The organism is Synechococcus sp. FACHB-909 (genome assembly GCF_014698945.1).
GTDB lineage: Bacteria > Cyanobacteriota > Cyanobacteriia > PCC-6307 > Cyanobiaceae > Cyanobium.
The window spans coordinates 1-56,221 of record NZ_JACJTY010000011.1; the positions used below are offsets into that span (position 1 = coordinate 1).

53 protein-coding genes and 1 pseudogene (1 of these 54 cut by a window edge) are annotated in these 56,221 nt (G+C 67.8%); 23 read left to right on the forward strand and 31 right to left on the reverse strand.

All coding sequences use genetic code 11. From position 1 onward, the window contains the following. The first annotated feature begins 73 nt into the window (after positions 1 to 73). From H6G99_RS14650 to H6G99_RS14660, 3 genes are read left to right on the forward strand one after another with little or no spacing between them, the layout of a single operon-like run. Complete coding sequence (locus tag H6G99_RS14650) at positions 74 to 979, forward strand: YihY/virulence factor BrkB family protein (RefSeq protein WP_094586543.1); 906 nt, start codon at positions 74 to 76, stop codon at positions 977 to 979. A 49-nt stretch (positions 980 to 1,028) separates the two neighbouring features. Beyond that, positions 1,029 to 1,265, forward strand: a complete 237-nt coding sequence (locus H6G99_RS14655) for a glypican (RefSeq protein WP_094586541.1) — start codon at positions 1,029 to 1,031, stop codon at positions 1,263 to 1,265. After that, positions 1,265 to 1,684: a hypothetical protein gene (locus tag H6G99_RS14660; RefSeq protein ID WP_190612261.1), complete on the forward strand. Its 420-nt coding sequence runs from the start codon at positions 1,265 to 1,267 to the stop codon at positions 1,682 to 1,684. The genes H6G99_RS14655 and H6G99_RS14660 overlap by 1 nt, the downstream gene beginning before the upstream one ends. Positions 1,685 to 1,703: 19 nt before the next feature. On the opposite strand, the gene H6G99_RS14665 is transcribed toward H6G99_RS14660, so the two are convergent. The 5 genes from H6G99_RS14665 to H6G99_RS14685 form a co-directional block, all read right to left on the reverse strand. Then, positions 1,704 to 2,111, reverse strand: a complete 408-nt coding sequence (locus tag H6G99_RS14665) for a DUF2834 domain-containing protein (protein WP_190612262.1) — start codon at positions 2,109 to 2,111, stop codon at positions 1,704 to 1,706. Continuing rightward, on the reverse strand, positions 2,108 to 2,425 hold the full coding sequence (gene xseB / locus H6G99_RS14670; protein ID WP_190612263.1) for an exodeoxyribonuclease VII small subunit: 318 nt from the start codon (positions 2,423 to 2,425) through the stop codon (positions 2,108 to 2,110). Before xseB ends, H6G99_RS14665 begins: the two co-directional genes overlap by 4 nt. Positions 2,426 to 2,506: 81 nt before the next feature. Then, on the reverse strand, positions 2,507 to 3,697 hold the full coding sequence (gene xseA / locus H6G99_RS14675; protein ID WP_094586533.1) for an exodeoxyribonuclease VII large subunit: 1,191 nt from the start codon (positions 3,695 to 3,697) through the stop codon (positions 2,507 to 2,509). Positions 3,698 to 3,701: 4 nt separating this feature from the next. Continuing rightward, positions 3,702 to 3,896, reverse strand: coding sequence for a hypothetical protein (locus H6G99_RS14680; protein ID WP_094586531.1), 195 nt, complete (start codon positions 3,894 to 3,896; stop codon positions 3,702 to 3,704). A gap of 142 nt (positions 3,897 to 4,038) precedes the next feature. Then, on the reverse strand, positions 4,039 to 4,185 hold the full coding sequence (locus H6G99_RS14685; protein WP_015109196.1) for a CAB/ELIP/HLIP family chlorophyll-binding protein: 147 nt from the start codon (positions 4,183 to 4,185) through the stop codon (positions 4,039 to 4,041). Positions 4,186 to 4,386: 201 nt separating this feature from the next. Between H6G99_RS14685 and H6G99_RS14690 the strand changes: the two genes are divergently transcribed. After that, positions 4,387 to 5,202, forward strand: a complete 816-nt coding sequence (locus tag H6G99_RS14690) for an HAD family hydrolase (RefSeq protein WP_190612265.1) — start codon at positions 4,387 to 4,389, stop codon at positions 5,200 to 5,202. A gap of 7 nt (positions 5,203 to 5,209) precedes the next feature. Here H6G99_RS14690 and hrpB read toward each other — a convergent pair whose 3' ends face one another. The 3 genes from hrpB to H6G99_RS14705 all read right to left on the reverse strand — a co-directional run bounded on the left by hrpB (position 5,210) and on the right by H6G99_RS14705 (position 8,509). Further along, complete coding sequence (gene hrpB, locus H6G99_RS14695; protein ID WP_190612344.1) at positions 5,210 to 7,774, reverse strand: ATP-dependent helicase HrpB; 2,565 nt, start codon at positions 7,772 to 7,774, stop codon at positions 5,210 to 5,212. Next, entirely contained in the window at positions 7,771 to 8,154 is a 384-nt protein-coding gene (locus tag H6G99_RS14700) for a DUF8663 family protein (RefSeq protein WP_094586552.1), read from the reverse strand. The genes hrpB and H6G99_RS14700 overlap by 4 nt, the downstream gene beginning before the upstream one ends. Positions 8,155 to 8,218: 64 nt before the next feature. Next, the gene (locus tag H6G99_RS14705) at positions 8,219 to 8,509 is read right to left on the reverse strand and encodes a DUF2973 domain-containing protein (RefSeq protein ID WP_094586525.1); all 291 of its coding nucleotides are present in this window, start codon (positions 8,507 to 8,509) and stop codon (positions 8,219 to 8,221) included. Between the two features lie 252 nt (positions 8,510 to 8,761). Here H6G99_RS14705 and H6G99_RS14710 point away from each other — a divergent pair, with 252 nt between their 5' ends. Continuing rightward, the gene (locus H6G99_RS14710; protein ID WP_190612267.1) at positions 8,762 to 9,919 is read left to right on the forward strand and encodes a trypsin-like peptidase domain-containing protein; all 1,158 of its coding nucleotides are present in this window, start codon (positions 8,762 to 8,764) and stop codon (positions 9,917 to 9,919) included. A 46-nt stretch (positions 9,920 to 9,965) separates the two neighbouring features. On the opposite strand, the gene H6G99_RS14715 is transcribed toward H6G99_RS14710, so the two are convergent. From H6G99_RS14715 to H6G99_RS14735, 5 genes are all read right to left on the reverse strand, one after another. Further along, entirely contained in the window at positions 9,966 to 10,235 is a 270-nt protein-coding gene (locus H6G99_RS14715; protein ID WP_094586521.1) for a hypothetical protein, read from the reverse strand. Positions 10,236 to 10,506: 271 nt separating this feature from the next. Next, positions 10,507 to 10,671, reverse strand: coding sequence for a DUF8642 family protein (locus tag H6G99_RS14720; RefSeq protein WP_190612268.1), 165 nt, complete (start codon positions 10,669 to 10,671; stop codon positions 10,507 to 10,509). Positions 10,672 to 10,796: 125 nt separating this feature from the next. Further along, positions 10,797 to 12,554, reverse strand: a complete 1,758-nt coding sequence (locus H6G99_RS14725) for an ABC-F family ATP-binding cassette domain-containing protein (RefSeq protein ID WP_190612270.1) — start codon at positions 12,552 to 12,554, stop codon at positions 10,797 to 10,799. 240 nt (positions 12,555 to 12,794) lie between these two features. Next, positions 12,795 to 13,040: a DUF8665 family protein gene (locus tag H6G99_RS14730; protein WP_094586517.1), complete on the reverse strand. Its 246-nt coding sequence runs from the start codon at positions 13,038 to 13,040 to the stop codon at positions 12,795 to 12,797. Positions 13,041 to 13,130: 90 nt separating this feature from the next. After that, on the reverse strand, positions 13,131 to 13,439 hold the full coding sequence (locus tag H6G99_RS14735; protein WP_015109185.1) for a DUF8682 family protein: 309 nt from the start codon (positions 13,437 to 13,439) through the stop codon (positions 13,131 to 13,133). Between the two features lie 247 nt (positions 13,440 to 13,686). Here H6G99_RS14735 and H6G99_RS14740 point away from each other — a divergent pair, with 247 nt between their 5' ends. Beyond that, a complete protein-coding gene (locus tag H6G99_RS14740; protein WP_094586515.1) occupies positions 13,687 to 14,019 on the forward strand; it encodes a ribbon-helix-helix domain-containing protein in 333 nt (110 codons plus the stop codon). Here the strand turns inward: H6G99_RS14740 and H6G99_RS14745 are convergent. The 7 genes and pseudogenes from H6G99_RS14745 to H6G99_RS14770 form a co-directional block, all read right to left on the reverse strand. Next, on the reverse strand, positions 14,008 to 15,153 hold the full coding sequence (locus tag H6G99_RS14745) for an anhydro-N-acetylmuramic acid kinase (protein WP_190612345.1): 1,146 nt from the start codon (positions 15,151 to 15,153) through the stop codon (positions 14,008 to 14,010). The genes H6G99_RS14740 and H6G99_RS14745 overlap by 12 nt on opposite strands. 20 nt (positions 15,154 to 15,173) lie before the next feature. After that, positions 15,174 to 15,878, reverse strand: a complete 705-nt coding sequence (locus H6G99_RS14750) for a potassium channel family protein (RefSeq protein WP_094586511.1) — start codon at positions 15,876 to 15,878, stop codon at positions 15,174 to 15,176. Positions 15,879 to 15,927: 49 nt separating this feature from the next. Next, positions 15,928 to 17,307, reverse strand: a complete 1,380-nt coding sequence (locus tag H6G99_RS14755) for a potassium transporter TrkG (RefSeq protein WP_094586509.1) — start codon at positions 17,305 to 17,307, stop codon at positions 15,928 to 15,930. Further along, complete coding sequence (locus H6G99_RS16460) at positions 17,304 to 17,939, reverse strand: peroxiredoxin (protein ID WP_233134021.1); 636 nt, start codon at positions 17,937 to 17,939, stop codon at positions 17,304 to 17,306. The genes H6G99_RS14755 and H6G99_RS16460 overlap by 4 nt, the downstream gene beginning before the upstream one ends. 84 nt (positions 17,940 to 18,023) lie before the next feature. Further along, positions 18,024 to 19,286 (reverse strand): annotated as a pseudogene (hflX, locus tag H6G99_RS16465) (GTPase HflX); the annotation flags it as partial. A 347-nt stretch (positions 19,287 to 19,633) separates the two neighbouring features. Next, positions 19,634 to 20,302 (reverse strand): HAD-IA family hydrolase, encoded by a 669-nt coding sequence (locus H6G99_RS14765; RefSeq protein WP_190612273.1) that lies wholly within the window; start codon positions 20,300 to 20,302, stop codon positions 19,634 to 19,636. Beyond that, positions 20,299 to 21,528, reverse strand: coding sequence for an NAD(P)/FAD-dependent oxidoreductase (locus H6G99_RS14770; protein ID WP_190612275.1), 1,230 nt, complete (start codon positions 21,526 to 21,528; stop codon positions 20,299 to 20,301). Before H6G99_RS14770 ends, H6G99_RS14765 begins: the two co-directional genes overlap by 4 nt. Before the next feature lie 51 nt (positions 21,529 to 21,579). Here H6G99_RS14770 and H6G99_RS14775 point away from each other — a divergent pair, with 51 nt between their 5' ends. Then, complete coding sequence (locus H6G99_RS14775) at positions 21,580 to 22,413, forward strand: phosphoadenylyl-sulfate reductase (RefSeq protein WP_286191189.1); 834 nt, start codon at positions 21,580 to 21,582, stop codon at positions 22,411 to 22,413. Position 22,414: 1 nt separating this feature from the next. Next, positions 22,415 to 23,188 carry a type III pantothenate kinase gene (locus H6G99_RS14780; RefSeq protein ID WP_190612277.1) on the forward strand — a complete coding sequence of 258 codons (774 nt, stop codon included), beginning with the start codon at positions 22,415 to 22,417 and terminating at the stop codon, positions 23,186 to 23,188. Here the strand turns inward: H6G99_RS14780 and bcp are convergent. Then, entirely contained in the window at positions 23,158 to 23,625 is a 468-nt protein-coding gene (gene bcp / locus H6G99_RS14785) for a thioredoxin-dependent thiol peroxidase (RefSeq protein ID WP_190612279.1), read from the reverse strand. The genes H6G99_RS14780 and bcp overlap by 31 nt on opposite strands. A gap of 186 nt (positions 23,626 to 23,811) precedes the next feature. Between bcp and H6G99_RS14790 the strand changes: the two genes are divergently transcribed. Further along, positions 23,812 to 24,525 carry an alpha/beta hydrolase gene (locus tag H6G99_RS14790; protein ID WP_190612281.1) on the forward strand — a complete coding sequence of 238 codons (714 nt, stop codon included), beginning with the start codon at positions 23,812 to 23,814 and terminating at the stop codon, positions 24,523 to 24,525. A gap of 75 nt (positions 24,526 to 24,600) precedes the next feature. On the opposite strand, the gene H6G99_RS14795 is transcribed toward H6G99_RS14790, so the two are convergent. Continuing rightward, positions 24,601 to 26,835 carry an AAA family ATPase gene (locus H6G99_RS14795; RefSeq protein ID WP_190612283.1) on the reverse strand — a complete coding sequence of 745 codons (2,235 nt, stop codon included), beginning with the start codon at positions 26,833 to 26,835 and terminating at the stop codon, positions 24,601 to 24,603. Between the two features lie 54 nt (positions 26,836 to 26,889). On the opposite strand from H6G99_RS14795, the gene H6G99_RS14800 reads away from it, so the two are divergent. The 12 genes from H6G99_RS14800 to gltS all read left to right on the forward strand — a co-directional run bounded on the left by H6G99_RS14800 (position 26,890) and on the right by gltS (position 42,720). Continuing rightward, positions 26,890 to 28,053 carry an efflux RND transporter periplasmic adaptor subunit gene (locus H6G99_RS14800; protein WP_199297235.1) on the forward strand — a complete coding sequence of 388 codons (1,164 nt, stop codon included), beginning with the start codon at positions 26,890 to 26,892 and terminating at the stop codon, positions 28,051 to 28,053. Positions 28,054 to 28,063: 10 nt separating this feature from the next. Further along, entirely contained in the window at positions 28,064 to 31,474 is a 3,411-nt protein-coding gene (locus H6G99_RS14805; RefSeq protein WP_190612284.1) for an efflux RND transporter permease subunit, read from the forward strand. Continuing rightward, a complete protein-coding gene (locus H6G99_RS14810; protein ID WP_190612286.1) occupies positions 31,474 to 31,758 on the forward strand; it encodes a hypothetical protein in 285 nt (94 codons plus the stop codon). The genes H6G99_RS14805 and H6G99_RS14810 overlap by 1 nt, the downstream gene beginning before the upstream one ends. 76 nt (positions 31,759 to 31,834) lie before the next feature. Then, positions 31,835 to 32,992 carry an efflux RND transporter periplasmic adaptor subunit gene (locus tag H6G99_RS14815; RefSeq protein WP_353617258.1) on the forward strand — a complete coding sequence of 386 codons (1,158 nt, stop codon included), beginning with the start codon at positions 31,835 to 31,837 and terminating at the stop codon, positions 32,990 to 32,992. A 6-nt stretch (positions 32,993 to 32,998) separates the two neighbouring features. Continuing rightward, entirely contained in the window at positions 32,999 to 36,298 is a 3,300-nt protein-coding gene (locus tag H6G99_RS14820) for an efflux RND transporter permease subunit (RefSeq protein WP_190612290.1), read from the forward strand. Between the two features lie 90 nt (positions 36,299 to 36,388). Next, positions 36,389 to 36,880, forward strand: coding sequence for a hypothetical protein (locus H6G99_RS14825; RefSeq protein WP_190612291.1), 492 nt, complete (start codon positions 36,389 to 36,391; stop codon positions 36,878 to 36,880). A 181-nt stretch (positions 36,881 to 37,061) separates the two neighbouring features. Further along, a complete protein-coding gene (locus H6G99_RS14830; protein ID WP_190612293.1) occupies positions 37,062 to 37,964 on the forward strand; it encodes a lytic transglycosylase in 903 nt (300 codons plus the stop codon). A 116-nt stretch (positions 37,965 to 38,080) separates the two neighbouring features. Further along, a complete protein-coding gene (locus tag H6G99_RS14835) occupies positions 38,081 to 38,842 on the forward strand; it encodes a proteasome-type protease (protein WP_190612295.1) in 762 nt (253 codons plus the stop codon). Between the two features lie 14 nt (positions 38,843 to 38,856). Beyond that, complete coding sequence (glsA, locus tag H6G99_RS14840; protein WP_190612296.1) at positions 38,857 to 39,843, forward strand: glutaminase A; 987 nt, start codon at positions 38,857 to 38,859, stop codon at positions 39,841 to 39,843. 73 nt (positions 39,844 to 39,916) lie between these two features. After that, positions 39,917 to 40,957, forward strand: coding sequence for an AI-2E family transporter (locus H6G99_RS14845; protein ID WP_199297236.1), 1,041 nt, complete (start codon positions 39,917 to 39,919; stop codon positions 40,955 to 40,957). Between the two features lie 80 nt (positions 40,958 to 41,037). Continuing rightward, a complete protein-coding gene (locus tag H6G99_RS14850) occupies positions 41,038 to 41,499 on the forward strand; it encodes a hypothetical protein (RefSeq protein WP_353617261.1) in 462 nt (153 codons plus the stop codon). Positions 41,500 to 41,505: 6 nt separating this feature from the next. Then, complete coding sequence (gene gltS / locus H6G99_RS14855; RefSeq protein WP_190612302.1) at positions 41,506 to 42,720, forward strand: sodium/glutamate symporter; 1,215 nt, start codon at positions 41,506 to 41,508, stop codon at positions 42,718 to 42,720. A gap of 24 nt (positions 42,721 to 42,744) precedes the next feature. Here gltS and H6G99_RS14860 read toward each other — a convergent pair whose 3' ends face one another. Further along, the gene (locus tag H6G99_RS14860) at positions 42,745 to 44,061 is read right to left on the reverse strand and encodes a carbohydrate porin (RefSeq protein ID WP_190612304.1); all 1,317 of its coding nucleotides are present in this window, start codon (positions 44,059 to 44,061) and stop codon (positions 42,745 to 42,747) included. A gap of 13 nt (positions 44,062 to 44,074) precedes the next feature. Beyond that, positions 44,075 to 45,721, reverse strand: coding sequence for an alpha-D-glucose phosphate-specific phosphoglucomutase (locus tag H6G99_RS14865; protein ID WP_502707693.1), 1,647 nt, complete (start codon positions 45,719 to 45,721; stop codon positions 44,075 to 44,077). A 152-nt stretch (positions 45,722 to 45,873) separates the two neighbouring features. On the opposite strand from H6G99_RS14865, the gene H6G99_RS14870 reads away from it, so the two are divergent. After that, positions 45,874 to 46,326, forward strand: coding sequence for a hypothetical protein (locus H6G99_RS14870; protein WP_190612306.1), 453 nt, complete (start codon positions 45,874 to 45,876; stop codon positions 46,324 to 46,326). A gap of 12 nt (positions 46,327 to 46,338) precedes the next feature. Next, entirely contained in the window at positions 46,339 to 46,581 is a 243-nt protein-coding gene (locus H6G99_RS14875) for a hypothetical protein (RefSeq protein ID WP_094586461.1), read from the forward strand. Here H6G99_RS14875 and H6G99_RS14880 read toward each other — a convergent pair. From H6G99_RS14880 to H6G99_RS14910, 7 genes are all read right to left on the reverse strand, one after another. Beyond that, a complete protein-coding gene (locus H6G99_RS14880) occupies positions 46,562 to 47,026 on the reverse strand; it encodes a hypothetical protein (protein ID WP_190612307.1) in 465 nt (154 codons plus the stop codon). The genes H6G99_RS14875 and H6G99_RS14880 overlap by 20 nt on opposite strands. 14 nt (positions 47,027 to 47,040) lie before the next feature. Further along, complete coding sequence (locus tag H6G99_RS14885) at positions 47,041 to 48,270, reverse strand: FAD-dependent monooxygenase (protein WP_353617259.1); 1,230 nt, start codon at positions 48,268 to 48,270, stop codon at positions 47,041 to 47,043. A 29-nt stretch (positions 48,271 to 48,299) separates the two neighbouring features. Then, a complete protein-coding gene (locus tag H6G99_RS14890) occupies positions 48,300 to 48,578 on the reverse strand; it encodes a hypothetical protein (protein ID WP_190612309.1) in 279 nt (92 codons plus the stop codon). 17 nt (positions 48,579 to 48,595) lie between these two features. Further along, positions 48,596 to 49,348, reverse strand: coding sequence for a phospholipase D-like domain-containing protein (locus H6G99_RS14895; protein ID WP_353617260.1), 753 nt, complete (start codon positions 49,346 to 49,348; stop codon positions 48,596 to 48,598). A 114-nt stretch (positions 49,349 to 49,462) separates the two neighbouring features. Further along, on the reverse strand, positions 49,463 to 50,071 hold the full coding sequence (locus H6G99_RS14900; protein WP_190612311.1) for a hypothetical protein: 609 nt from the start codon (positions 50,069 to 50,071) through the stop codon (positions 49,463 to 49,465). A 1,011-nt stretch (positions 50,072 to 51,082) separates the two neighbouring features. Continuing rightward, positions 51,083 to 53,389 carry an NACHT domain-containing protein gene (locus H6G99_RS14905; RefSeq protein ID WP_190612313.1) on the reverse strand — a complete coding sequence of 769 codons (2,307 nt, stop codon included), beginning with the start codon at positions 53,387 to 53,389 and terminating at the stop codon, positions 51,083 to 51,085. 224 nt (positions 53,390 to 53,613) lie between these two features. Continuing rightward, positions 53,614 to 56,221, reverse strand: partial view of a type I restriction endonuclease subunit R gene (locus H6G99_RS14910; protein WP_190612314.1) — the 3' portion only. Its footprint extends 518 nt past the window's final position; the window shows 2,608 of its 3,126 coding nt (coding positions 519-3,126); the start codon falls outside the window, past its right edge — the gene reads right to left on this strand; it ends in the stop codon at positions 53,614 to 53,616.

A 56,221-nucleotide genomic window follows, 5' to 3' on the forward strand; every position in this document is an offset into this window, starting at 1 on the left:
GCATGGGCCCCGGGCCTGGGAGAGGGCAGGATGCAGGCATGCTGCAGCCCCAACCCCTGCCGATGGTTCTGTCGTGACATGGCGTCGTCGCTTTCGTCCTTTCTGGAAGGCCTATCTGCTGTGGCTGCGGGCGGACTGCGTGGACCTGAGTGCCGCTTTCGCCTATCACACGCTGCAGTCGTTCTTCCCGGCCCTGCTGATTGCGCTGTCGGTGGCCTCGCGGCTCCTCGGCCGTGATGTGGAGCGGTTCGATCGGCTGATCGTGCTGGTCGGCCAGGTGCTGCCCGCCTCCGCCCTGCCTGGCTTCGAAGCCACCTTGCGACGCTTCACGAACCAGGGATTCGGCGCCGGCATCCTCGGCCTGGTGCTTCTGGCGCTCAGCGCCAGCAACATCTATCTCACCCTGCAGCGCGGGGCCGATCGGCTCTGGTGGAATCGGCCCTTCGGCTTCGATCACCTGCGCTGGCAGGAGCACGTGCGTCGCTTCCTGGCCCTGCGCCTGAAGTCCCTGGTGCTGCTGCTGTTCGTCGGCCTGTTGATCGTCCTCGACCAGCTCTTCAGCACAGTGCGGCTCTTCGGCTCCAGGGGCTTCCATGACCAGCTGCAGGCCTTTCTTCCGGAACCCTTGCTGTGGGTCAGCTCCCTGTCCTTCGGCCTGGATCTGCTCGTCTCCCTGCTGATCGGCTTCGGCGCCACGCTTCTGTTCCTGTGGATGCTGCCGTCGCGCCGGATTCCCTTCCGCCCGCTGATTCCCGGGGCCCTGCTGGTGAGCGGCAGCCTCACCCTCTCCAACCTGCTGCTGGGCAGGAGCCTGCTCGCCCTCGGGGCGCGCTTTCAGGCCTACGGGGTGGTGGGCGGTGTGCTGCTGTTGACGCTCTGGGTGTGGCTGGTGGGTGCCGTGCTCTATTTCGGCCAGTGCTTCAGTGTGGTGCTTTCCGGCGGTGCCGCTGGGGGGCCATCGACACCTCTGCCGCGCTGAGGATCGACCCGTTTCGGGTCAGGATGGACTGATCTGATTGGATCGACTCTTGGCCAAGCCTGCCCTCAGGATCCCGCCTCTTCCGGCCAGCCTGGCGCTGGTGTCCATGGCCGTCGGCGCGGTGGTGCTGATCGGTCTCACCACCCTGGCGCTGATTCCGCTGCTGGTCGGCATCGGCCTGCTGGCGGCCTGGCTGGTGGCGGCCCTGCTCCTGGGCTGGGCTGGCCTCGAGGGCCTGGCGGCACTGGAGCGCTGGATCGAGAACGATCCACGCTTCCAGCGCTGATGGAACGGCGCATTCCCTGGTTGTGGATCGGTGTGGCGGCGGCTCTGCTGCTGGTGCCCACCTCGGCCGGCCGCCTGCTGCTCGATGTCATTGGCGGACTCACCCTGACCCTTCTGCTGCTGCCGCTGCTGGCGGGAGGGGTGGCCCTGATCGGTTGGCAGATCGTCCGTCGTCGCCTGCGCACCTGCCCCAGCTGTGGCTTCGCCAGCCTGGGCACCGAGGTCTGCCCGGCCTGCGGCAGTCCGTTCACGTCCGGTGATGGATCAGAAGCGGCGCCGGAACCCTCCGGCCCGTTCTTCTGGGGATCCGGGTCAGACAGGGAGATCGACGCCCGCGACGTGACGATCAACGTCGACGCCGTCGATGTGGAGGCCAGCGCCAGCGGCGAAATGGGCGGCCGCGGGGGCGATGGCTCCTGAGCCCGACACGCGCTGAGTCTCATGCGGCCGGATCCGGTGCCTCCGTGCTGAGTCGGGCGATCTCCAGCAGCCGGCGTTCACGCAGATGCAGGAACAGGGGGGCCCCGAAGGCGAACGCGATCGTCACGCAGCTGAGCAGAACCCAGACGAGCCCGCGCATGCCGAGCCGGCGGCTCTCGCGCACCATCCAGATCGTGACGGCGGTCGCCCCGATCGCCAGATCTCTGGAGAGGGACTGGGCGGCGGGATTGACGTTCGCCTGGCGGATGAACAGTCCCAGATCGAAGGCCGCCCCCTCGCTGCGGATGAAGTCCAGATTGGCCAGCCAGGGGAGCACCCCGCCCGCCACGGCCAGGAGCAGATAGAGCCAGGCGATCCAGCTGATGCCGCCGGGGCCGCTGCTGGTGGGCTGGGCGTCGTCACTCATGGGGCGTAGGGCGTGGGGGCCAGGTCCGGCTGGCCGGGATCCCATTGCATCACCTGCTGCTCCACCCGGGCCAGCACCGCCTCGCAGCGTTCGGCGTAGGCCAGCGCCCGCCGATAGAGATCGGCCATCGACTCCACGTCCAGGTCCTGGTCCTGCAGCTGGGCCAGGCAGAGCTCAAGGGCCGTCTGGGCTTCCCGGAAGCTCAGGTCCTGGGCCACGTCGTGCACGTCGTTCCCCTCACCAGCGGCGTCCTGGCTGGAGACGTCATCGGCAGGCTGGGCCGAGGCTCTGGATCGGGGCGAGGACTTAGCCATGGGAGCAACGGGGGGCAGGAGTGGCGAGGAGCCCGCGGAGGGCCCGGCGGATCCGATGGAGAGAACGTGGGGGTCTGGGGCTCAAGGACCGGGGCCGTCCGGCTCGACCGCCCGCACCTGCAGGGCCACCCGACCGTCCGCCAGCTCGGCGGTGATCCCTTCCCCTGGCTGCAGCTGGGCCACCGAACGCAGCAGGCGTCCGTCACCATCCCGGAGCAGGCTGAATCCCCGGGCGAGCAGGTGGCGCGGCGAGAGCGCCTGCAGCAGCTGCCGTCGCTGGGCCAGCCACTGGCGCCGCTGGCTGAGCAGCCGGGCGGGGTGGAGCAGGCGCAGCTGGTCCTGGCGTGCGCCCAGCCGTTGGCGGGCGGAGGCGATCCGCAGCGTCAGCGTGCGGTGCAGATGGCCCCGTTCCTGCTCCAGGGTCCGGATCATCTGGCTGCGGTCCGGCAGCAGGGCCACCAGGGCGGCCGTGGGCGTGGCCGCCCGGTAGTCGGCCACCAGATCGGCGATGGTCACGTCATCCTCATGGCCGATCCCGCAGATGACGGGCCAGGGACAGGCCGCCAGGCAGCGGGCCAGGGACTCCCCGTCGAAGACGGCCAGATCCTCCCGGCTGCCTCCGCCGCGGGCCAGCACCAGGGCCTCGAGGCCGAGGCGGTCGGCCTGTTCGCCGAGGCTCTCGATGGCGGCCACGATCTGGGCTTCCACGTTCCCCTGCACGGGGATCGGCACCACCAGCAGGTCGGTGGCGGGCCAGCGTTCCCTGGCGGTGCGCAGCATGTCAGCCAGGGCGGCGCTGGGCACGCTGGTGAGCAGGGCGATGCGGCGGGGCCAGCGGGGCAGCGGTCGCTTCCGCTCCGGGTCGAGGAGCCCCTCCGGCTCCAGCCGGCTGCGCACCTGCTCGAACTGGCGCAGGACGGTGGTCAGGCTGGGGCGCACATCCAGCACCTGCACCGTGAGGCTGGCCCGCGCCGCCCAGAAGTTGAGCTTGCCGACCACCACCACCCCATCCCCCTCCTGGGGCACGAAGCTGAGCTTCTGAAGCTGGGACGACCAGATCACCCCCTGGATGCTGGCCTGGCCGTCGACAAGGGTCAGCCAGAGATGGCCCTTCTTCTGCTGGGGGCGCCCCACGGTGGCCTCCAGCAGGAAGCGGGGGGCGAAGCCCCGCTCCAGCAGGGCACCGATGGCCTGGTTGAGCTCGGCGACCGAGTACCTGGGGATGCCGTCGTGCTGGCGGGGGGACGCGCTGCTGCCAGGGACCGTGAGCATGGAATCAGTGCTTGAGCTGGCGGTAGCAGAGCCACCAGTAGAGACTCAGCAGGCCGGCCACAAGGGCCACGGCCCGGCCCACCGGATGGTCGATCCGGACCAGGCCCGCTCCGGCGATCACCAGCGCGCTGCTCAGCAGCCGGGCGCCGTCGCGCCGGTTGCCGACATAGAAGCGGGGAGCGGTGGCGGAAGGGGCCATCGGGGGGCGCTGCCTGGGTTGGGCCTCAACCTAGGACCGCTTGGGACAGCTGCCTGAGCCATGAAAAAGCCGCCGGCTGGGCCGGCGGCCTACGTCTTTAACGGGCTTCAAGGACGCTGGTGCTGGGGGAGACAGCCGGGCTTCAGCCGAGGCCGACCTGGGCCAGAATGCCCTGGCCGGTGAGAATTTCGGTCGCCAGGCCGATCACGAAGCCCATCATGGCCAGGCGGCCGTTCCAGGTTTCGGCGAAGTTGACGAAACCGAAGCGGGGCTGGGAAGCGTCAGACATGGAAGGAACCCTCGGTGGAGCCCTGACTGTAACGAAACATGGAGTGGTCTTGACAGTGGCAGGGACTACAAAGCTGGGTGTGGGTTGCACGGTTGACAGCCGCGCCCGGCCATGGCACTGAGGCCTCCACGGGTGCCAGGCCCCGGCCCCGGCGCCGGCCCGTTGCCGGCAGCTGGCTCTGCCTCCGTCTGGGGTCCCGGGTTGGAGGACCGCCGGCGGGCGCCCCGGGCCCGCCTCCAGCGCCATCTGGCGGCGCCCCTGCCCAGCGAGACCGATCTGGTGCTGGTCACCGACCTCGACGGCACCCTGCTGGAGGGGTCCGTCCCGACGCGCCGCCGGGTCTACCGCTGGCTGGCCTCCCAGCGCCACCGGGTCCTGCAGGTGTTCAGCACCGGCAGGGATCTGCGCTCCGTCGCCCGGCTGCTGGCTGCGGAGGCCGCCCTGGGACTCCATCCCCCCCATCTGGTGATCGGTGATGTGGGCTGCACCGTGGCCTGCGGCGCCAGCCTCACCCCCCTGGCCCTGGCCCTGGAGCCGATCGAGGCCCTCTGGCGGGGACGGGCGGAAAAGGTGCTGCCCCTGCTGGCCCTGGTGCCGGGCCTGTCCCCCCAGCCCCTCAGCAGCGACCGGCGCCTGGCCTATGGCATCGACCCGCTCCGGCTGGACACCAGCCGGCTGGCGGCCATCGAGGCCCATGGGGTGGACTGCCTGGTCTCCGGCGACAAGTACCTCGACGTGCTGCCGCCCGGCGTCAACAAGGGCAGCACCCTGCTGGGCCTGCTGGAGTGGCTCGAGCTGGAACCGGCCCGGGTGGTCACCGCGGGGGACTCCCTCAACGATCTGGCCATGTTCGAGACCGGCCTGCAGAGCGTCAGGGTGGGCAATGCCGAGCCGGGCCTGGTGCGGGCCCTGCCGGGGCTGGCCCGCACCTACCGCGCCCGCGCCCATGGCTGCAAGGGCATCCTGGAGGGACTGCGCCACTTCGGCTTCGGCCATCTGCTCGACGGCCTGCCCTAGGCAACGCTCAGCGACTCTCCCCGCGTGCCTCCCGGGCCAGGGCCGCCTTGGTGCGGGCACTGGCGACGCCCTGGCGGGGATCCTCGGGCCAGGGGTGGCGGGGGTAGCGGCCGCGCAGCTCCCGGCGCACCTCGGCGTAGCCCTGGCTCCAGAAGCCGGCCAGGTCGCTGGTCACCGCCGCCGGGCGTCCCGCCGGAGACAGCAGCTCCACCCGCACCGGCAGCCGGCCGTCCAGCACCGTCGGCCCTTCCAGGCAGCCGAACATCTCCTGCAGCTTCACGGCCAGCACCGGCGTGCCGCTGCCGTAGTCCAACGGCACCCGGCGGCCGGACGGCACCGGCTGGCTGAGGGGCAGCAGCCGATCCAGTTCCCTGCGCAGGGACCAGTCCAGATCCCCCCAGAGGATCTCCGAGAGGTCGAGCTGCTGCAGGTCCTGGAGGCTGCGCAGGCCCCCGAGGTGGGGGCCCAGCCAGGCTCCCGGGTCCTGCTGTAGCCGCTCCGGTGAGCGGTCGGGCCAGGGCGCCCCCAGGTGCTGGTGGGCCAGCATCAGGCGCTGCTGCAGCTGGCGGCTGGTGCGGCACCAGGGGAGCACCTCCAGTCCGAGCCGTTCGAGACCCTCCAGCAGGGCTCGCTCCACCAGCTCCCCGCTGGCGTCCGGCCAGGGGCGGCGCTCCAGCACCAGGGCCCCGCTCCGCCGCAGCCGCTCGCACCGCACCCGCTGGTCGGTGCCATCCCAGCGGGCTTCGGTCTCCTCCTCGATCTCCTCCGCCACCAGCTCCTCCAGGCCGCTGCGGGAGAGGGCCACCGCCAACCGCACCCGGGCCTCCTGGCCCTGGCCGTCGACGCTGGCGATCGCCAGGGCTTCGGCGGCGGCGAGGGGATCCCCCGGGGGCAGCACGGCGCCGCGACCGCCGCGCATCAGGAAGCGCCCGTCGCCCCGGCCCCGCCCCAGGGCCAGCCGTTCCGGATAGGCCCAGGCCAGCAGCTGGGCGGCACGGACGTCGTCAGAGCCACCGCCGGAGGCGAACGCTGCGGGGGCCGCCACCGGGGCCGCCGCCTTCCGCCCCTCCCGGAGCTGGCGCAGCAGCTGGCTCTGGAGGTTGGTCCAGGGGGCCCGGCCCGCGCCGCGCCCACTCCCCTCCGGGCCCGGGCTGCGCCGCAGCCAGTCGAGGCGCCGCATCAGATCGCTGCCGGCCTCGCGGCGGTCAAGGGGATCGCGCTCGCTGAGCAGCACGGCCATGGCCGTGGCGAGGGACTCCCAGCCCCTTTCCTTTGCCCGCAGCAGCATGTGGGCCAGGCGCGGATGCAGGCCCAGCCGGGCCATGGCCCGCCCGTGGCCGGTGATGCGCCCCTGCCCATCGACGGCCCCCAGCTGCAGCAGCAGGTCGCGGGCCTCCGCCAGGGGCCGGCGGGGGGGCGCGGTGAGCCAGGGAAGGCTGTCGTCCTCCGTTTCGCCCCATTCCGCCAGCTGCAGGGCGATCGGCAGGGGATCCACCTCGAGCAGTTCCGGGGGATCGAAGGCGGCTCGCCGCTGCTGCTCCGCCGGGGACCAGAGCCGCAGGCATCGCCCCGGCCCCAGCCGCCCGGCCCGCCCACTTCGCTGCTCGGCGCTGGCCTGGCTGGCAGGCTGGGTGACGAGGCCGTCCATGCCCGTGGCCGGATCGAAGCGGCTGCGTCGGCTCAGGCCGCTGTCGATCACCACGGTCACCGCCGCGATCGTGAGCGAGCTCTCCGCCACCGACGTGGCCAGCACCACCTTCCCAGCCGCCCCCTGGGGAGCCGCAATGGCCCGTCCCTGGGCCGCCAGCGGCAGCTGGCCGTGCAGGAGGGCCAGCTCCAGCCCCTCGCCCCACGCGGTGGCCTCGATGGCCCGCCGTGCCGTCTCCAGCTCCCCCAGGCCGGGAAGGAACACCAGCGCGGTGCCCCGGGGTTCGGGTTCGGCCAGCCAGTGGCCTTCGAGGGCCCGCAGCACCTGGCGATCCAGCCGCTCGTCCGGCCGCGGCGGCTGGTAGGTCACCGCCACCGGATGGCTGCGGCCTTCGCAGCTGATCACGGCGGCCCCATCCAGCTCGCTGGCCAGGGGCGCCAGATCGAGGGTGGCGGACATCACCAGCAGGCGCAGTTCGGGACGCAGCAGGCTGCGGGCCTGGCGCACCAGGGCCAGGGCCAGATCCGCCTCGGCCTGGCGCTCATGGAATTCGTCGAAGATCACGCAGGCCACCCCGTCCAGGGCGGGATCGGCCTGGAGCCGGCGCAGGAACAGGCCCGCGGTGACCACCTCCAGCCGGGTGGCCGACGAGGTGCGGGACTCCAGGCGCACGCTGTAGCCCACGCGCCCGCCGACGGGTTCACCGAGGCCGGCGGCGAGGCGCTGGGCGGCATTCCGGGCCGCCAGCCGCCTCGGTTCCAGCAGCAGCAGGCGACCCTCAGCGCCGAGGCTCTCGAGCAGGGCGAGGGGAACCCGGGTGGTCTTGCCGGCGCCGGGTTCGGCCTGGAGCAGGAGGGTGGATCCGGGCCCGAGGGCGGCGGTGATGGCCGCGAGGCGGCCGTCGATGGGCAGGGGCGGGTTCAGCGCACGTGGCGGAGGCCATCCACCGGGTGATAGGCCTCACCGGTGGTTTCCTCGTAGACGATGGCGGGAAGGCCGGTCTCGAACATGGTCTGGAGCGCCTCCTTCAGGTAGGGGTTCCAGCCGCCGGTGGTCACCTTGCCGTGGCGCACGGTCCAGTCCCAGGTGCCCTGGAGGTCACGGGGGATGCGCCCCTCCCGGTCGCGCCGGGCCACCAGATCTTGGGATTCGACGATGCCGACAAGAATCGGATCCTTGCCGTAGGACGGCGTCAGGCTGAGCTCGAGCCGGATCGGGTCGTCCTTCACCATCTTGAGTCGAAACCGTGGCGGCAGCTTCAGTGCTCCGAGCACGGCCGCCACGATTCGCGTTCTCTGATCCACCATCGATCTCCGCCGGTTGGCGCATTCACCTCAGGGAGCCTATTCAGCGACCGGCCGGCCGCGCTCAGGTCGGGTCGGCGGGGAAGGCGGGCTGCTCGTTGTCGCCGCTGAATCGGACCGTCAGCAGGTCCTCCTGGGTCAGCTGGCCGTCCGCGTCCAGCAGCTCCGGGTGGATGGTGAGACGGCCGGTGCGATCACCGGCGGGGCCGGCTGGATCGGTGGCGGCGGCTCCGGCATCACCGGGACGGGGAATGGCGCGGAAGCCCTGGCCCATGACCCGGAACGCCTGCCACAGGAGAACGATGAAACAGGCCCCGTAGACGATCGGGAAGATCTGCGAGAGGAGGGAGGTCATGGCGCGATGGGAACCCCGCAGTCCGCGGACTCTCCCCCATCATCACCCGTCCGACGGAGCGGTGGTGGTGGCCAGCATCCAGGCCCAGAGGGAGGTGCAGGCGGCTCCGAAGGCGAGAAAGGCCAGCAGCAGGCGGCTTGTGTCCATGACCCGATAAAAAACTTTACAAAGCATAGCCGGTCAGGCCGGTTTGCCTCCCCTTTCTCCTTCCCGGGGACTTCCCTACGGTTTTTCCATCTGAGCTTTTTCACGATGCGTTCCTCCCGCGTTCTTGCCGCGGCCGCCGCCGGGCTGGCCACGGTCACGGCGGCGGCCACCGCCACGGTCACGGCCACCACGGCCCTCGTCAGCCCGACCCTCACCTCCCCCGGTCTGGCCCAGCCGGCCGCGGCCGTGCTCGGGCGGCAATCTTTCGTGGCGGCGGCGATCCGTCGGGCGGGCCCGGCGGTGGTCACCATCGACACGGAACGCACCGTCCAGTCAGCCGCCACCGGGGGCCTGCCCCGGGGTCTGCTGAACGACCCCCTGTTCCGCCAGTTCTTCGGTATCCCCCAGCAGGGTGCCCCCTCGCGGCGCACCGAACGGGGCCAGGGAAGCGGGGTGATCCTCCAGGCCGATGGGCTGGTGCTCACCAACGCCCACGTGGTGGACCAGATCGACCGGGTGACCGTGGGTCTCGAGAACGGCCAGCGCGTCGAGGGGCGGGTCGTGGGCCTCGACAAGCTCACCGACCTGGCGGTGGTGCGGCTGGTGGGGGCGGGCCCCTGGCCCGTGGCGCCCCTGGGCAATTCCGATGCCCTCCAGGTGGGCGACTGGGCGATCGCGGTGGGGAACCCCTTCGGCCTCGACAACACCGTCACCCTGGGGATCATCAGCAGCCTCAACCGCAACGCCAGCAAGCTCGGCATCACCGACAAGCGGCTGGATCTGATCCAGACCGACGCCGCCATCAACCCGGGCAACTCCGGCGGACCGCTGCTGAACGCCGACGGCGAAGTGGTGGGAATCAACACCCTGGTGCGTTCGGGGCCGGGGGCCGGACTGGGCTTCGCCATTCCGATCAACCGCGCCCGCGGCATTGTCAGTCAACTGGTGGCGACCGGCCGGGCCACCCACCCCATGATCGGCGTGGGGCTGGATGAGGTCCGGGCGGGAAGCGGCTCCGGCGTTTCCCAGGGTGCGGTCGTGGTTTCGGTTCAGCCCAACGGACCGGCGGCTCGGGGAGGTCTCAGGACCGGTGATGTGATCGTCGCGGCCCAGGGGGCCGTGGTGAAGGATCCCTCCCAGGTGATCAACGCCGTCGAGCGGGCGGGGGTGGGGGGAACCCTCAACCTGACGGTGAACCGTCAGGGGGCGATGGTGAACCTGCGGCTCATCCCTGGCGACATGGCCCTGCTGCGTCAGGGATGAGGAGGTTGCCCGAGCTCATGGCCTAGGGGAGGCTTGAGCTCGGCCCTCAGAGGACGTCCATGCCCCCCTTGCTGCTGTCGGGGCGAAGGGCGTCGAGCAGGCCGGCGTCCATGGTGAGCTCGGCGCCAAAACGGGCGGGGGCACCCAGCTGCTGGCGCATGACCCACTGGGTGGCGGCCTTCTGGCTTTGCCAGGCCTGCAACAGTTGCTTGGCCAGACCCCGCAGGACCTGCGGATCGCCCGTGGCGTCGATCGCCCGGGTCATGCGCTCCAGTTCGAATTTCTGACCGAGGCTGAGGGCGAGAGGTTCGGACATGGTGGGCTGTGCGATGGGGCGTTTCTGACCGGCCCAAAGCTACGAACTGTTTCAAGATGCCACGTAGCGGCTGTTACAGGGCCTGTGCCCTGGTTAGGAAATCCGCTCAACCCCTGGCTCTGGCCCGTTTCCCCTTGCCGCCGGCCCTGCGCCGCGCTAGCCCTGCGCCGCGGTGGGCCCTTTGTGGCGGTATGTCCCTTGCGCCGGTATAGGGATGGGCCTGTCCCGTCCAGGCCCTGGCCCCATTGGCATCAGCGGCGCGAGCCTGACTTCAGTGGCGCTCGCGCAGCTCTTCCACGCAGCGGGTGACGCACTCGCCGTCCTCGAGGGAGCAGGTGGTGATGCATTCGAAGTACACCTCCATGGCATCGCTGGTGCCGGCGGTGTCCTCGCGGTCCACGGTCCAACCGTCGGTGACGACGTTCTGGATGGTCATCGCTGCTCCTGGATGGGTGACCCTGTCAGCCTATGCACACAGAACCGCCCACACCAGAGAAATGAGTCTTCCTGCCTAGGAAACGATGAAGTTGTATTTTGCGCCGCGCCCCTGACGGCGCCGCCTCAGCTGTCGGCGGTGCCCGCGGCTTTCCCCTTCGACGTGCCGCCGCCCTTCTGGGCGGCTTTGGCCTTCTGCTTCTGCCGCTGTTCCTCGCGTCTGGCGGCGAGGCGGCGCTCCTGCTCCAGCCGCTCGCTCTCTTCGGCCTCCTCCCGTTTCTTCTCCTGGTAGTAGGCGTAGTCGCCGCGGTAAAGCACCAGTTCGCCGTCGCGCACCTCGACGATCCGGTTGGCCACCCGGCCGATGAAGAAGCGGTCGTGGGAGACCAGCAGGGCCGCCCCCTCGTAGGCCATCAGGGCCTCCTCCAACATCTGTTTGGCGGGGATGTCGAGGTGGTTGGTGGGCTCATCGAGCACCAGCAGGTTGCAGGGGCTGAGCAGCATCAGGGCCAGGGCCAGCCGCGCCTTCTCGCCACCGCTGAGCTTGGCCACCGGCTTGAACACCGTGTCGTTGCTGAAGCCGAAGCTGCCCAGCAGGGAGCGCACCTGGGTCTGGGTCCAGTCGGGAACGGCCTCGAACAGGGTGTCGATCACCGTCTTGGTCAGATCCAGGGCTTCGGCCTGGTTCTGCTCGAAGTAACCGGCCACCACGTGGTGCTCCCCCAGGCCCGCCTGGCCCTCGAGGGGAATCTCGTAGCCCATCACCAGCCGCAGCAGGGTGGACTTGCCCGCGCCGTTCGGGCCGACGAAGGCGATCCGGTCACCCCGCTCCACCTCCAGGTTCGCCCCCAGGAACAGGATCTGGTCGTCGTAGCCGTGGGTGAGGTTCTCGATCGCCGCCACCACCCGACCCGAGCGCGGGGCGGGGGGAAAGGCGAAGCGCGGCCCGCTCACCGATTCCAGCGGCGCCTCGATCCGCTCCACCTTCTCCAGCAGCTTCTCGCGGCTCTTGGCCTGGGTGCTGCGGGTGGCACTGGCCCGGAAGCGGTCGATGTAGGCCTGCTGGCTGCTCAGCTCCTTCTGCTGGCGCTCGAAGGCCGCCTGACCGGCCTCCCGCTCCAGGGCCTTCTGCTCGAGGTGCTGGCTGTAGTTGCCCAGGTAGGTGCGCGAGACGCCGCGTTCGGTCTCGACGATCTGGTTGCAGACGCGGTCGAGGAAGGCCCGGTCGTGGCTGATCACCACCAGGGGAACCGTCTGATCCACCAGGTAGCTCTCCAGCCACTGGATCGTCTCGACGTCGAGGTGGTTGGTCGGTTCGTCAAGCAGCAGCAGATCCGGCTCCTGCAGCAGGATCTTGCCCAGGGCGATGCGCATCTGCCAGCCGCCGGAGTAGTCCCCCACGACCCGCTCGGCGGTCTCCTGGGTGAAGCCGATGCTGGGCAGCAGCTTGTCGATGCGGGCATCGAGCTCGTACCCATGCAGGGCCTCGAACCGACTCTGCAGCTGGCCGAGCTCGTCGATCAGCCGGTCGAGCAGGTCCGGATCGGCGGCGGCCTCCTCGCTGGCCATCGCCTCCTCCACCTGCCGCTGGCGGTTGAGCACCTCGGCCGCCTCCCCGAAGGCCTGGAACAGTTCCTGGCGGACGCTGCGGGCGAGGTCGACATCGAACTCCTGCTGCAGGTAGGCGATGCGGGGATCCCCCTGCCGCACCACCTGGCCGCTGGTCGGCTCCTCCAGCCCGGCGATGATGCGCATCTGGGTGGATTTGCCGGCCCCGTTGACCCCCACCAGGCCGATCCGGTCCCCCGCTTTCACCTCCCAGGTGATGTCCTTGAGCACCTCACCGGTGGGATAGATCTTGCCGATGCGTTCGAGGCGCAGCACGGAGCGGAAGGCGGTCGCGGTGTGCGCATCATCCCCTGCGGGGCGTCCTGCAGACTGTCGATCGGGTCCGGTCGCGTCGTCAGGATGATCAAGCGCCTCGAGCAGATCGCCGCCCTGGTGGTGGCGGCGGGACTGGCGCTGACGAGCTACTGGCTGTTCTTCAGCTGGGCCCAGGGCGGGGGATCCCAGCGTCGGGAGCAACCCCGCCGGCCCCAGCAGGAGGGCCTCCGGTCGCCGGCCTCAGAGTCCGCCCCGGGCCTTGATCAGCCATTGCTTGGTGGCGCCGTCATCGAGGCCGGCCAGATGGGCCTTCACCTCCTCCGCGCTGACCGGCAGGCCCTCCTGCTCGCCGAGGGCGACGATCCTGCGCAGGGCGCCGCTGGGGTCCTGAAGGGCCTGGCGGAACAGTGACTGGGTGAGCTCCACGTCGTTGCTGATGCGTCCGTAGAGCTCTGCTGCGTTGCCGGTGGCGTTGCTGGTGGTCATCCTGGCCGGGATTCTTTCCTGACCTTATGGGCACCGGGGCCGTGGGCGCAGCCCCTTGCGGGTGGTTCGTGAGGGAGGGTGCGCAGCGGATCAGGCGGCGCGGGGACTGGTGTCCTCCTCGGCGCCGCTGGCGGAGGCGTCCTCCATGCTGCGGGCATCGAGGCAGAGCACCTTGCGCAGCTGGGCGTAGTTGGCGGCGAGGGACTGGCGCCCCTCCTGCTGGGCGCCGAACTCGGCCCGCTGCAGCACATGGTGCAGATGGGTGAGCAGGTAGGTGCTGATCACGGCCGACACCAGCACATCGCTGCGTTCCGCCGTGCTCCGCCGCCGGCTCTGGCGGGTCTTGGGCTGCAGGGGGGTCTCGGAAGCGGTCGGACGGGACTGGGTGGTGCGGGCCATGGCGGAAGCGGCCGGTGGGCCGTCGGAGAGGACGGGGTGGGACGGGGGCGTGGAGCAGGTGGGCTTGGACCTGGGACTGGTTCTGGGCTGGGCTTGGGCCGGTCTGGAGCTGGAGAAGGGGATCCCGAGGGGGCGGGATGGTCCACAACCCTACTTTTGGATACTACCCATGACGGTCACTGTACACTTTTTCCTATCCCGCCGGATCCCAGCGGCACCCTCTCTTCGGCCCCCACCCAGAGGCACCGTGCCCACCCGTCAGACCTCCTCCAGCGGCAAGCCCAAGTCGCCGCGGATCCAGGTCGTCCTGCCGGAGGAGCTCTGCGCCCGGCTGGCCGCCCTGGCGGAGAGCGAGTCGCGCACGGTCAGCAACATGGCCAAGGTGCTCATCCAGCAGGGGGTGGAACGGCTGGAGCGGCAGCGTCCCCCCGAGCCGGCCGCGGCCCCCTACCCACTCGGGCCCGCCGTCGCCGCCGATCGCTTCCGCCGCGAGCTCGAGCAGCAGGAGCAGGCCGGCACCCGTCGGCTGCGGGGTGCGCCCCGCCGGCTGCGCCTGCGCCAGCCCCCCTCAGCCCCCTGACGGCGGCGGCAGGGCCATCACGCCCAGCACGGCGGCCCGCCGGGCCCCGGTGACCGAGGGCAGCGAGCCCGGATGGCCGCGGTGCCGCCACCAGGCCAGCAGGGCGAAGGCCAGGGCCTCCCGCTGGTCATCGGCGATGCCCTGGCTGGCCAGCGGCAGCACCGCCGTGCCGTGGCAGCGCCGCCGCAGCTGCTCCATCAGGAAGCCGTTGCGGGTGCCCCCGCCGGCCACCAGCAGCTCCAGGGGCCGGGGGCGTTGGGGGCGCGCCAGGTCCTGGCCCACCACCGCCGCACTGAAGGCCGTCAGGGTGGCCAGGGCATCGGCCGGCTCCACATCGGCGCCGAGCTCCGCCAGGCGCCGATCGAGATCGGCGGCCCCGAACAGCTCCCGGCCCGTGGACTTGGGCGGCGCGGCCTGGAGGTAGGGCTCCCGGAGCCATTGCTGCAGCCGTTCCTCGTCGATGCGGCCCTGCCGCGCCCAGGCCCCGTCGGCATCGAAGCTCAGCCGACCGCCGCTGAAGCGGGCCACCGCCAGATCCAGGAGCGTGTTGGCCGGGCCGCAGTCCCAGCCCAGCACCGGCGCCTTGCGGTCGGGACCGGCGGGGGGAGGCAGCAGGGTGAGATTGGCGATCCCCCCGAGGTTGAGCAGGGCCCGCCAGCCGCCGATCCTGCCCAGCAGGGCGGCGTCGGTGGCCGGCACCAGGGGGGCGCCATGGCCGCCGAGGGCCAGATCGATGCTGCGGAAGTCGAACACCACCGGTCTCCCCAGCAGCTCCGCCAGCAGCGGCCCCTGCAGCAGCTGCCAGCTGGCCCCGCGGCGCTCCCCCTCCGGTGGGCGGTGCCAGAGGGTCTGGCCGTGGCAACCCACCAGCTCGGCCCGGCCTTCGGAATCGCAGGCGCGGGCGGCCAGGGCCTGGTGCTCGGTGAGCTCCTCGGCCAGATGCAGCAGGGCCTCGGCGTCCAGAGGCACCCCCTGACCGACGGCCACGAGCCGCTCGCGCAGGTCCGCCGGGTAGGGGGTGTGGGCACTGGCGAGGATGCGCCAGCGCGGCCGGGCCGGGCGACCCTCCAGGTTCACCAGCACCGCATCGATGCCGTCGGCGCTGGTGCCGCTCATCAGCCCCAGCACCCGCATGGCTGTCCTTCGCAAGGGAATCAGTGGGAAGGCAGGGCCTCGAGGGCTTCGCTGCTGCCCATCACCACCAGCAGCTCGGAGGCGTTGAGCACATGGGAGGCGGGCGGGTTGACCGTGAGCTGGTTGGCGGGGCCCGCCGCCAGCACGCTGACGTTGTAGTTCTTGCGCAGGTTCAGATCCCGCAGCGACTGGCCGACGAAGGAGCCGGGAACCTTGATCTCCTCGATGCTGTTGCGGTCGTCCAGCCGCAGCCGCTCCAGCAGGTTGGGCCGGACCAGCTCCATGCCCAGGCGGGTCCCCTGCATCTTCGAGGGGAAGACCACCTTGTCGGCGCCGACGCGCCGCAGCATCTTCTCGTGCAGATCGCTGGTGGCCCTGGCGATCACCTGCTGGACCCGGCTGCCTTCGCTGTCCTTGACGATCAGGGTGGCCGTGATGCTGGCCGCGATCGGCTCGCTGATCGCCACCACCACCGTGCCCACGTCGAGGGCGCCGGCGGCCCTCAGGGCCTCCTCGTCGGTGCAATCCACCACGCGGGCCTCGATGGCCGGATCCATCTGGCGCAGTTCATCGATGGCCCGCTGGTTGAGGTCGACCGCCAGCACCTCGGCCCCGTGGCGCAGGAGCTCCTTGCACACGGCACTGCCGAAGCGGCCGACGCCGATCACGGCGTAGCTGTTGGAGGTGTCGGACTCGCTGCCCTGCCACTGCCACCACTGGTTCATGAAGACGACGACGCAACGGGAATGGGCCGGTGAACGAAGGGGACCGGGTTCAGATGTAGAGCTCCTCGCGGGGAAAACCCACCCGATTCTGGGGCCGGCTGCCATAGACGGCAGAGAGCAGAAGGAGAATACCGATCCGGCCCACGAACATCCCCACCATCAGCACCAGCTGGCCCCAGCGGTTGAGCTGACTGGTCACCCCGACGTCGAGGCCCACGGTGCCGAAGGCGGAAACACAGGTGAACAGCTTCTCCAGAAAGGTGAAGGCCTCGCTGCCGGGGGTGCCGGCGGTGGTGTTGCCGAGCCCCAGCAGCAGGGCCATCAGCAGGATGAACAGGCCCGATCCGAGGGTGACACCGACCGCCTTGAGAATCACCTTGGCGGGGATCTCCCGGTTGCGCACCACCACCTCGTCGTGGCCGCGCAGGGTGGAGCGGGTGGCGGCGATCAGGGCCGCGAAGGTGGTGGTCTTGATGCCGCCGCCGGTGCCGCCGGGGCTGGCGCCGATGAACATCAGCATGATCATCAGCAGCAGCCCCGAATCGGAGATTGTCTCCAGGGTCAGGGGCACGGTGTTGAAGCCGGCGGTGCGGGTGGTGATCGACTGGAAGATCGTCACCTGGAGCTTGTCCCAGAGACTCAGCTGCTCCACCATCCCTTCGGTGGCGAAGTGCTCGGTGAACAGCAGGCCCACCGCCCCCACCACGATCAGCAGGATCGTGGTGCGGATGACGAGGCGGGTGTGCAGGCTGAGGCGTCGGATGCGGGCCAGCCGGAAGCGGTTGACCCAGATGTCGTTGGTGACCCGCCAGCCGATGCCGCCCATCACGATCAGCAGGCCGATCACCGCATTGACGACGGGCTGGCTGCGATAACCGACCAGATTGTCGCGCCAGAGCCCGAAACCGGCGTTGTTGTAGGCGCTGATGCAGTGGAACAGGGAGGCCCAGAGCCGCTGGCCCTTGTCTGGAATATCGGTGAAGCCGAAGTTGTAGAGCGTCAGCGTGCCGATGCCGATGACGATGCCGGCGATCAGGAGGATCTGGTTGAGGGTGGGCCCGATGCCCCCGACGCCGAAATCATCCAGGGCACGGCCCTTGTCGAGGCGCTGGCGCAGGCCGGAACGCCCCTGGACGAAGCCTTGGAGGAAGGTGGTGATCGCCATCAGGCCCAGACCACCGGTGAGGATCAGCCCGGCCAGGGTCACCTGGCCCGGGAAGGTGAGCTCGGCCCCCACGTCGACGATCGACAGGCCGGTGACGGTGATGGCCGAGGTGACCGTGAAGAGGGCCTCCCAGAGGCCCACCTCATCGCTGGAGCAGAGCGGACTGGCGAGCAGCAGAGTGCCGAAGGTGATCACCAGCAGCCCGGTGACCACCGTGAACTGCGGCACCGTCAGCCGGTGCCGCCAACTCTGCCGACGATTCATTTGTTGGGCTGGGGGGTCATCCGCAGGTAGGGACGGATCTCGGTGACGCCCTTGGGAAACTTCGCCCGGGCCTCGTCGGTGGGGATCGACGGCACCACGACGCAGTCATCACCCTCCTTCCAGTTCACCGGGGTGGCCACCTGGTGGTGGTCGGTGAGCTGCAGGGAATCGATCACCCGCAGGATCTCATCGAAGTTGCGGCCCGTGCTGGCGGGGTAGGTGATCTGCAGGCGCAGCTTCTTCTTGGGGTCGATGATGAACACCGAGCGCACCGTGAGGTTGCTGAGGGAATTGGGGTGAATCATGCCGTAGAGGCTGCTCACCTTCTTGTCGCTGTCCGCCAGGATCGGGTAGTCGACCGTCGTGTTCTGGGTCTCGTTGATGTCGCCGATCCAGCCCTTGTGGCTCTCGGCGGAATCCACGCTAAGGGCGATCGTCTTGACATTCCGCTTCTCCCATTCGGCCCGCAGCCGCGAGACCTCGCCCAGTTCGGTCGTGCAGACGGGGGTGTAGTCGGCGGGATGGGAGAAGAGCACCACCCAGCTGTCGCCGGCAAAGTCGTAGAGGTTGATCGGGCCGAGCTGGGACTCCTGAGTGAAATCGGGAACGGTGTCGCCCAGTTGCAGGGTCATGGGAGAGAAATTGGCGCCGGCTGATGCTGGCACAGCAGCGGGGGCGTCGGTCGTGGCCGCGGCGGTCCAGGCCTGCAGCTCCTGGAGCAGGTGCTGCAGGCCCAGGTCGGCGGTGGCTGAGACGAACAGCATGCCCGGTTCCAGGGCCCTGGCCCGCTCCAGCTCGCCGCTGGCGCAGCGGTCGATCTGGTTGCCGACCACCCGCCGGGGGATGGTGGCGTTGAGGGAATCGAGGATGGTCTGGACGGTGGCGAGCTGCTCGGGCCAGGCCGGATCCGCCAGGTCCACCACGATCAGCAGCCCGTCGGCGTCGAGGGCCTCCTCGAAGGTGGAACGGAAGGCCTCCATCAGCTGGGGCGGCAGCTCCCGGATGAATCCCACCGTGTCGGTGACCAGCAGCGGGTCGCCGCCGCTTCCCCCCCGCCCGATCCGGCGGGTGGTGGGATCGAGGGTGGCGAAGAGCTTGTCCTCGGCCAGCACCGCCTGCGGGCCGCTGGCCCCCGTGAGGGCGTTGAGCAGGGAGCTCTTGCCCGCATTGGTGTAGCCCACCAGGGCCACCTTCGGCAGGTCGCGCCGGCCCTGTCGCAGCCGGGCCCGGTGGTCCCCCAGCCGCTGCACCTCCCGCTGCAGCCGTTCGATGCGGCGGGCGATGGCGCGCCGGTCCTTCTCCAGCTGGGTCTCGCCCGGGCCCCGGGTGCCGATGCCGCCCCCCTGCCGCGACAGGCTCAGGCCGCGGCCGGTGAGCCGCGGCAGGCGGTAGCGCAGCTGGGCCAGCTCCACCTGCAGGCGTCCGGCCCCGCTGGCGGCCCGCTGGGCAAAAATGTCGAGAATCAGTTCGCTGCGGTCGCTCACCGACAGATCGAGCAGGTTCTCCATGTCCCGGGCCTGGGCCGGCGTCAGTTCCCGGTCGGCCACCACCAGGCTGGCGCCGACGCGGCGGGCCTCCAGGGCCGCCTCCCGCAGCTTGCCCTCCCCCCAGGGGTTCCGGGTGGCCGGGCCCTGGCGGCGCTGCTCCACCCGTCCCACCGGCACGGCGCCGGCGCTGCGCACCAGACCCTCCAGTTCGGCGATGCGACGGTCGCTCAGGGCCCGGTCGCCGCTGGTCTGCACCAGCAGCAGCACCCGCTCGGGGCCGTCCGGGGTCGGAGCCGGGGCCGCGGCGGCCGGCGCCTCCTCGCTGACGAGGGCGCCGGGATCGTGGTCGCAGAGGTCGGCCAGATCCCCTTCCAGGACGCCCTGCCAGGCGCGGTCGCCGCTGGCGGCGGGGGTGTGGATGGCCGCCGGCCAGCGTCCGCCGGCCTCCGGTTGCTGGCCGAAGCGCAGCCACAGGTCCGGGGCCAGGTCCATGCCCACCACGGCCTCCTGGGGGGAGGGCTGCAGCTGGGCCTGGCGTCCGGCCCCGGCGCAGGTGAGCAGGCGCAGGTTGTGGCCCTGGCGCCGGGAGGGGCCGGGAAGTTTCTCCAGCAGGCGAGCGGCGTGGTCCAGTTCCCCCACCCACAGCAGCCGGCAGAGGCCGCGGCCATCCACCACCAGGGTCAGGGGCAGCTCCAGGCCCCGACCCTCGACCGCCAGGCGCTGCAGGGTGAGCAGGTCGGCGATCGCATCGGCGGGGTGGCGCCGGTGACAGATCTGCTCCAGCCGCCGCCGCTCGGCGGGCCGCAGGCCCGCCGTCCTGCCGGCCAGCACCCCCTGTCTCAAGGACGCCGCACCAGAAGGCAGCGCACCCCGGCGGCCCTGGCCCCGGCCCCATCCTCCGGGCTGTCGCCCACGTGCCAGACCTGGGAGGCGCTCAGCCCCAGGGACTCCAGCGCGATCCGGAAGGGCTGGGGGGATGGCTTGGCGGCCCCGGCGCTGCTGGAGACCACCACCGTCGCGAACAGATAGGCCAGGCCCAGGCCCTCCAGCAACGGCTGCAGGCGACGGTCGAAGTTGCTGACCACGGCCAGGCGCAGCCCCGCCCCGTGCCAGCGGCGCAGCACGGCCGGCACATCGGGGTAGACGCGCCAGAGGGAGGGGTCGGCGAAGCGATCGAACAGGGCGTGGTGCAGGGCCGTGGGGGCCGGCGCATCGCTCCCGCCTGCCGCCGCCAGCACGGCGTCGATGCGCTTCCCCCACCAGCCGCGCTCGGCCTCCAGCAGGCGGTCGCCCTCGAGGCCGGGGAAGGCCAGGGGAGGGGCCTGCCGCAGCACGCCTGGGAAGGCCCGGTCGATGGCCGCGGGGGCCACATCGATGCCGTGCTCGGCGGCCACGGCGGCATAGGTGGCCCCGACCGGCGAGCGCAGGCCGATCAGGGTGCCCATGGCATCGAGCAGCAGACCGCGGGGCCGGGGCCAGGTGGGCGCCGCAGCGGGCGTCGCCGTCATGGTGTCCAGTCGGCCAGCCAGCCGGCGGCCACCCGCAGCTGATGGGACCGGCCAGGCAGGCGGGTCAGGTAGGCCAGGCGCCGCAGCTGGTAGGCGGCAGGCCCTGCGAGGGTGACGCCGGAGCCGGTGAGGCTGGCTTCGCCGACGCCGAGGCTCATCATTTCGCCCAGATCCTTCCAGTGGAAGGGTTCCAGCGGTTCGCCCGCCAGGGAGCGGATCAGGTTGGCGGCCAGCACCGGGGCCTGCTGGAAGGCCACCTGGGCCGTGGAGGGGGCGCCGGGACCGGGGCCCTCGACGGCCGTATCCTCCGGGTCGACCGGGGCGGCCAGATCGCCAGCCACGAAGAGATCGGCGTGCTCCAACAGGCGCAGATCGGGCCCGCAGAGCAGGCGGCCGCGGCCGTCGCAGGCGGGAGCGGGGTCGATCCGGGGGGCACGGAAGCTGAGCCCGGCCGTCCAGACCACCGCCCGCACGGCGAGGGTTTCGACGTGGGCGGGGCTGTCCCCGTCCGGTTGGCACCGGAGCGTGATCGCCTCGGCCTCGACCGCCTCCACCTGGGTGCGGGTACGCAGCCGCACATCACGGCGCCGCAGGGCCAGGGCGGCCTGTTCCCGGTTGAAGGCCCTGGCCTGGGGCAGCAGCTGCGGACCCTGCTCGATCAGTTCGATCACAGCGCTGCCCTCGGCCATGTCGGCGAGCTTGCAGGCCAGCTCCACCCCTGTCGGACCGGCTCCGACCACGGCGATGCGCTGCAGAGGCCTGCGCTGCTGTCTGAGCTCGGCCAGCAGGCGCTGGAGCCGCTCCACATCGGCCAGGCTGCGGAAGCCCAGGCAGTGGCGATCGGCCCCAGGTACCGCGAAGGTGTTGCTCTCGGCCCCCGTGGCGATGACGAGGCGGCCGTAGGGGATGGTGCGGCCGCCGGCGGTGTGGAGACGATGGCCATCGGCGTCGATCCGCTCCACCCGGTCCTGCAGCCAGGCCAGGCCGCGGCCGGCCAGCAGGCCGTCGTAGCGGGGGGCGATCTCCCAGCCGCGCAGCTCGCCGCTCAGCAGCTCGTAGAGAAGCGGCAGGAACAGGAAGCGGTCGTTCGGCTCGATCAGCAGGACGGGGGGGTGCTGCTTCCGCTGGGCCAGGGCCAGGGCGGTGTACAGGCCGCCGAAGCCACCCCCGACGATGACAACGTTGTTCTGGGCCGGATTCCGGGCCGGATTCGGGTGCCCTTGCATGGCGTCACCCTAACCACATCGACCGGATCGCCGAAGGGCGATGATGGGTCCATGGTGTCCATCCCTGTCACGGCGTCCACCACGGCGTCCACCAGCCCCGCGGGCGATGCGGCGGACCTGAATGCGGCTCTGGAGGCTCTGCCCCGCGATCGCCATGGCGTCGCCATCGATCTCGATGCTGCCCGGGCGGGCCTTGATCCCCTCGATGCGATCGGGCGGATGCGCTGGGCCCAGGAGGCGTTCGCCGGCCACTTCGCCGTCACCACCAGCTTCGGCATCCAGTCGGCCGTGATGCTGCACATGGTCAGCGCCCTCGACGGCTCCGGTGCCTGGCCCGCGATCCCGGTGCTCTGGGTCGACACCGGCTACCTGCCCCCCGAGACCTACCGCTACGCCGACCAGCTCTGCGATCGCCTCAAGCTGGATCTGCAGGTGCTTCAGGCCGACATGAGCCCGGCCCGGATGGAGGCTCTGCATGGCCGGCTCTGGGAGACGGGGGCGCCCGAAGACATGCGCACCTACAACCGCATCCGCAAGGTCGAACCCCTCGACCGGGGCCTGGAGCGGCTGGAGGTGCATTGCTGGGCCAGCGGGGTGCGGGCCCGCCAGACCGACCATCGCGGCGCCATGAACTGCCTGGATCCGGTGCGGCAGCGCTGGTCGCTGCGGCCCTTGCTCACCTGGAGCCGTCGCGACGTCTACTACTACATGCAGGAGCACGACCTGCCCCAGCATCCGCTGTTCGAGCAGGGCTATTCCACCGTCGGCGACTGGCACACCAGCGCCCCCGACGACGGCACCACCAACGGCCGGGCCACCCGCTTCGGCGGGCTGCAGCAGGAGTGCGGTATTCACCTCCCGGGCCTGATGGGCGAGGGCATCTGAGGTGCCGGGGCGCCAGCCCCGCTGGCTGCTGATCGGCAACAGCCGCTGGCACTGGGCCCTGGCCGACGGGGACGGCGGGGAGAGCGGCGAGGGCGGGCCGACCGAGGAGGGTCTGCGGTTCGTGCACCTGCCGCCGCCGACCTCGGCCGTGGAGCCGCCCCTGGCCTGGGCGGCGGTGGGTGCGGTGCCCGCGGAGGCTGCCCTGCCCGCCGGCTCCCGGTTGCAGCTGGAGGACGTGCCCCTGGCCGGGTCACCCCCCTGGCTCGGCATCGACCGGGCCCTGGCGGGCTGGTGGGCGGCCCGGCTGAGCGACGGCCCGGTGCTGGTGGCCGATGCGGGCACGGTGCTGAGTCTCACCCGGGTGGACGGCCGGGGCTGCTTCGCCGGCGGCCGGCTGATGGCGGGGGGCGCGCTGCAGCTGGCGGCCATGGGGTCGGGCACCGCGGGGCTGCCCTCCCTGGAGGGGGACCTGGCGGCCGGCGCCGAGGCGTGGCCGCTGGCCACGGCGGCGGCGATGCGACGGGGGGTGGTGGAGGGTCTGGCGGCCGCGGTGCGGGAGGCCGGGCGCCAGGCCCGGGCGCAGGAGCCGGGCTGCCGGATCGTGCTCACCGGCGGTGACGGGCCCGCCCTGCTGCCGCTGCTGCGGCGGTGGCCGGAGCTGGGGGAGGACGCCCTGACGCACCGCCCCGAGCTCTGTCTGGAGGCCCTGGTGGCCCTGCGCCCCGCTGCGCCGGAGGGCGCGTCTCAGGCCAGTCCCAGGTCCTCGAGGATCTGATCGGCCATCTCCTCGGCCTTCACCTTGAGATAGATGCGCTCCAGCTTGCCCTCGGCGTCGACGACGAAGGTGTGCCGCATCATGCCCATGTACTCCTTGCCCATGAACTTCTTGAGCCCATAGCTGCCGTAGGCCTCGGCCACGGGACAGGGCTCGGCGTCGGTCAGCAGGGTGAAGGGCAGGTCGTACTTGGCGACGAACTTGCCGTGGCTGGTCGCGCCGTCCTTGCTGATCCCCAGCACCCGGATGCCGTGGCTTTCGAAGGCACTCCAGCGGTCGCGGAAGTTGCAGGCCTCCTTGGTGCAGCCCGGCGTGTCGTCCTTTGGATAGAAGTAGATCACCACCCGCTGGCCCCTCAGCGCGGCGAGGGAGACGGCCTCACCGGTCTGATCGGGGAGGGTGAAGTCGGGGGCTGGATCTCCCACCTGCAGGGCCATGGGTCGAACCTTGGAGCGAATGACAACCACTTCACCCTAGGGGCAAGCTCCTGGATGGGGTCTTCCGTCGGGGCACCCCGCAGGCTCCGCGTCCCACATCCCCGCACCCCGCCCGGGGGTGCCGCTTACCGTTCTGTGTGGAGAGGCAAAGAAACTGCACACGAGATGTAGGCAGAATCACCTTCAATGCTTAGGTTGATGGCGAAGTCAACATCGCCTCCCGTGTTCAAGAGAATTCTCGCCGGTCTCTTTGTGGGAACGGCCGTCTCGGCCTCCGTGCTTCCCGCCTCCGCGGCCGTGGACAACGATCTGCCTGTCCGTTGGAACACCGGCGGTGCCGTGTGGTCCACCAACCAGGCCGCCTTCGATACGTTCCTTGGCTCCGGTGACATCACCGATCGCGGTCTGGAAGGCGGCCTGGCCCGCTCCGGCTGGACCTCCGACGAAGTCAAGTCGGGCATGACCAAGACCTACTCGGTCAATCTGGTGGGCGTGTCCCGCTTCCTCTACTCCGATGCGGGGGTGAAGTTCCTCAAGAACGCCACCAACAGCTACTTCCCGTACTACAGCATGAACACCTATGCGGTTCAGGCTCTGCGTTCGGCGATCATCTCCGATGCCAAGGACGGCTCGATCTCCTCGGCCGGCATCATGACGGCCCTGCCCACCGACTTCCGTCTTGCTGATTTCTGCAACACCTACACCGGTGCGCAGAACATCTGCGCCGAGGGTCGTTGCGCACCCGGCACCGCCCAGTGCACCTCCCTGCTCTCCTGGTACGTCTTCCTGCCCGCCTGCATCCAGGCCAACCAGATGGCCGACCCCGTCGCCATGGTCCGCGACACCCCCGGCCCCGCTCCTGCTCCGATGATGGATCAGCCCGTCCGCGGCCTCTGGTGATCCACCGGGGGAGACTTTTCTCCCCCAACGCCTTGCAGCCCCGGCTTCGCCGGGGCTTTTTTCATGGCCCCCTTTTCATGGCCCGGTGCGGCGCTGGGCCAGCAGCAGGGTGTGCCCAAGGGGCTGGGGAAGGGAGGCCCCGCGCCGCTCCCGGAACAGGGCTTCGAGGGTCTTGCGGCCGGCGGCAGCCAGCGCCGGGGTCAGCAGCTTCCGGTAGCTGGCCCCTTTGCCGAACCAGCGCTCCAGCAGGGCGTCGCTGAGGGGCAGCTCGAGGGCCTCCTCCCAGAAGCGTCGCTGCACGCTCCAGCCGAGGGATTCCAGGCCCTCCTGCACGCGATCGGCCTGGTCGGCGTCGGCCGCCAGCCACTCCCGTTCCAGCTCGGCCGCCGTCTCGAGCACAGCCGGCGTCGCGCCGGTGGCGCTGCGTCCCACCAGGGCGCGCAGGCTCCCCGCCGGCCCCAGCAGGGGATGGGTGAACAGCAACCGGGCCCGGGCACCGGGGGCCGCCAGGGCCGTGAGCAGCTCCAGCCAGGCCCGCCGCTGCTCCGCCGTGCAGCCCCGCCACGGCTGGCGCGCCGCGATCCATTCGAAGCGTCCCTCCTCCTGGGGCCATGGCTCCAGCTGGGCCTGGAGCGGTTCGGGCGCCTCCGGGGCCGCGGCCAGCAGACGGGGGCGCCGCAGCTGATCCAGCAGCTGCAGCTGGGCCTGCAGGCGATCGAGCACGGCCGCCGATGGCGTGGCCAGCACCACCTCCCCCTCGCTGGCCGCCTCCAGCGGATCGAGGGCCCAGAGCAGGGAGTGGGCCTCCAGCACCAGCACCCGGTCGAGGCGGCCGATGGCGGCCTCCTCCCAGAACCTCCGGCGCAGGCGGTCGAGCCGTTCGCCCTCGGCCCCGGCCTGGCGCTGCAGCCAGCGGTTGAGCAGGGGGTCGTCCGGGCTGCTGCTGAGCAGGTCGCCCCGGTCGTCGGCGGCCGTTTCGGCCGCGGCGGCCAGCTGGGCGGCCCGGCGCTGCTGCAGCCGTTTCCGCAGTCCCCCTTCCCAGCCCAGGGCCCCCGGCTGCCAGAACACCTCCCCCTGCAGGGACTGGGGCAGGTACTGCTGGGCCACCCAGTGGTCGGCATAGGCGTGGGGGTAGCGGTAGCCCACCCCATCGCCGAAGGCCTGGCCGTCCCGGTTGGCATCGCGCAGGTGGGCGGGCACCTGCTGGCGCCGGGCTTCGCGCACCGCCTTCACCGCATCGAAGAAGCCGAGGCTGCTGTTGCTCTTCTCGGTGCCGGCCAGGTAGAGGGTGGCGTGGGCCAGGGGGTAGAGCCCCTCCGGCAGCCCGACCCGGTCGAAGGCCGCGGCGCAGGCCTCCACCACCACCATTGCCTGGGGATCGGCCAGGCCGATGTCCTCACCGGCGGAGATCAGCAGGCGCCGCAGGATGAAGCGTGGGTTCTCGCCGGCCTCCACCATCCGCGCCAGCCAGAACAGGGCCGCATCGGGGTCGGAACCCCGGATCGACTTGATGAAGGCGCTGATCGTGTCGAAGTGGGCATCCCCCTGCTTGTCGTAGAGCACCGCCCGCTGCTGGATCGATTCCTCGGCGATGGCCAGGTCGATGCGGATCACGCCGTCGGCCTCGGCTTCGGTGGTCTCCACCGCCAGCTCGAGGGCGTTGAGCAGGCTGCGGGCATCGCCCCCCGCCACGTCCAGCAGGTGGGCGCCCGCCTCCGCGGAGAGCTCGACGCGGCGCTGGCCATAGCCGTGTTCCGGATCGGCCAGGGCCCGCTCCAGCAGCAGGCGCAGGTCTTCCGGCTCCAGGGGCTGGAGCCGGAACAGGCGCGAGCGGCTGACCAGGGCCTTGTTGACCTCGAAGTAGGGGTTTTCGGTGGTGGCGCCGATCAGGGTGACGGTGCCGTTCTCCACCCAGGGCAGCAGGGCGTCCTGCTGGGCGCTGTTGAAGCGGTGCACCTCATCGATGAACAGGATCGTGCGCAGGCCGTGGTGCTCCAGCCGCTGCTTGGCGGCGTCCACCTCGGCGCGCAGGTCCTTCACCCCCGCCAGCACGGCGTTGAGGCTGCTGAAGTGGGCCCGGGTGCTGCCGGCGATGATCCGCGCCAGCGTCGTCTTGCCGGTGCCGGGGGGGCCGTGCAGGATCAGGTTGCCGACCCGGTCGGCGGCGATGGCGCGGCGCAGCAGCCGCCCCGGGCCCAGGATCGCCGCCTGGCCCACGAAATCGTCGAGGCTGCGCGGCCGCAGCCGATCCGCCAGCGGGGCGATCCTGCGCCTGGCTTGCTCGCCCTGATGCCAGAACAGATCACTCACCGCCCCATCATCTCGCCGACAGAGCCCCTGGAGCGGTACGGTCTGCCAGAAGCCTTGTCCGTCGCTGAACCCGTGATCGGCCATCCGAGCAGGCCGCCTCTTCCAGGGGCACCCACGGGGCGCCTGCGACGCTCCCTTAACCCCCTGCCCGCCGCCGCCGCCCTTCTCGGCGCGGCCCTGCTGGGGGCCTGCCAGGCGGAGGCTCCCCCGGGCCGGCCACCCCTCTCGGTGCGTGCCGAGCCGGCCACCCTGGCCCCCTTCACCGACAACGTCGACACCGTCAGCACCCTCGAAGCCATCGAGGAGGTGCGACTGGCGGCCCAGGCCGGCGGACGGATCGAGCGGCTGCTGGTGGGCCAGGGCAACAAGGTGTCCGCCGGCCAGATCCTGCTGGTGCTCGACCAGGCCCAGGCCCGCGCCGATGTGGCCCGCCTGGAGGCGGAGGTCCAGACCAACAAGCTCAACTACGAGCGCTACGAGTATCTGGTGCGGCAGGGGGCCGCCAGCGCTTTCCAGCGGGACGAATTCCGCCAGCGCTACCTCTCCTCACGGCAGGACCTGGTGGCGCGCCGGGCCGATCTGGCCTTCCGCGATCTCAAGGCGCCCATCGCCGGAACCGTCGGCGACGTGCAGGTGAAGCTGGGGGATGTGATCGCCGCCGGCGATCCCTTCACCACGATCATCCGCAACGACCGGCTGATGGCCCGGGTGGATGTGCCGGCGGTGTTCTCCAGCCGGCTGCGGGTGGGGCAGACGGTGATCCTCATGGATCCGGCCACCAACAAGCCGATGGCCCAGGGGGTGGTGGGCTCCCTCGATCCAGGCGTGGTGGCCGGCACCCAGTCCTTGCTGGCCAAGGCCGAATTCGCCAATCCCGGCGGGGTGCTGCGCACCGGGTTGCGCACCCGCACCCGGCTGATCCTCGACAGCCGTCAGGAGCTGTCGGTCCCCTTCGCGGCCGTCACCCAGGTCTCCGGCCAGAGCTTCGTCTACGAGGTGGGCAGCCTGGCCGATCTGGAACGGCGCCCCGGCCGCACCGACCTTGCGGTGGCCCGCAAGCTCCCCGCCGGCACCAGCTTCGCCCTGCAGACCCCGGTGCAGCTGGGCCCCCTGCAGAACAACCGCTATCCGGTGCTCAGGGGACTCCAGCCCGGCACCCGCGTGATCACCACCAACCTGATCAACCTCCGCAACGGCGCGCCCGTCAAGGTCAACTGAGTCCAGCCTGATGTCTCCTTCGAACACGTTCATCCTCAGGCCGGTGCTCACCACGGTGTGCAGCCTGTTGATCGTGATCGCCGGCCTGATCGCGATTCCGCTGCTGCCGATCGAGAGCCTGCCGGACATCGCCCCGCCCACGGTGCGGGTCACCTCCCGCTACGTGGGGGCTGACGCGGTCAGCGTCGAGCAGGGCGTCACCAGCGTGCTCGAGCAGCAGATCAACGGGGTGCAGAACATGGAGTTCATCACCTCCACCAGTGCGGCCGATGGCTCCAGCTCCATCTCCGTCACCTTCGCCAGCGGCAGCGACGGTGACATCAACCAGGTGAACGTCCAGAACAGGGTGTCCCTGGCACAGCCGAGCCTGCCGGAGGAGGTGCGCCAATCGGGCATCACGGTCAACAAGGCCTCGAACTCGATCCTGCTCGTTTACAACTTCACCAGCGAAGATCCGAAGAACCAGTACAGCCTCGAGACCATCAGCGGCCTTCTGGATCAGAACCTCACCGATGCGGTGCGGCGGGTGCCCGGTGTCGGTGAGCTCACCTATTTCGGCAACCGCCAGCTGGCCTTCCGCCTCTGGCTGGATCCGGACCGTCTGGCCGCCAACAAGCTCTCCGCCGCCGACGTGGTGGCGGCCCTGCGCAGCCAGAACCGGCTGGTGCCCGTGGGCCGCATCGGCGGTGCGCCATCTCCCGAGGGCCAGCAGTTCACCCTCACCGTGCAGCTGCAGGGCCGGCTGCGGACCACGGAGGAATTCGGCTCGATGATCCTGCGCTCCACCGCCGACGGTGGCCTGGTGCGGCTGCGGGACGTGGGTCGGGTGACGCTCGGGGGTGAATCCTTCGACATCGAGGCCACCGACCTGCGCGGTGTCCCTTCGGTGGGCATGGCGATCTACCAGCTCACCGGCAGCAACGCCCTCGATGTCTCCAACGGGGTGGAGGAGGTGATCAAGGAGTTCGCCACCACCATGCCGGTGGGCATGACGATCCAGAAGATCTACGACAACACCGAATTCGTCGAGGCCTCGATCGAAGGAGTCACCACCGCCCTGCGGGAGGCGGTGGTGCTGGTGGTGCTGATCCTGTTCCTGTTTCTGCAGAACTGGAAGGCCACCCTGGTGCCGGCCATCGCCATTCCGGTGGCCCTGGTGGGCACCTTCCTGTTCGTGCAGGCCTTCGGCTTCACCCTCAACCAGCTCACCCTGTTCGGCCTGGTGCTGGCGACGGGCCTGGTGGTGGATGACGCCATCACCGTGATCGAGGACACCTCCACCAAGAAGGGCTCCGGCCTCAGCGCCCTGGAGAGCGCCAAGGCCACCATGGATGAGCTGTTCGGCGCCGTGATCGCCACGTCCCTGGTGCTGTTCGCCGTGTTCGTGCCGGTGCTGTTCTTCCCCGGAGCCACCGGGACGATCTACAAGCAGTTCGCCGCCACGATCATCTTCTCGATCCTGATCTCCACCTTCAACGCCCTCACCTTCTCGCCGATGCTCTCGGCCCTGCTGCTGGCCCGGGAGAGTGAGCCGCCCAGCCGCCGCACCTATGCGATTTCCGGTGTGTTCATCGGTTTCGTCTACGGGCTGCTGGCCAGCGGCGGCGGCATCCTGGTGGCCCTCGGCGTTCTGGCCCTGGCCGCGGCGATCGGCTTCGGCCTGCACCTGCTCACCCGCCTGCCGCTGCGGCTGCCCTTCGCCATCGGCGGTGCCGTCGCGGCCGTGATGCTGGGGCAGCTGAACAGCCCGCTGGAGGTGCTGATCTACACGCTGATCGGCGGGCTCCTCGGCTGGGGTGCCCCGTTCATCTTCCGCCGCTTCAACGTCATCTACGCCGGCGTTGAGCGGCGCTACCACGCCGGTCTGGCCTGGGTGCTGGGGAAACGACGGCTGATCATGGCCCTGCTGGCCGGGGGCATCGTGCTCACCGGTTTTGCCTTCACTTCGATCCCGACGGGCTTCGTTCCCGTCGAAGACCAGGGCTACGCCATCGGCATCGTCCAGGGCCCTGACGGCGCCTCCCTGGAAACGACGCGCCGCATCAACCAGCGGGTGGCGGAAATCCTGCGCAGCGAGAAGGACATCACCACGGCGGCGGTGTTCAGCGGCGCCAGCCTCGATGGCAACGCCCCCAACCGGGGCCTGTTCTTCTTCGGCACCCGCAACTGGAACGATCGGACCTCCGATGAGCAGTCGGTGGCGGCGATCACCCAGCGGCTGAACCGCAAGCTGTCGGTGATCCAGGAGGCCCGCATCATCGTCGTCGAACCCCCCGCTATCCCCGGCTACGGCACCGGGGCGGGCTTCGAGATGCAGATGCTCAACCGCAGCGGGGGTGCGCTCTCCTCGGCCGATTTCTTCGCGGCGGCCACCCAGCTGGTCAGCAAGGCCAACCAGACCGGACTGTTTGACCGGGTGTTCACCCAGTTCTCCCCGGAGGCCCCCCAGCTGCAGATCCTCGTCGACCGAGACCGCATGGCGGCCCTCGGGGTCGACTACGGCACGGCGATGCAGACGTTCAGCTTCAACATCGGCTCCTTCTATGTCAATGACACCTTCGATGCCGGCAGGGTTCGCCGCATCTTCGTCCAGGCCGATGAGCGCTACCGCGCCAATCCGGAGCAGCTGAAGTCCCTGTACGTGCCCAATGCCAGCGGTGAGCAGATCCCCCTGTCCGAGTTCATCACCGTCGAATCGACCACGGGCCCGTCGGTGATTCCCCGCTTCAACCTGTTCCGCTCCATCAAGGTGGAGGGGTCCGCCCTGCCGGGCCGCAGCTCCGGCCAGGCGATCAAGGACATCCAGGACCTCTTCAACAACCTCTCCACCACCGGCGTCGGTTACGACTGGACGGGCATCTCCCGGGAGGAGGTGGCGGCAGGGGCCCTGGCGATCGTGATCTTCGCCCTCGGCATCCTCACCGTCTACCTGGTGCTCTCGGCCCAGTACGAGAGCTACAGCGACCCGTTGATCATCCTGATGACCGTGCCGACGGCCATGCTCGGGGCCCTGGCGTTCCTGGCCCTGCGGGGTGAGGTGCTCAACATCTATGCCCAGGTGGGTCTGGTGATGCTGATCGGTCTGGCGGCCAAGAACGGCATCCTCATCGTCGATCTCGCCAACCAGCGCATGCAGGAGGGTGAATCCGCCCTGGAAGCTGCGCGGGCCTCTGCCCAGTCCCGCTTCCGGCCGATCCTGATGACCGCCATCTCCTCCCTGTTCGGCTTTCTGCCCCTGGTGTTTGCCAGCGGTGCCGGTGCCCGCAGTCAGGCTTCTCTGGGTACGGTGGTCTTCGGGGGCCTGGCCGTGGCCACCGTGCTCTCCCTGTTCGTGGTGCCGGTCTTCTACGTCGTCATGAAGCAGCTCACCGCCGGATCCCCGCCCGCCGAGGCCGAAGCCTCCCCCGGCATGGGCGCCTGATGCCGGCTCCCTGTCCACCGCTGAGCGGCCGCCGGGTGCTCTGCGCCGGCCTGCTCACCGGCGTGGTGGGCCTGGCCATCGCCCTGTTCCTGCGTTCCATCGTCGAGCACACCCCCCTGCGGGTCACCCCCCAGGCCCTCTTCTGGAGCACCGTGGTGCTCGGTGGCTTCGGTGTGGTGGCCGGCATGGCGGTGGAGGCGGTGCGCCAGCTGCAGGAATCCAACCCGGAGCCGGAGTACCACCGGCGCCATGGCCGGGGCGGCGGGCGCGGCCCACGCCGCTGAGGGGCCGCATGGCGCTCCGGCCCAGTGGGGCGGTCGGACCTTTTCCGGTACCTTGCGGGGGTATGAACCCGGTCCGGTGCGCTGGCAGGCTCTCCCTTCTCTCCTTCCCCTGACGTGGCTGCTGGCCGCCTGCGGCTCCGCCGCCCCTGAGGCCAGGCCGCCCCTGGTGGTCCAGACGGTGACGGTGGGGGAGTTCCGCTTCACGCCGGGCATCGAGACGATCAGCACGATCGAGTCCACCTCCAACGTGGTCATGCGGCCCCAGTCGGATGGCCGGGTGGTGCGGATTCTGGCCAGGGAGGGCCAGCAGGTGAAGGCGGGCCAGCCGATCCTGGTGCTCGACAACGTGCAGGAATCGGCCACCCTCGATTCCGACCGGGCCGAGGCGATCAAGGATCGCGTCAACGCCGAGCGCTATGTCTTCCTCAACGAGCAGGGGGCCGTCTCGACCAAGGACCGGGACTTCTACATCACCCAGGCGATCCAGAGCCGCGACCAGGCCCGCTCCAGTGCCGCCACCCTTGGGTACAAGTTCGTCACCGCGCCCATCGACGGGGTGATCGGCAACCTCGATTCGGTCAAGCTGGGGGATTACGTGCGCCAGGGCCAGGCGATCACGGGAATCGTCAACAACTCCTCCCTCTGGACCCTGATGGATGTGCCGGCCACCCAGTCCAGCCAGGTGAAGATCGGTCAGCCGGTGCAGGTGGAGAGCCAGGGCAATCCTCCGGTGCGGGGCGAGGGCCGGGTGGTGTTCGTCTCCCCCTACTTCGCCAATGCCACCCAGTCCTCGGGCCAGCCCAACACGGTGCTGGTGAAGGCGGAATTCCCCAATCTCACGGGGGTGCTGAAGACGGGCCAGTACGTGCGCAACCGCATCATCACCGGTGTCAGCGACCAGCTGGCGGTGCCGGTGGAGGCGGTGATGATGCAGGCCCAGCAACCGTTCGTGTATCGGGTGTTGCCCCTCTCCACGGTCCTGCCCCAGATCAAGGCCTCCGATCAGATGCTGCCCGCCCAGAAGCAGAAGCTGGAGAAGCTCCCCGGCACCACGCCGGTGGTGGTGCAGACGGCGGTGAAGCTGGGCAAGCTGCAGAACAACGCCTATCCGGTGCTCTCCGGCCTGACCAAAGGCGATGAGGTGGTGGTGAGCAACACGGCCCTGCTGCGCTCCGGCATGCCGGTGCGGCGGGCACCGGCTCCGGCTACGACCCCGGCACCGGCGGCGAGCTGAACTCCGATGTCGTTCTCCGATAACTTCATCAAGCGGCCGGTTCTGACGACCGTCTGCAGCATCCTGATCGTGCTGGTGGGCCTGATCGCCATCCCCACCCTTTCGATCGAGAACCTCCCGAACATTGCCCCACCCCTGATCCAGGTGACCTCCAACTACGGAGGTGCCAATTCCCTGGTCACCGAGCAGGCGGTGACCAACCCGATCGAGCAGCAGATCAACGGCGTTCCGGGCGCGAATTATATCTCCTCCACCAGCAATATGTCTGGGACGAGCACGATTCAGGTCTTCTTCAACGAAGGCACTGATATCAATATCGACCAGGTGAACGTGCAGAACCGCGTTTCTCTGGCGATGCCCCAGCTGCCGCAGCAGGTGCAGGCCACCGGAGTGTCGGTGATGCAGAGCACCCCGTCGATCCTTCTGGCCTATCAGGTCACGTCGACGGAAGGCCAGTTCGACGCCTCCTATCTCAACGGCCTCATCTATCAGAACCTGTATTTCCAGCTGGAGCGGGTGCCCGGGGTGGCCACCGTCAACCTGCTGGGGGGCAGCAATCCGGCCTTCTGGCTGTTCGTCGATGCCAACAAGCTCTCCGCCAACAATCTCACCGCCGATCAGGTGGTCAATGCGGTGGCCAGCCAGAACACCGTGGCGATCGGTGGCCTGGTGGGCGGGCCACCGGCCGCCGGCAACCAGAAGTTCGCCTACCCGATTCTGGTGGAGAACAACGGCAACCTGGTGTCCGTCGAGGAGCTCAACAACCTGATCGTCGGCCGCACCTCCACCGGCAACCTGCTGCGCCTCAAGGATGTCGGCGAAGCCACCTACGGCACCAACACCTTCGCCCAGCAGGCGGTGAGCATCGAAGGCCACCCCTCGATCACCGTCGCCGTCTTCCAGACCCCCGAGAGCAACGCCCTCGATGTCTCGAACCAGGTGGTGCAGGTGATGAACCAGTTCACCCAGAGCGTCCCCCCGGGCGTCAAGGTGTTCGAGATCTACAACATCGGCCAGTTCATCGAGTCGGCCGTGGAGGGGGTGGTGGATGCCCTCGGCCTGGCCATCGTGCTGGTGCTGCTGATCCTGTTCCTGTTCCTGCAGGACTGGCGAGCCACGGTGGTGCCCAGCCTGGCGATTCCGATCTCCCTGATCGGCACCTTCGCCTTCGTCAAGATCTTCGGCTTCTCGATCAACCAGCTCACCCTGCTGGGCCTGGTGCTGGCGACGGGCCTGGTGGTGGATGACGCCATCGTGGTGATCGAGGCGGTGGAGAAGAACCTGGAGAAGGGGATGCGTCCCCGCCAGGCCGCGATGGAATGCATGGGTGAGCTGTTCGGTGCCCTGGTGGCCACCGCCCTGGTGCTGATGGCGGTGTTCGTGCCCGTGGCCTTCTATCCCGGCGGCATCGGCATCATCTACCGCCAGTTCGCCCTCACCATCGCCTTCTCGATCGCGATCTCCGCCTTCAACGCCCTCACCTTCTCCCCCATGCTCTCGGCCCTGCTGCTGAGGAGCCAGAAGTCGGCACCGCCCACCCGGCTGGTGGGGATCATCGGCGGGGTGGTGGTGGGCCTGGCCTTCGGCCGCTTCAGCGCCGCCTCCTTCGGCAGCATCACCTACGTGATCGGCGTGGTCGGCGGTGTGCTCGCCGGCGCCAATCTGGTCTGGATCTTCAGCCGCTTCAACGCCTTCTTCACGCGCCTGGAGCGTGGCTACGCCGCCATGGTGGAGGCCCTGATCGCCCGTCGCCGCTGGATTCTGGTGGGACTGGGCGCCGGCATCGCCCTCACCCTGTTCGCCTTCACCGCCCTCCCCTCCGCCTTCATCCCCGAGGAGGACCAGGGCTACGGCATGGGCATCTTCCAGCTCCAGAACGGCGCCTCCCTCAGCCAGACCCAGGGCACCGCCCAGGAAGTGGCCAAGGTGCTCAATGCCGAGGAGGAGATCATCGCCGGCTCTGTGGTGAGTGGCTATGGCTTCAACGGCGCCAGCCCCGATCAGGGGGTGTTCTTCTTCGGCTTCAAGCCCCTGGAGGAGCGCAGCGGCACCGACCAGAAGGCCCCGGCGATCATCAACCGGCTCAACGCCAAGCTGAGCCAGATCAGCTCCGGCATGGCGGTGGCGGCCCAGCCCCCGGCGATTCCGGGCTTCTCCGCCCAGGGGGGCTTCTACTTCCAGTTCAACGACCTCAGCAACGGGGCCTTCACCTTCAACCAGCTCGATGATCAGGCCAAGCAGCTGATCCAGGCCGGCACGGCCAGTGGCGGCTTCTCCACCCTCTACACCCAGTTCATTCCGAGTGCGCCGGCCTTCGGGCTGAAGATCGACCGTTCGATCGTGGGGGCCCTCAACATCGACTTCCAGCAGGCGATGCAGACCATCGCCGTGCTGGCGGGCAGCAACTATTCGGGCCTCACCTACGAGAGCGGCCAGGTCAGGAACATCTACGTGCAGGCGGCGGCCGCCAACCGCAAATCCCTGGAGGATGTCCTCAGTTTCTACGTGCGCAGCAGGGACGACAAGCTGGTCCAGGTGTCGGAATTCGCCACCGCGGAGCTCACCAGTGCGCCGCCGGTGATCAGCCACTTCAACCTCTATCGCACCATCCTGATCCAGGGGGCTGAGGCGGTCGGCAAGAGTTCCGGGCAGGCCCTGACGCTGATCCAGGATCTGTTCCGCGCCCAGGACTTCAACAACATCGGCTATGCCTTCACCGGTCTGGCCGCCCTGCAGCTGTCGGCGGGCAACGCCAGTGTGCTGGTGTTCGGCCTGGGGATCCTGGTGGTCTACCTGGTGCTCTCAGCCCAGTACGAGAGCTACGTGACGCCGGTGATCATTCTGATGACCGTGCCCCTGGCCATGCTCGGCGCCCTGGTGTTTCTGGCGCTGCGCTCGATCGACCTCAACATCTATGCCCAGGTGGGTCTGGTGACCCTGATCGGACTGGCGGCCAAGAACGGGATCCTCATCGTCGAGGTGGCCGAGCAGCACATGAAAGAGGGCATGACCGCCGCCGAGGCCGCCATCGCCTCGGCCGAGTCCCGGCTGCGGCCGATCCTGATGACGGCCATCGCTGCCCTGGCCGGCTTCCTGCCCCTGGTGGTGGCCACCACGGCGGGGGCCAACAGCCAGCAGTCCCTGGGGACGGTGATCTTCGGTGGCCTGCTGGTGGCCACCGTGCTGTCGCTGGGGGTGGTGCCCCCGTTCTATGTGGTGGTGAAGGCGCTGGAGGCCCGCTGGTTCGGCGAGTCCGACCCTGAGGAGGCGGACCTGGCCACGGGCCGGGACCAGCCCAGCGCCTAGTTGTGACGAAACATGGAGCGCCCCGCCGGCTTCATTGCGGCGGCCGGCACAGGCCGTGAGGATCGTTACAGGAGATTGAGGATCGATCCCATGCTGCCCACGCTTGCCGAACGGCTGCGGGAGCAGCACGCCAAGACCAGGGGCCGGCGCCCCGCCCGCCCGCCCTGGCCGGTTCCGGGCGAGCCGCCCACGGCCCTGCTGTTTCAGGCCCGTCCTGAGCTGGAGCCCGCAGCTGTGCCCATGGGACCGGCTGTGCCCACCGCGGCCCCGATGGCCGACCCGGACCCGCTGCCCCGGGTGAGCGCGGTCGTCGTCACGGAGATCGCCAGGCCGGAGCTGGTGGCACCGTTGCCCACGGTGCCGCCGGCACCCGCGCCACCCCTCACGGTCCCGGAGCGGACAGCCCTGGCGGAGCTGCTGCTGCTGCTGGTCTGGGCCGTGCTGGTGGTGATCGATGGTGCCCTGGCCCTGGCCTCCCTGATCGATCGCGCCGCGGGCCGGCCAAGGCGGCCGCAGGCGGACGCGGCGAGCGCTCCGCCTTCGGCGGCGCCCCCCTTCCTGATGGCGGCTGCGGCGCCTTGAACCCCTGCGGCTGAGGGGCCACCGATCAGCCGGTCGTCGCCGGGCTTTTCTATCGCTGCTTGATGAAATGTTGCGACGTTTCTTTCAACGGTCGGGGCCACGATCTGCAGGGTCTCGAATGTGCTGACTCGGGGATGGTGTCCGCTTCTGGTAGCTTTCTTGTGCAGGAAGTGAGGGAATCATGGGTCGACAGGCATCGGCGACCGGGGCTGTTCTTGCCGCCCTTTTTCTCTCCTTCAGCGGGCTCGGCTTCAGCCCCGTGGCCTTCAGCCAGGGGGGGCCTCCCGCCCGCGGTGTGAAGGTTGTCCAGGGCGACACGCTGGAGGCCATCGCCGCCCGGTATGGGGTGAGCGTGCAGGAGTTGATGCGTCTGAACAAGATCACCAAGCCCGAGGAGCTGCAGATCGGCCAGCAGCTCAAACTGCCGCCATTGAAGGGGCTCGTGCAGGTGCGCGCGGGGGACACCCTGGCTCTGCTGGCGGCGCGCCATGGCACGACCGTGGCGGCCCTTCAAAAGGCCAATCCCGGCCTCAAGCCCGACCAGCTCAAGGTGGGCGCCTGGCTGAAGCTGCCGCCAGCCTCGGCGGCGGCCACGGCGAAACCCACCGCGAAGCCCTCGTCAGCGGCCAAGCCAACCCCCGCCGCGAAGCCGGCATCCCCCGCCACCCCCTCGCCCGCGGCCACCGCCTCCCCGGCCCCCACCACGCCCCCGGCCGTGACTGCTCCGGCCCCCACCGCACCCCCCTCGCCCCTGCCGCCGAAGTCGGGCGAGTCGGTGCGCTGGCGCTTCTACGGCAACACCCTCGTCGACTGGGGCGGCTGGAAGCTCCATCCCGGCGGCGTGCGGGTGACGCTGGTGCAACCCACCCAGGCGGATGTGGGGCCGATGCGGGCCCAGGCGACGGCGGTGGCGGTGCACTGCAGCAGCCTCCGCCAGGCCTGGTTGGTCAACGGCGCCTGGGAGCCCTGGACCGTGCCGCTGGGGCGGTCGCTGGGTCAGCAGATCGTGCTGGATCTCTGCGCCAATGTCACCGACCCGACCGGCCCGACGGTGGCGCCCCCTTCCGCCCCCTTGGCCCCTTGAGCCGGGGCCCTCGGTTCCAGGGGCCCGGCGCGGAGCTGTCGGGTTCCGGTGTCTTCCCCACCCTCACTTAGGACCTGTGGGCTAGTCTCAGCGGCCTGCATCGGCGGCCAACCTGGGTGACGTACTGCATCGGCTACTGGCTGGAGAAAGGCCTGGTCATGGCCTCCGATTCCCGCACGAATGCAGGGGTTGATTATATTTCGAGCTACAGCAAGATGTATGTCTTCCAGCCGGCCTCCGACCGGCTGTTCGTGCTTCTCGCCGCAGGTAATCTGGCCACCACCCAGGCCGTGGTCAGCTGGATCCGGCGCGATCTCGACCGGCCCGCCGAGGACTCCGCCAGCGGGGCCGGGGATCTGCGTTCCTGCGATTATCTGTTCGAAGCGGCCGCCTACATCGGCCGGGTGAGCGTGGCGGTGCAGGAGGAGAGCGGCCCGGCCCTGCAGCAGGCTGGGGCCAGTGCCGGGGCTTCGTTCCTGCTGGGCGGCCAGATCGCCGGGGAGCCCCACGGCCTCTATCTGGTCTATCCCCAGGGCAACGCCATCATGGCCACCCGCGAAACGCCCTACCTGCAGATCGGCGAGACGAAATACGGCAAACCACCCCTTGATAACGTGGGCCACACCAACCTCTCCCTGGAGGATGCGGCCCGGCTCTGCCTGATCTCGGAGGTGCTCACCCAGCGCTCCAACCTCACCGTGGGTCCCCCGTTCGAGCTGGCCATCCTTCCCGCCGACGCCCTGGCGGTCGCCCACCGGCTGACCTTCGCGGCCGACGCGCCGGAACTGGCCGCCATGGTCGAGACCTGGAGCGACGCCCAGCGGGAGGCGCTGCATCGCTTGCCGAGCTTCCCCTGGGAGCAGCCGTTGCCAACCTGAGCCCCCTTCCCGCCATGTGGTCCGTCTCCGAATGGGTGTCCAACGGCCACCTGCCCACCGCCGAGGTGGTGCAGGAGCTGGTGGCGGAGGCCCATGGCCGCTTCGCGCCGGTCCGCGAGGGCCAGGTGGCCGACTACATCCCCGCCCTGGCGGCGGCGGCCCCCGACCACTTCGGCCTCTGCGTCTCCAGCTGCGGCGGGGCGCTGTTCGAGGCGGGTGAGGCCCGGGTGGCCTTCAGCATCCAGAGCATCTCCAAGCCGTTCCTGTTCGCCCTGATCTGCCAGGCGATCGGCGAGGAGGAAGCCCGCGAGAAGCTCGGCGTCAACAGCACCGGCCTGCCCTTCAATTCCGTGCTGGCGGTGGAGCGCAGCGGCGACGGCCTCTCCAATCCGATGGTGAATGCCGGGGCGATCGCCGCCACCAGCCTGGCGCCGGGCGCCAGCAGCGAAGAGAAGTGGGCCTTCATCCAGGACGGCTTCTCCCGCTTCGCCGGCCGGCGGCTGGAGATCGATGCCGAGGTCTGCGCCTCGGAGCTGGCCACCAATCGGCGCAACGCCGGCCTGGCGACGCTTCTCAGCGACCACGACCGCATCTGGTGGGATCCCGACGAGGCCACCGAGCTCTACACCCGCCAGTGTTCCCTGAGCGTCACCGCCGCCGACCTGGCGGTGATGGCCGCCACCCTGGCCAACGGCGGCCGCCAGCCCGTCACCGGGGAGCAGGTGATTGAGGCCATCCACTGCCAGCACGTGCTGGCGGTGATGGTGACGGCCGGGCTGTACGAAACCTCGGGCGACTGGCTCTACGCCACCGGCCTGCCCGGCAAGAGCGGCGTGGCCGGCGGCATGATCACGGTGGCGCCCGGGAAGGGTGGGCTGGCCACCTATTCGCCGCCCCTGGATGAGGCGGGCAACAGCGTGCGCGGCCAGCTCACGGCCCGCTTTCTCTCCGAGAGGCTGGGTCTGAACCTGTTCGCCTCCAGGCCCGAGGGGAGCCGCTGAACCATCGCCCAGCAGGGGAGATGGGGGGCTCGCCTGTCTACGATCCAGCTTCAGCGTGGTGCCTTCTGCCGCAATGTTCAGCACCACCAATCTCGTGCGCTATCTCCTGCTGCTGGCCTGCATCGGGGTCACGGTGGTCATCTTCAATTACTTTTCCGGCACGATTGCGGTGTTCACGGCCGCCGCCATCGTCGCGGCCCTGCTGAACGTCCCGGTGAAGTGGCTGAGCCGCTATCTGCCGCGGGGATGGTCGATTGCCGCCGTGACCTGCGGCGCCCTGATCCTGCTGATCGGATTCGTCACCGGGATTGGCCTGCAGGTGCTGAACCAGGGCCAGGGTCTGTTGCTGGATCTGCAAGGCACCTTGAAACAGCAGGACCTCACGCCCCTGCATCAATACCTCAAAACCTATGGATTCGACAGAATCACAACCCTGCTTCAGGAGGGTCTGCTGACGGGACTGGGGCTGTTGCAAACTGTCTTTTCCGGGGTCTTCACGGGCATTTTCGGTGCGGTGATCAGTCTCTATATGCTGATCGACGGCGAGAAGCTATGGAAAGGATTTCTTGGGCTGATTCCGGAGCCTCACCGTGATCGTTTCGCCGTGATCTTCCTGCAGAGTGTTCTGGGATTTATCCGCGGACAGCTGCTGTTGATGGTGTTTCTGACCGTCTCAACGGCCGTGATCTTCCCGCTGCTGGGTGTTAAATACAGCCTGATTCTGGCGGTGATTGTGGGCGTCCTTGATGCGATCCCCGGGATCGGAGCCACCCTCGGCATCCTATTGATCTCCTTGATGGTCTTCGCCTCCCAGGGGGGAGACATTGGCTTGCGGGCCTTGATCGCTTCCGTGCTGCTCGGCCAGATTCAGGACAATATTGTCCGGCCCAAGGTGATGGGCCAGGCGATGGAGCTCAATCCGGTCCTCCTCTTTCTGGCCCTCTTCATCGGACAGCGGGTCGCTGGCCTGCTGGGGGTGTTCCTTTCGATCCCTCTGGCGGGCATGCTGGCGCTCTGGTTCCATTCCGAACGCCAGCGGCGGGAATCCATTCTCCTCACCCCGGCCGTCGGTGATGGCACAGGGGAGCAGGGCCCTTCCACCGCAGCACGCTGACATGGGGAAATTCCCATCGATTGCCAGTCCACCCGGCTGTCATGCTGCTCTTTGCTGATCTCCTTGGTACGCCCTTGACTGTGAACCGTGCGATCGTTGCCATCCTCACGGCCCTGGCTGCGACGGCGGCCAGCGGCGTTCCTGCCGCCCAGGCCAGCTGCCGCTTTCTGATGCCGCTGGGGGGCGGCGGCAACCCGGTGGTGTCGAAGCGGATCGGGCCGGACCGGCTGGTGGGTCGCACCAACTGGAACACCGACTTCATCGTCGATCGCGATTTCCGCAGTTATCGCTTCTTCTTCACATCGGCCTCCAGCGAGCGCGCCACCTTCCCGGTGTCGGGCTTCATGGTCTTCACCGACGGCAGTAGCCTGCAGGTGGTCAACGAAACCCCGACGTTTGAACCCGGTACGGGCCGGATGTTCGGCCCGTTCCAGGCCGTTCCCGGCAAGCGCACCCGGTTGATGAATTTCCGGGTTGGCTCCTCCACCACACCGGCGGCCCTTGGATTCAGCTATCGGATCTCCGTTCAGGGTTGTATCTGATCTCCCATGCAGTTCGAGAGCTTCGCGACCTTCAATATCGCCATCGTGGTGCTGGCGATCGGTCGCTGGCTGAACCGCAAGGTGGCCTTCCTGCGGGACTTCAACATTCCTGAGCCGGTCACCAGCGGGCTGCTGGTCTGCCTGCTGCTGGCCCTGATCCATGCCATCAACGGCACGGAGATCGGCTTCAATCTGCAGACGCGGGATTTTCTGCTGCTCTATTTCTTTGCGGCCATCGGCCTCAACGCCGACATCAAGACCCTGCTCTCGGGTGGCTGGCCCCTGCTGATCCTGGTGGGGACCACGGTGGGTTACATGCTCCTGCAGAACCTCACCGGGATCGGTATGGCGGCGCTGCTGGGGCTGAATCCCCTGGTGGGCCTGCTGGGGGGATCGGTGTCCCTGCTGGGGGGCCACGGCACGGCGATCGCCTGGGCACCGCGCTTCGCCGAGAGCCACGGCATCAGCAATGCCCTCGAGATCGGCATCGCCTGCGCCACCTTCGGGCTGGTGCTGGCCTCGCTGATGGGCGGGCCGATCGCCCGGATCCTCATCCGCCGCCACCGGCTCAAGACGCCGCAGGCCGCCTCCTCCTCTTCGGCCTCCTCCGCTGCCGTGGAGGGCGCCACCCCGGACGCGGGCCTGGAGCCGGTGACCTACTTCAGCCTGCTGGGCACCCTCTTCTGGCTCAACGTCAGCCTGGGCCTCGGGGAGCTGCTGCATGAGCTGCTGAAGGCGGCCGGCAGCAACCTGCCCCTGTTCGTCTGCTGCCTGTTCGCGGCGATCTTCCTCACCAACACCGTGCCGCGGCTGCTGCCGATCCGCTGCCTGGCCGCTCCCCGCTCCCTGGCCATCGTCTCGGACATCGCCCTGGGCATCTTCCTGACGATGTCCCTGATGAGCCTGCAGCTCTGGACCATCGCCTCCCTGGCGGGCCCCATCCTGGCCATCCTCACCGCCCAGTTCGTGGTGTCCTTCCTGTTCGCCCTGTTCGTGGTGTTCAAGGTGATGGGCCGCGATTACGAGGCCGCCGTGATCTGCGCCGGCTTCGGGGGCATCTCCCTGGGGGCCACGCCCACGGCGATGGCCAACATGTCGGCGGTGGCCCAGACCTACGGCCCCGCCCACCGGGCTTTCATCATCGTGCCGCTGGTGTCGGGCTTCTTCGTGGACATCAGCAACGCCGTGGTGATCCAGCGCTTCCTCAACTGGTTCGGTTGATCCGGGCACCCAGCCGGGCTGGGCTCAGAAGCGCAGCGTCGTGCGGATCAGCCCCGCCCACACCCCCAGGCTGGCCTCCCCCGAGGCCGGGGAAAACAGCAGGGCCTCGGAGAGCGTGGCGCTGCCGGTGAGGGCCCCGCGCGGCCGGCTCAGCCAGAACACCGCCGGGGTCACCGAGAGGTCATCGCTGATCTGGATCCGGTAGAAGAGCTCCATGGCCAGGCCCCGGTCGTCGAGGTTGCTCTGAGCTGGTGTCTGGATCGCGCTCACGTGGGCCGGCGAGCCGACGGCGAAGCCCAGGCTGTTGCCCACCCCCAGCACATCGCTCCAGACCAGCCCGGTGTACCAGGAGCGGCTGCGCACCCCCGAAAGGCCAGCCACCGGGTAGGAGCCGAAGCGGAACGTGTCCTGCCCCCAGCCGGCGCTGATCGAGGGCAGCCAGCCGGAGCGGCGGGGCTGCCAGTAGCCCGCCAGCGACCAGGATCCCAGGCTTCCCTCGCCGGCGCCCGCCGCCAGCTGGCTGGCCAGGGGCGTCCCCCTGAGCCGCACCTGGGGCCCACTGAGGGTCCAGGCCCCGGTGATGTTCCACTGGGGCCGGCTCAGGGCCAGCTGCACGGTGCTGGTCTGGGAGGAGGTCCCGCCGAACAGGCCGCCCCCCTGGGGGGACCCCCCGGCCCGGCCGGCGACGTAGGCGTAGCCCAGGCTCAGCCCCCGCAGGTCGCCGCGGGGCTGCCACCAGATCCCGAAGCCGCCCCCGAGCCGCTTGCTGTAGGTGCCCGGTGAGCCGGCGTACTGGAACAGATCGAGGATGGGGGACTGGTTGTAGACGCTCGGCCAGACGGGGAGCATGTCGAGCTGCATGATCCGGGGCCCGACGCTGAGCCGGATCTCGGGGCTGAGGGGCAGCTGTAGGTAGGCCCGGTTGATGCTCACCAGCCGGCCGGAGCACCCCTCCTCCCCGGCGCCGCAGGCCGGCTCCTGGAAGGCCACATCCAGTCGGCTCAGGGGGGTGGGCGGGTTGGAGAAGAAGCCGGAGGGGGCGAAGTCGCCCGTGCGCAGGCGGATCCGGAACAGGTCCTGGCCCGTGAAGCTGGTGTCGATGGTGAGGCGGGCCTCGTGGTTGAAGCTGACCCCGTTCAACAGCGGCGCCCCTTCAGCGCTGTTGCCGGTCCGCTCCACCGCACTGCCGGCGTACTGAAGGGCTCCGAGAACGGCGTTGATCTGCAGGTCCACCGTGGTGGTGGGGGCGAAGCGGGTGGCCTCCTGGGCCGACAGGGGCCCGGCGGCAGCGCAGACCCAGGCCGCCGTCAGCCAGGGAAGGGTGGCGCCAGGGGGCTTCACGGGGCCGGGCTGTTCAGGTGATCACGGTGGGGCGATCCATGCCGGTGCGCACCCGGATCTCGGCCAGGGCGTCGATGGCGTCGATCAGATCCTTCAGGGCCAGCTGGGGGTCGAGGTCGAGGGCGCCGCTGGGGGGCACATAGCTCTCCAGGTACACCCGCAGGGTGGCGCCCTTGGTGCCGGTGCCCGAGAGCCGCAGCACCACCCGGCTGCCGTCGTCGAGCAGCACCCGCAGGCCCTGGCCCTTGCTGATCGAGCCGTCCACCGGGTCGGTGTAGCCGAAGTCGTCGGCGGCGCGGATCGTGCGGCCGGCGAAACCCTGGCCCGGCAGGGCGGTGAGCATCCCAGAGACGCGGTCGTAGAGGCCGTGGGCGGCGTCGCTGGCCACGGCCTCGTAGTCGTGGCGGGAGTAGTAGTGGCGGCCGAAGCGGCCCCAGTGGCCCGCCATCACCTCCGCCACCGAGCAGCCGCGCACCGCCAGGATCTGCAGCCAGAACAGCACCGCCCAGAGGCCGTCCTTCTCGCGGATGTGGTTGCTGCCGGTGCCGAAGCTCTCCTCGCCGCAGAGGGTGATCCGGCCGGCATCGAGCAGGTTGCCGAAGAACTTCCAGCCCGTGGGGGTCTCGAAGCAGGGGATGCCCAGCTCGGCGGCCACCACGTCGGCGGCGGCGCTGGTGGGCATCGAGCGGGCCACGCCGGCCAGGCCGTCCGCGTAGCCGGGGGCCAGGGTGGCGTTGGCGGTGAGCACGGCCAGGCTGTCGCTGGGATTCACGAAGCAGTGCCGCCCCAGGATCATGTTGCGGTCGCCGTCGCCGTCGCAGGCGGCGCCGAAGTCGTAGGCACTGCCGGCCAGCAGCAGGTCGGCCAGCTCATGGGCGTAGGTGAGGTTGGGGTCGGGGTGGCCGCCGCCGAAGTCCGCCAGGGGCACGCCGTTGCGCACCGTGCCGGCCGGCGCCCCCAGCAGCCCCTCGAACAGGCGGCTGGCATAGGGGCCGGTGACCGCATGCATGGCGTCGAAGGCGACGCGGAAGTCGCCCCGCAGCAGGGCGGCGATGCGGTCGAAGTCGAACAGCTTCTGCATCAGCGCCACGTAGTCGCCGACGCCGTCGATCACCTCCACCGCCATGGCGCCGATGGTCGCCGTGCCGGGGACCTCCAGGTTCAGGGGGTCGGCGTCGAGGATGCGGTAGCCCTCCAGGCTGAGGGTGGCGGCATGGATCGCATCGGTGACCGATTCCGGTGCCGGACCGCCGTTGGCGCCGTTGATCTTGACGCCGAAGTCGCCGTCGAGGCCGCCGGGGTTGTGGCTGGCCGAGAGGATGATCCCGGCCACGGCGCCGTGGCTGCGGATCAGGTGGGAGGCGGCCGGCGTGGAGAGGATGCCGCCGGTGGTGGTGATCAGGCGGCTGACGCCATGGGCCGCGGCCATGCGGGCGATGACGCTGATCGCCGCGAGGTTGCCGTAGCGCCCGTCGCCGCCGACCACCAGGGTGCCGCCGGCGATGCCGGGCACCACCCGCAGGGAGGCCTCGATGAAGCTCTCCAGATAGTGGGGGGTCTGGAACTGACGGGTGCTCTTGCGCAGGCCGGAGGTGCCGGGCTTCTGGTCGTCGAAGGGTCGCTCCAGCGCCACCTGACGCAGCTCGGTCGTCATCGCCATGGCCGGCGTCCTGGTGCTTTGGGAGCCCCAAGCTACCTCCGCCGATTCGGGCGGTCCTGCGGTTGCTGGCTCTCCAGTCGTTGCTGGCCGACCTGGCGTTGCTGGTGGCTGCGGCAGCTCTGGCTAGCGTGAGCGGAATTGCCTCCCCACCCATGGCGTTTCGGTCGCTTCCCACCGCCCTGCGCATGGCCACCGCCCTGCGCATCGCCGTGGCTGGCTCTGCGGTCGTCGCCGCCATGGCCGGCGCGGTGGTGCTCCATCCGACTTCGGTGCGGGGGGCGGTCATGGGCGCCCCGAAGGCCCTCCCCTATCCCGAAGCGGTGAGCCGCACCCACACCGCCGCCGAGGCGGTGCTGGCCGGAGCGGGGGCCGAAACCTGTCTGCGGGGCAAGCTCACCAATGCCCTGCTGGGGCTCTCGAGCAGCTGTGAGGCCAAAGGAGAGCGCAACCCCCTCTGCCAGCTCGCCGACAAGGCCGCCGTCGTCACCCCCATGAGCCTGGCCTTCATGCGGGACACGGCGACCCAGCTGCTGGCGCTGATCGATGGCGCTGCCACCCAGACGTCAGGCTCCGGCAGCCCCGAGCCAGCCCTGACCCTGCCCTGACCCCGCACCACCATGGAAGTTCAGCACCCCTTGGATGACGGCCCCCTGTCTCCCCAGCAGGCCCAGCTGCTGGAGCAGTTCCGCCAGCGCGTGGACGCGCGGATCAGCAGCCACGGCCTCACCAGCACCGACGTGGCGGATCTGGTGAAGGAGCTGCGCGACCATCCCGATGTGAGCCGCCAGATGATGGCGGAGCTGACCCAGGAGCTGCAGCGGCTGCTGCCCGGTCAGCGCTTCAGTTTTGATTGGGATTGATCAGGTTGATGCCCCCCTGCCTTGGGGCGGCATTCTCCGCCGGCTTGGCCACCGGCAGCTGCAGGCGGCAGACGGCCGTGAGGCTGCGGGCGGCGCGGTCGATCGGTTCGCGCCGCTCGAAGCTGTTGCTGGCCGCCACTACCGAGCGCTGACGGATCGTCCAGAGCACGTCCTTGCAGCTGGCGGGCAGACGCGGATGGTCGAGCAGGGGGTTGGCCAGGCTGCGGGCCTGGTCGCAGGATTCGGCGGTGTTCTCGCGGCTGCAGGCCAGGGTGATCAGCTGCAGGGAGCGGAACTCGGAGGAGGGGGGAAAGGGGGGCGGCTCCGGGGCGGCCCGCAGCGGTGACGCCCCCGCCAGGGGCAGGCTCGCCAGCAGGGCCAGGTGCGGCAGGGCCGCTCCGAGGCGGCGCGGGGCCGGGGAGGTGGCGCGAGGGGACCGGTCCATGGGGGGCGGGGAGGTCACCCAATCATGGCCGCCGCCCCGGGATCCTTGGCGATCGGCGCGATGCCGTCGCGCAGCGGCCGCTGGGAGGCCAGCCAGCGGCGGGCCAGCAACGGGCCGCTCCAGCGGGCGGTGCGGGCCAGCAGGCCCCGCAGGCGGTGCCGGCGCCGCAGCAGCTCGGCCCGTCGTGCCTCCTGCTCCTGCAGCGCCTGGATGCGCCGGATCTCCGGTTGCCGTTCGGCGAACACCGCCGCCGCTGCCGCGTCGATGGCCCCGGGCTCCCCGTCCAGCAGGGCGGGCCCCAGGTGCCTGGCGGCCACCAGGGCATCGCGCAGGGCCATGTTGATCCCCTGGGCCCGCAGCGGGCTCATCGGGTGGGCGGCATCACCGAGCAGCAGCAGGCCGTGCCGCTGCCAGCGGGGGCAGAGCCCCACCCGCACCGGCAATCGCACCGGTCCCTGGACGGCCGCCGCCGGCAGCTCCCGCAGCCGCCGGGCCAGGGCCTCGGGGGCATCCCCGGCCCAGAGTTCCGCCCAGGCGCCGGGGCCGGCCGGGGTGGGCACCGGCGGCGGCTCCGGTGCGATCGCCCAGCCCAGCTGGACACCGCCGCGGGCGGAGGGGAACAGGGCATAGCTGCCCGAGGAGCCCACCACCGTCACGAAGCGGCCGGCCAGCCACTCCAGCACCGCATCAGCCCCCGGGGACTCCAGCCGGAACCAGATCACGTCGAGGAGGCTGGGGGCACGCTCCATCTCCAGGCCGCCCCTGCGGCGCAACAGCGAATCCCGGCCGTCGCAGGCCACCACCAGTGCCGCCTCCAGGGACGTGCCATCCGCCAGGTGCACGCCGGCGACGCGGCCGTCGTGCAGCAGCAGATCGCTGACGGCCTGGCCAGGGTGGAAGCGGAAGCCCGGCTGGCGGCCCGCCTGCTCCAGCAGCTCGCTCAGCAGGGTGTCCTGGTCGATCAGGGTGCAGGGGGCGGCGCTGCCCATGGGCTCGGCCGTCTCGAACAGGGCCTGGCCGTCGAGGAAGAAGCTCCAGGCCGTCAGGGGCCGCTGGCTCACCGCCGCAGGCAGCGGCTCCAGGCCCATGGCCGCCAGGGCCGCCAGGCCACTGGGCATCAGCCCTTCGCCGCGGAACGGCCGACCACCGGGCCCGGTGGCATCGATCAGGTCGACCGCCAGGCCGCGGCGGGCCAGGAGCAGGGCCAGGCTGGCTCCGGCGGGGCCGGCCCCCACCACCAGCACCCGGGCGCCAGGGGCTCCGGAGGGGGCGTTCAGGTGAAGGAGTTGTAGTTGAGGCCTTCCTCGGGGCTGCCGTTCTCCGCCCCCTGCAGGGCGTTCTTCTTGCTGAGCAGATAGTCGACCAGTTCCTGCTGCAGGGTCAGCAGCTCACTGGTGCAGCCCCGGAAGGCGGCCCGGTGACGGATCTCGTCGTGGCGGGTGTGCAGGTCCCGCAGCATCAGGTTGATGGCGTCCAGGCGCGGGGTGACCTCGCGGGAGCTGGCGGTGGACACAGGGCTGGGGGTGGTGACGGAGCTGGACGCCGGGTCCATGGATCGATTTCTACGCGTCAACGGATCGTAGACGGCGCCGCCATCGCCGCCCCACCGGCGGCAGAGGGCCGTTCACGGCCGCTGCCGCAGCTGCGCCGGCGCTGCTCCATGCGGCGGGCCAGCCGGCCGCTGACGCCCAGTTCGGCCCCACGCCAGAGGCGGTCGATCTCCGCCTCGAAGTGGCGCGCCAGCAGGGGGGAGCGGATCAGCAGCAGGGTCTCGTCGTTCTGGAACGCGGCCGAGGGGCTCCAGTTGAAGCTGCCGGTGATCACGGCGCGGCCGTCGATCACGGCGAACTTGTGGTGCAGCTTGTCGCCGGAGGCCAGCCGCGGCGTGCCCACCCCTTCCAGGGGGGCGCTCCAGGCCCGGTTGTCCGCTTCGATGCGGCAGTCCTGGTCGGGCAGGGTCACGCCGAGCAGGTCGAGGGTCTCGCTGAAGGCCCGGTTGGCGAAGCCGGGATCCGCCAGCAGGCGGAGCTTCACGCCGCGGCCATGCAGCTCCTGGAGCCGGTCGGCCAGGTTCTGGCCCGAGAAGACGAACAGGGCCAGATCGAGGCGCCGGCCGGCACCGGCCAGCTGGGTTTCGAGCCAGGCCAGGCCGTGGTTGGGGTCGCGGCGGCGGTGGGGGGAGAAGAGCACCTCCACCGGCGTGCCGGCCACGTCGACCACCTGGGCGCCGCCGCCCTCGTTCATTTGGGCATGGACCGGTGAGATGGCCGCGGCGGTGATGGGATGGGACGACCAGCACCAGCCGGTGAATCGTTGGGGCAATCACTCGCCACAACTTCGAGGTAGCCAGATCACGGAGGTGACTACGAGTTGGAGTGCAATCAGGTATCTCGATTAGGCCACGAATAAACACAAAGATGTTTGTCGGGGTTGTGTTTAATTAATTGGTTTTAGCGTCAGTGACGCAGTGCTGTCCTCTGGACTAATCTCTTCTGCGAAGAGCTTGTACCTGCGTCCTCTATGCGAAAACTCAAATGAATCGACTAATGTGATTCTGTGCCTAAGCCGGTCTGGTATATTTTGAGATAAGTAGTTAAGGTCAAAGCCTACATAGTTGATTCGTGGATTTATGCCTTGATATATCTCAAAATTCTCTAGGATGATCTCGCCATTTAGAATCTTTTGATGTATTCGAGGAGTCACTTTGAAGCCGCCGCTTTGAATCGAGTTAGAAGAGCCTCTGCTGGTGTCGCCGGAAGAGAGTTGACTCGGTCCCGAGGGCGTAGTTTTTAATCTATCCAGCTCCTCAGATAAGAGTTCTCTTTCCTTCTTTAGCTTGGTGTTTTCATTCTCGATTGTCTTCAGTCTTTCAACTAGAGGCTTCTGGATGTCTGAAATGGTGTTTGAACAGATAAACTGAGCCAGCCCTGATTCTGGTCGTTGCTGTAGAAAGGCTGTACCCAGTACTGTGACCACCGTTGCACCTAGAGTGAAGACGCCCGAAATCAATGCTACGTTGACTTCAGGGGACCTCTGAGAGTTCATGATTTGGCGGTGTGGGGCAAGAACTTGTCAGAGTAGGTAAATCTGCCAAGATTCGGTGCGCTTTGCCAAGGCTACCGCCTTTGAAGTAGTCAATTGTAATATGGATCTTGAAAAAGCTTCGTCGTTCCGGTGCAGGGAGCTCATTTCTTGAATACGCCTGCGTCATGGTGGAAGAGGATATCAACGCTTGAGTGCCCGGAAGCCTTCATCTGGTGCGTCCCTTCTGATTGATGTGGCTGCCTCGCTAGCTCCAGGCGCAAGTTCAGCTGAAGCCACCGGTGAAAGAAGGGGCGAAGCTGATTGAAAACGCGCTCAACTGTGGGAGAGGTGTGATGCTTGCTATTCCCACAGTGCTGGAACCGCCGTCAAGAAAATGTGATGAAATTTCCCTTCAGGTGCAGCCTTCCCATAAGCTGAATGCCGTCCTTATGGTTTCCATATAGGTAGAGCAGCCCGCCGGCGAGTACCCCATTATGCACGATCCGCCGAGGACAGCATTTGCGATGAAGAACTCAAGATGGTGGTCGGTGTTGGTGATTCACTTGCTACTCGGGCACATTAGACCCAAGTTTTGGTAAGCTATCGAAATGGGGGAGGAGACGAGGGACCCTTGGAAATCAGTACTGTGGTTGGGCGTAGAGTAAGTTATCCAGCAGTTTATTGCTTGTCTCTTCGGATGAGTGTTAGTACATTTGTTGAAAACTCAAAATGTCTCGTTCCCTATACGTAGGGAAGTCCCTGAATTCTACGAACAAAAAAATGCCCAAAGCATTATCTTTTTGGCGCCATCTGGCTTGGCAATTTAGCGTTCGCATCTATGTAGGGAATCTATGGAATGTCGTGATGGCGGTGAAGCGGCTCAACAGATCCGATGGTGACTCTTGGCTGTTGCAATAACATGCTCTCTAGTCATTCCTTGCGATAAAAGTAGGATCAAGCGACTAGCTTGATGGTTATCTTGTGTACTCTCAAGCCAAAGGGTGATTGATCGACTTAACAGGTATAGAGAACTTATTCGGTAAGAGCATCGAATACCCGTTTAATTCCGCCGACAACCATTCGGTTGTCCATAAAGCTCTGCAAATCGCTTAAAGCGTCTCTGTTGAATGCGTAGCCACCTTTTGCTGTTCCTGGAATCTTAACCTCTGAAAGAAGATGCTGTCGTAGCATCTCCCTGAGGAGCTTTTCACAATAGATTGAATGCCCCAGTGTGCCTTTATGCCAATCTTCTTGTCGAATGCTTCCCTTGAAGCGGCCATGCTGCCAAAATTTATTAAGTGCTAGTAAGAGAGCGTCGCGAACATGGTCTTTCTTGGATCCATTTGAACTTCCTAAAATCCCTTCCCAAACCAGATGAGTTGGTGGCTCTAAAATACAATCTTGATCAAGAATTATATTAGCCCATTCAGACCCTCTGCAGTCAAGAAACTCAAGATCTCCTGAAAACTTACAAGCGGAAAATCTCGTTTCTTCGTTAGCGGAACAGTTTAAGAAATTCACATCATGAAAAGTGCATCCAATGAAGTTATAACCTGATAGGTTAAAGCGATCTATAGTTCCCGTAATATATAGATTGCTAATCTTGCGCGGTTCGATGATCTTATCTGCAATCAGAGCGCTAAATACGTAGTTTGTTCGTTCTTTAGCAGAAGTTGTAGTCGTAGATGTTTCCGCTAGAGCCTTGAGGATATGAAAAATGAAGCTCTTGGTCAGCGCTGATGCTCTTGGGAGCTCATGGAAGTAAGTGCCAATGGTCGGCACATCCCGATCTCCAAGTAATTCAACCAAATGTTCAATGATGAAGCCTTTGCCATTTGCCTCTCGTGCGAACAGACAACTTACGGTAGGGTTTTCACGATAGGGAGAAAGCAATACTCTATAAAGATAGATCGCAAGTAAATATGATTGGAGAAACTCATAGGCGAATGAGAAACTTGCTCCATCCTTCGTATTAATCAGAGGGTGAGACCCAAGTCTTAAGATGTCTGTCTCATTAAATCCACTGGCAACTAGCAACTCGGACTCAACATCAGGTCGATCTTCCTGGGCGCAATAAACTGCTATGTCAATCAGCGCTTCTAGCTGGATCTTGGCGAGAGTCTTCAGGCCTTGGCGAGCGCACTCTCGCTCAAGAATTTGTAGGAGAAACTGCTCGATTAAGGTTCCATCTTCTGTAATATCTAAGAGCTGGCCTCCATCAGAGACAAATTGTGCGATTAATCCTACACATATTGGTAAGTTGGCGAATTGTGCTCTCCCGCCTCCTTGCTCCCTAGGCCTTAAGGATTGCTGAACCAAGCGCCTGTAAATTGAGATAGCCCGGCTATATTCTGCTTGCTGATTGGGAAAAAACTTCTTGAAATAATCCTTTGCTTGAGTGGACTCAAATGGTCTTAGTAAGTGAATTGTAGTATTGAGAGGTGTTTCGCCAATTTCTGAATCCCAAAATAGCGTGCGCGTGGTGATAATGATTCGGGCATTATTTTCTTCCACCAAGCCAAGAAGCTGGTTAAGCATATCCCGAGCGACAAACCTTGAATGCCGCTGAGTGCATAGCTCGTCAAAGCCGTCAAAGATGAATACTATGTATCCCTGCCTAAGTGCATGCTCAAATAGATCCTCTCGTATGAATAAGCCTCTGCTGAAGACTCCTATCGAGTTTTGAATGACACTCCATAGGTCGTCAATAGTGTCGATCTGGAGTTTGCTCCAGTGAGATGCTTCAACATATGTTGGAATAATCTTGTTGCGCTTGTAGGTCTCTGCAAGTTCTTTGATTACGCGACGAGCCAGAGTGGTTTTGCCAACCCCTGCAGAGGCGCTAATCACATGCAGCTTTCCTCCAGGGCTGACGCCCCTCAAAAAGTTGTACACATCGCGGTCTAGCCGATCATCGGCGTTGGTTGCTGTTTCACTCCTCTGCTGCACATATACCCGCTCTCGACTGATCCCATCGGAAAGGCCAGCCAAATAATCAGAAAATAAGAAATCTAGACGCTCCCAAATTAAATCCTCAAAGATCGAGTGATTTACATCCCCGCCGAAGACTTTATGGATTGTCTTTGAATCAATTCCGGACTTGGGTGTTACAAGATATAAATCCGAGTCTGCGGTTACTCTCTTGGCGAGCCACCTTGCTTGCTGAATGGTGGCAGTTGAGGGGAGGTAAGCAAACTTGTGGGTTACCTTGCTAACCCCTGCGATTGTCGTTGCTTCGTAGAACTTCCAAGCTTCTGATGGAAGATCTTCGAGGGGAACTTCAGTTATTTCTGAGTAGCCGAGAAGCTCTAAGTCCTTTTCGGAGAGAGTGGAGGGCATGGCGAGGACTTTTCCGTTTGAACAACATAGCAGATTTCGGAGATCAGAGGACCTGGTCTCCTTGTTGAAGCCCTTTCAGTCCTCGCATAAGACCAGCTTGAGTGCCCAGAGGGAGGACCAATGGTCCCTAAGAGTTCGGGATGTTACACGTCAGCTGCCGTTCAGCGTCTTTCCGTAGCTTTCTGCCTTGGCAGTAAGTCAATTAAATCGCCTAAACTAGACGCTCATGGTCCAGCGCGATGTGCGGCTCTGTCCCTCAGCGCCTCATAGATCCCTGCATAGTTGAGCAATATGTCCTTCAACCCAGACAGTACAGAAGGTTGGTTCAATGCTTGTGTGCTCATGGACGTATGGGCATCAAGGGCATTGATGATCGCGTTGGTCAGTTCCTTCTGAAGATCGGGGGAGTTGCCAAACTGCTCCTTGGTGTTGTTGATGGCCTGTTGCTGGAGGATTTCAGATTCGAGCAGCTTGCCCTTGATCACGTTGTTGACGTACACCAGCTTGTCGTCTTCGCTCAGGTCCCCCTCGAACAGGTCGTTGACCTTGGCGATGATCTCCTCCAGCAGGGCCTTCTGTTTCTCCTGCACCTGGCCGGTCCCTGTCTCGGTCATTGGCTGAAGCTTGGTGGCCTCGCCTTCCCCAAGATTCAGGTTCTGCTTGCCTAGCTTCCTGAGGTTGTGGTGGGTGAGCACCACCTTGGATAGATCCACCGTTTCCCGCTCACGGCCGAAATCCAGCAAAGGCAGCAGGCGCTTGTAGAAGATCGAGCGCATCTCCACTCCAGTGCTGCCGTAGTCGAAGATCTGGGAGAGGAAGGTGTAGAGCCTCAGGAAGGCACCCATGTCGGACTTGAACATCGTCAGGGCATTCAGCTCGTCTTCCGCATCCTTGATGGCAGCGGCATCCCCTAGCTCCTTGCCCACGGAGAGAACGTTCTGAGCGGCCTTGAACTTCTTGAGCAGCCGATCCGCCACAGGCTCAAGGGCCTTGGCCAGCTCGCTCTGCTTGCCGTTGGGGTCCAGCTCCACCTTGACCACCCGCTCCACCTCGAAGTCGTCGTAGTGGCCGGCCGCATCGAGCTTGGCCCGTAGATCGAACACCAGGTTGGGGTCCGTGGTGCCAGCCAGCTCAGCGGTTTCGTAGAAGGTCTTGAAGGCAGCGAGGATCTCGGCGGGTTCGTTCACGAAGTCCACCACGAAGGTGTCTTCCTTGCCGGGGTGGCAGCGGTTTAGGCGCGAGAGCGTCTGCACCGCCTGGATGCCCGCCAGCCGCCGATCCACGTACATGCCGCAGAGCAGTGGCTGATCGAAGCCGGTCTGGAACTTGTTGGCCACCAGCAGGATCTGGTATTCGCCGGTATCGAAGGCCTCGCGGATGCCTTGACCCTTGAGGCCAGGGTTGAGGGCGGAGCTGGTCTCGGTGAAGTCGTCCGGGCCGCTCTCCTTGTCGCTCACGGAGCCGGAGAAGGCCACCAAGGTGCCGATGCCGTAGCCCTTCTCCTTGATGTATTTCTCGATCGCCAGCTGCCAGCGCACCGCCTCCAGACGGCTGGCCACCACCACCATCGCCTTGGCTGTGCCATGGAGCAGGGGGGCGATGAACTCCAGGAAGTGCTCGACAACGATCTGCACCTTCTGGGAGATGTTGTACGGGTGGAGCCTGACCCAGCCCATGATCTTCTTGAGGGCGGCGCTTTTCTCCACCTCGGCTTCGTCGTAGCTGGCGCCGTTGTGGGCCAGGCGGAAGGCCAGCCTGTAGCTGGTGTAGTTCCGCAGCACGTCGAGGATGAACTCCTCCTCGATCGCCTGGCGCATCGAGTAGACGTGAAACGGCTCGGGCTTGTTGGTGTCGCTGGCTGGCTCGGCAGAGTTGGGACGCCTACCAAACAACTCCAGCGTCTTGGCCTTGGGGGTGGCGGTGAAGGCCACGAAGGTGATGCCGCTCTCCTTGGCGCGGGCAGCCATCTGAGCAGCCAGCACGTCGTCCATGCTCACCTCGCCCCCGTCTTCTAGATCGGCCAGCTCCTCGGCACTGAGCACCGCCTTGAGCTTGGCGGCGGCCTCTCCGCTCTGGGAGCTGTGGGCCTCGTCGGCAATCACGGCAAAGCGTTTGCCCTGGGTGGCTGACAGCTCCCGCACAGCTGCCAGCGCGAAGGGGAAAGTCTGGATGGTACAGACAACGATTTTCTTGTCCCCGGAGAGCGCCTCGGCCAACTTGCCGCTCTTGCTGCCGTCGGCGTTGGTGATGCTGGCCACCACCCCAGTGGTGCGCTGGAAGTCGAACAGGGCCTCCTGCAGCTGGGAGTCGATCACATTGCGGTCGGACACCACCAGCACGGTGTCGAACACCTTGCTGTGCTCGGCGTTGTGCAGCTCGGCCAGGAAGTGGGCGGTCCAGGCGATCGACTTGGTCTTGCCGGAACCGGCTGAGTGCTGCACCAGGTACTTGCTGCCCGCCCCCTCAGCCAGCACGGCTGCCTGGAGCTTGCGGGTGACATCGAGCTGGTGGTAGCGGGGGAAGACCACCTCCTTGATCTGCTTCTTCTTGTCACGGGTGGCCACCAGGTAGCGGCCGAGGATTTCCAGCCAGCTGTGGCGCTCCCACACCTCCTCCCACAGGTAGCCGGTGCGGTAGCCGCGCTCGGGGTCGAGGGGGTTCCCAGCCCCGCCTTCGTCGCCCCGGTTGAAGGGCAGGAATTTGGTGTCGGGTCCGATGAGCTTGGTGGTCATCTTCACCTCCCGGGTGCTCACGGCGAAATGCACCAGGGCGCCGCTGGGGAACGTCAGCAGCGGTTCGGGGCTCTGTCCCTTGGGCCGGGGGTTCCGATCA

Bases quoted from the DNA above. Each gene is read 5' to 3' on its own strand.
- bcp (WP_190612279.1), bottom strand. From the start codon at position 23,625: ATGGCCCTGCAGGTGGGAGATCCAGCCCCCGACTTCACCCTCCCCGAT.
- H6G99_RS14905 (WP_190612313.1), bottom strand. From the start codon at position 53,389: ATGCCCTCCACTCTCTCCGAAAAGGACTTAGAGCTTCTCGGCTACTCA.
- H6G99_RS14810 (WP_190612286.1), top strand. From the start codon at position 31,474: ATGCCGGCTCCCTGTCCACCGCTGAGCGGCCGCCGGGTGCTCTGCGCC.
- H6G99_RS14865 (WP_502707693.1), bottom strand. From the start codon at position 45,721: ATGGCGATGACGACCGAGCTGCGTCAGGTGGCGCTGGAGCGACCCTTC.
- H6G99_RS14680 (WP_094586531.1), bottom strand. From the start codon at position 3,896: ATGGCCCCTTCCGCCACCGCTCCCCGCTTCTATGTCGGCAACCGGCGC.
- H6G99_RS16460 (WP_233134021.1), bottom strand. From the start codon at position 17,939: ATGACCCTGCAACTGGGCGACACCGTTCCCGATTTCACTCAGGAGTCC.
- H6G99_RS14745 (WP_190612345.1), bottom strand. From the start codon at position 15,153: ATGCGGGTGCTGGGGCTGATGAGCGGCACCAGCGCCGACGGCATCGAT.
- H6G99_RS14705 (WP_094586525.1), bottom strand. From the start codon at position 8,509: ATGACCTCCCTCCTCTCGCAGATCTTCCCGATCGTCTACGGGGCCTGT.
- H6G99_RS14845 (WP_199297236.1), top strand. From the start codon at position 39,917: ATGTTCAGCACCACCAATCTCGTGCGCTATCTCCTGCTGCTGGCCTGC.
- gltS (WP_190612302.1), top strand. From the start codon at position 41,506: ATGCAGTTCGAGAGCTTCGCGACCTTCAATATCGCCATCGTGGTGCTG.
- glsA (WP_190612296.1), top strand. From the start codon at position 38,857: ATGTGGTCCGTCTCCGAATGGGTGTCCAACGGCCACCTGCCCACCGCC.
- H6G99_RS14770 (WP_190612275.1), bottom strand. From the start codon at position 21,528: ATGCAAGGGCACCCGAATCCGGCCCGGAATCCGGCCCAGAACAACGTT.
- H6G99_RS14790 (WP_190612281.1), top strand. From the start codon at position 23,812: ATGCTTAGGTTGATGGCGAAGTCAACATCGCCTCCCGTGTTCAAGAGA.
- H6G99_RS14665 (WP_190612262.1), bottom strand. From the start codon at position 2,111: ATGAGTGACGACGCCCAGCCCACCAGCAGCGGCCCCGGCGGCATCAGC.
- H6G99_RS14715 (WP_094586521.1), bottom strand. From the start codon at position 10,235: ATGTCCGAACCTCTCGCCCTCAGCCTCGGTCAGAAATTCGAACTGGAG.
- H6G99_RS14875 (WP_094586461.1), top strand. From the start codon at position 46,339: ATGGAAGTTCAGCACCCCTTGGATGACGGCCCCCTGTCTCCCCAGCAG.
- H6G99_RS14660 (WP_190612261.1), top strand. From the start codon at position 1,265: ATGGAACGGCGCATTCCCTGGTTGTGGATCGGTGTGGCGGCGGCTCTG.
- xseB (WP_190612263.1), bottom strand. From the start codon at position 2,425: ATGGCTAAGTCCTCGCCCCGATCCAGAGCCTCGGCCCAGCCTGCCGAT.
- H6G99_RS14755 (WP_094586509.1), bottom strand. From the start codon at position 17,307: ATGAATCGTCGGCAGAGTTGGCGGCACCGGCTGACGGTGCCGCAGTTC.
- H6G99_RS14900 (WP_190612311.1), bottom strand. From the start codon at position 50,071: ATGAACTCTCAGAGGTCCCCTGAAGTCAACGTAGCATTGATTTCGGGC.
- H6G99_RS14765 (WP_190612273.1), bottom strand. From the start codon at position 20,302: ATGACGGCGACGCCCGCTGCGGCGCCCACCTGGCCCCGGCCCCGCGGT.
- H6G99_RS14870 (WP_190612306.1), top strand. From the start codon at position 45,874: ATGGCGTTTCGGTCGCTTCCCACCGCCCTGCGCATGGCCACCGCCCTG.
- H6G99_RS14830 (WP_190612293.1), top strand. From the start codon at position 37,062: ATGGGTCGACAGGCATCGGCGACCGGGGCTGTTCTTGCCGCCCTTTTT.
- H6G99_RS14730 (WP_094586517.1), bottom strand. From the start codon at position 13,040: ATGACCACCAGCAACGCCACCGGCAACGCAGCAGAGCTCTACGGACGC.
- H6G99_RS14890 (WP_190612309.1), bottom strand. From the start codon at position 48,578: ATGGACCCGGCGTCCAGCTCCGTCACCACCCCCAGCCCTGTGTCCACC.
- H6G99_RS14735 (WP_015109185.1), bottom strand. From the start codon at position 13,439: ATGGCCCGCACCACCCAGTCCCGTCCGACCGCTTCCGAGACCCCCCTG.
- H6G99_RS14720 (WP_190612268.1), bottom strand. From the start codon at position 10,671: ATGACCATCCAGAACGTCGTCACCGACGGTTGGACCGTGGACCGCGAG.
- H6G99_RS14880 (WP_190612307.1), bottom strand. From the start codon at position 47,026: ATGGACCGGTCCCCTCGCGCCACCTCCCCGGCCCCGCGCCGCCTCGGA.
- H6G99_RS14825 (WP_190612291.1), top strand. From the start codon at position 36,389: ATGCTGCCCACGCTTGCCGAACGGCTGCGGGAGCAGCACGCCAAGACC.
- H6G99_RS14805 (WP_190612284.1), top strand. From the start codon at position 28,064: ATGTCTCCTTCGAACACGTTCATCCTCAGGCCGGTGCTCACCACGGTG.
- H6G99_RS14820 (WP_190612290.1), top strand. From the start codon at position 32,999: ATGTCGTTCTCCGATAACTTCATCAAGCGGCCGGTTCTGACGACCGTC.
- xseA (WP_094586533.1), bottom strand. From the start codon at position 3,697: ATGCTCACGGTCCCTGGCAGCAGCGCGTCCCCCCGCCAGCACGACGGC.
- H6G99_RS14710 (WP_190612267.1), top strand. From the start codon at position 8,762: ATGCGTTCCTCCCGCGTTCTTGCCGCGGCCGCCGCCGGGCTGGCCACG.
- H6G99_RS14685 (WP_015109196.1), bottom strand. From the start codon at position 4,185: ATGTCTGACGCTTCCCAGCCCCGCTTCGGTTTCGTCAACTTCGCCGAA.
- H6G99_RS14775 (WP_286191189.1), top strand. From the start codon at position 21,580: ATGGTGTCCATCCCTGTCACGGCGTCCACCACGGCGTCCACCAGCCCC.
- H6G99_RS14750 (WP_094586511.1), bottom strand. From the start codon at position 15,878: ATGAACCAGTGGTGGCAGTGGCAGGGCAGCGAGTCCGACACCTCCAAC.